At 64.4% G+C, this 56807-nt stretch carries 60 protein-coding genes (2 of these 60 running past the window's edge); 37 read left to right on the top strand and 23 right to left on the bottom strand.

The features are described from left to right. Positions 1–580: the beginning of an efflux RND transporter permease subunit gene (locus FB466_RS13150; protein ID WP_141919000.1), read on the bottom strand. The gene continues 2726 nt to the left of window position 1, outside the view; the window shows 580 of its 3306 coding nt (coding positions 1–580); it begins with the start codon at positions 578–580; the stop codon falls past the left edge of the window. Positions 581–725: 145 nt separating this feature from the next. Here FB466_RS13150 and FB466_RS13145 point away from each other — a divergent pair, with 145 nt between their 5' ends. After that, the gene (locus tag FB466_RS13145; protein WP_141918998.1) at positions 726–1271 is read left to right on the top strand and encodes a hypothetical protein; all 546 of its coding nucleotides are present in this window, start codon (positions 726–728) and stop codon (positions 1269–1271) included. Between the two features lie 5 nt (positions 1272–1276). On the opposite strand, the gene FB466_RS13555 is transcribed toward FB466_RS13145, so the two are convergent. Together FB466_RS13555 and FB466_RS13140 are read right to left on the bottom strand one after the other, a co-directional pair. Beyond that, positions 1277–1420: a hypothetical protein gene (locus tag FB466_RS13555; protein WP_170206138.1), complete on the bottom strand. Its 144-nt coding sequence runs from the start codon at positions 1418–1420 to the stop codon at positions 1277–1279. 152 nt (positions 1421–1572) lie between these two features. Continuing rightward, positions 1573–2226, bottom strand: a complete 654-nt coding sequence (locus tag FB466_RS13140) for a hypothetical protein (RefSeq protein WP_141918996.1) — start codon at positions 2224–2226, stop codon at positions 1573–1575. Between the two features lie 261 nt (positions 2227–2487). Here FB466_RS13140 and FB466_RS13135 point away from each other — a divergent pair, with 261 nt between their 5' ends. Next, positions 2488–2670, top strand: a complete 183-nt coding sequence (locus FB466_RS13135; protein ID WP_141918994.1) for a DUF3073 domain-containing protein — start codon at positions 2488–2490, stop codon at positions 2668–2670. Between the two features lie 185 nt (positions 2671–2855). Here FB466_RS13135 and purM read toward each other — a convergent pair whose 3' ends face one another. Continuing rightward, positions 2856–3965, bottom strand: coding sequence for a phosphoribosylformylglycinamidine cyclo-ligase (gene purM / locus FB466_RS13130; RefSeq protein WP_141918992.1), 1110 nt, complete (start codon positions 3963–3965; stop codon positions 2856–2858). Positions 3966–4109: 144 nt separating this feature from the next. Between purM and purF the strand changes: the two genes are divergently transcribed. From purF to FB466_RS13085, 9 genes are all read left to right on the top strand, one after another. Next, positions 4110–5570 (top strand): amidophosphoribosyltransferase, encoded by a 1461-nt coding sequence (gene purF / locus FB466_RS13125; protein ID WP_141918990.1) that lies wholly within the window; start codon positions 4110–4112, stop codon positions 5568–5570. A gap of 228 nt (positions 5571–5798) precedes the next feature. Next, a complete protein-coding gene (locus FB466_RS13120) occupies positions 5799–6089 on the top strand; it encodes a WXG100 family type VII secretion target (protein WP_141918989.1) in 291 nt (96 codons plus the stop codon). Positions 6090–6160: 71 nt separating this feature from the next. After that, complete coding sequence (locus FB466_RS13115; protein WP_141918986.1) at positions 6161–6793, top strand: hypothetical protein; 633 nt, start codon at positions 6161–6163, stop codon at positions 6791–6793. 39 nt (positions 6794–6832) lie between these two features. Then, positions 6833–7135, top strand: a complete 303-nt coding sequence (locus FB466_RS13110) for a hypothetical protein (RefSeq protein ID WP_141918984.1) — start codon at positions 6833–6835, stop codon at positions 7133–7135. 53 nt (positions 7136–7188) lie between these two features. Further along, the gene (locus FB466_RS13105) at positions 7189–8010 is read left to right on the top strand and encodes a hypothetical protein (RefSeq protein WP_141918982.1); all 822 of its coding nucleotides are present in this window, start codon (positions 7189–7191) and stop codon (positions 8008–8010) included. 29 nt (positions 8011–8039) lie between these two features. Further along, entirely contained in the window at positions 8040–9062 is a 1023-nt protein-coding gene (locus FB466_RS13100; RefSeq protein WP_141918980.1) for a hypothetical protein, read from the top strand. A 98-nt stretch (positions 9063–9160) separates the two neighbouring features. Continuing rightward, positions 9161–10189: a hypothetical protein gene (locus FB466_RS13095; protein ID WP_141918978.1), complete on the top strand. Its 1029-nt coding sequence runs from the start codon at positions 9161–9163 to the stop codon at positions 10187–10189. Between the two features lie 119 nt (positions 10190–10308). After that, complete coding sequence (locus FB466_RS13090) at positions 10309–11787, top strand: aldehyde dehydrogenase family protein (RefSeq protein ID WP_141918976.1); 1479 nt, start codon at positions 10309–10311, stop codon at positions 11785–11787. Between the two features lie 204 nt (positions 11788–11991). Further along, entirely contained in the window at positions 11992–12183 is a 192-nt protein-coding gene (locus FB466_RS13085) for a hypothetical protein (RefSeq protein ID WP_141918974.1), read from the top strand. Between the two features lie 291 nt (positions 12184–12474). On the opposite strand, the gene FB466_RS13080 is transcribed toward FB466_RS13085, so the two are convergent. The 3 genes from FB466_RS13080 to FB466_RS13070 form a co-directional block, all read right to left on the bottom strand. Continuing rightward, positions 12475–13452, bottom strand: a complete 978-nt coding sequence (locus FB466_RS13080; RefSeq protein WP_170206137.1) for an AraC family transcriptional regulator — start codon at positions 13450–13452, stop codon at positions 12475–12477. 253 nt (positions 13453–13705) lie between these two features. Then, positions 13706–14062: a hypothetical protein gene (locus FB466_RS13075; RefSeq protein WP_141918970.1), complete on the bottom strand. Its 357-nt coding sequence runs from the start codon at positions 14060–14062 to the stop codon at positions 13706–13708. Positions 14063–14110: 48 nt separating this feature from the next. Further along, complete coding sequence (locus FB466_RS13070; RefSeq protein WP_141918968.1) at positions 14111–14479, bottom strand: sterol carrier family protein; 369 nt, start codon at positions 14477–14479, stop codon at positions 14111–14113. 99 nt (positions 14480–14578) lie between these two features. Here FB466_RS13070 and purD point away from each other — a divergent pair, with 99 nt between their 5' ends. Beyond that, a complete protein-coding gene (purD, locus tag FB466_RS13065; protein WP_141918966.1) occupies positions 14579–15829 on the top strand; it encodes a phosphoribosylamine--glycine ligase in 1251 nt (416 codons plus the stop codon). On the opposite strand, the gene FB466_RS13060 is transcribed toward purD, so the two are convergent. The 4 genes from FB466_RS13060 to FB466_RS13045 form a co-directional block, all read right to left on the bottom strand. Then, entirely contained in the window at positions 15774–17210 is a 1437-nt protein-coding gene (locus FB466_RS13060) for a DUF7937 domain-containing protein (protein ID WP_141918964.1), read from the bottom strand. The two genes, purD and FB466_RS13060, sit on opposite strands and share 56 nt — an antisense overlap. A gap of 37 nt (positions 17211–17247) precedes the next feature. Beyond that, positions 17248–18807: a DUF7937 domain-containing protein gene (locus FB466_RS13055; protein ID WP_141918962.1), complete on the bottom strand. Its 1560-nt coding sequence runs from the start codon at positions 18805–18807 to the stop codon at positions 17248–17250. Between the two features lie 23 nt (positions 18808–18830). Further along, complete coding sequence (locus tag FB466_RS13050) at positions 18831–20441, bottom strand: variant leucine-rich repeat-containing protein (protein ID WP_141918960.1); 1611 nt, start codon at positions 20439–20441, stop codon at positions 18831–18833. 132 nt (positions 20442–20573) lie between these two features. Beyond that, on the bottom strand, positions 20574–20999 hold the full coding sequence (locus tag FB466_RS13045; protein WP_170206135.1) for an SRPBCC family protein: 426 nt from the start codon (positions 20997–20999) through the stop codon (positions 20574–20576). A 140-nt stretch (positions 21000–21139) separates the two neighbouring features. Between FB466_RS13045 and FB466_RS13040 the strand changes: the two genes are divergently transcribed. The 11 genes from FB466_RS13040 to FB466_RS12990 all read left to right on the top strand — a co-directional run bounded on the left by FB466_RS13040 (position 21140) and on the right by FB466_RS12990 (position 31390). Continuing rightward, entirely contained in the window at positions 21140–22024 is an 885-nt protein-coding gene (locus FB466_RS13040; protein ID WP_141918956.1) for a phosphoribosylaminoimidazolesuccinocarboxamide synthase, read from the top strand. A 188-nt stretch (positions 22025–22212) separates the two neighbouring features. Further along, positions 22213–23058, top strand: coding sequence for a VOC family protein (locus tag FB466_RS13035; RefSeq protein WP_141919082.1), 846 nt, complete (start codon positions 22213–22215; stop codon positions 23056–23058). Between the two features lie 95 nt (positions 23059–23153). Continuing rightward, on the top strand, positions 23154–24182 hold the full coding sequence (locus FB466_RS13030; RefSeq protein ID WP_246054677.1) for a FecCD family ABC transporter permease: 1029 nt from the start codon (positions 23154–23156) through the stop codon (positions 24180–24182). Next, positions 24179–25000, top strand: a complete 822-nt coding sequence (locus FB466_RS13025) for a heme ABC transporter ATP-binding protein (protein ID WP_141918954.1) — start codon at positions 24179–24181, stop codon at positions 24998–25000. The genes FB466_RS13030 and FB466_RS13025 overlap by 4 nt, the downstream gene beginning before the upstream one ends. Before the next feature lie 193 nt (positions 25001–25193). Continuing rightward, positions 25194–25466 carry a phosphoribosylformylglycinamidine synthase subunit PurS gene (gene purS / locus FB466_RS13020; RefSeq protein ID WP_141918952.1) on the top strand — a complete coding sequence of 91 codons (273 nt, stop codon included), beginning with the start codon at positions 25194–25196 and terminating at the stop codon, positions 25464–25466. Then, positions 25463–26164 (top strand): phosphoribosylformylglycinamidine synthase subunit PurQ, encoded by a 702-nt coding sequence (gene purQ, locus FB466_RS13015; RefSeq protein WP_141918950.1) that lies wholly within the window; start codon positions 25463–25465, stop codon positions 26162–26164. The genes purS and purQ overlap by 4 nt, the downstream gene beginning before the upstream one ends. A gap of 31 nt (positions 26165–26195) precedes the next feature. Continuing rightward, the gene (locus tag FB466_RS13010) at positions 26196–27029 is read left to right on the top strand and encodes a TrmH family RNA methyltransferase (protein WP_141918948.1); all 834 of its coding nucleotides are present in this window, start codon (positions 26196–26198) and stop codon (positions 27027–27029) included. Positions 27030–27148: 119 nt separating this feature from the next. Beyond that, positions 27149–28144 carry an ABC transporter substrate-binding protein gene (locus FB466_RS13005; RefSeq protein ID WP_246054676.1) on the top strand — a complete coding sequence of 332 codons (996 nt, stop codon included), beginning with the start codon at positions 27149–27151 and terminating at the stop codon, positions 28142–28144. Positions 28145–28254: 110 nt separating this feature from the next. Further along, positions 28255–29538: a uracil-xanthine permease family protein gene (locus FB466_RS13000; RefSeq protein WP_141918946.1), complete on the top strand. Its 1284-nt coding sequence runs from the start codon at positions 28255–28257 to the stop codon at positions 29536–29538. Positions 29539–29684: 146 nt separating this feature from the next. Then, complete coding sequence (locus tag FB466_RS12995) at positions 29685–30599, top strand: ABC transporter permease (RefSeq protein ID WP_141918945.1); 915 nt, start codon at positions 29685–29687, stop codon at positions 30597–30599. Then, positions 30599–31390 (top strand): ABC transporter ATP-binding protein, encoded by a 792-nt coding sequence (locus FB466_RS12990; protein ID WP_141918943.1) that lies wholly within the window; start codon positions 30599–30601, stop codon positions 31388–31390. The genes FB466_RS12995 and FB466_RS12990 overlap by 1 nt, the downstream gene beginning before the upstream one ends. A gap of 81 nt (positions 31391–31471) precedes the next feature. Here FB466_RS12990 and FB466_RS12985 read toward each other — a convergent pair whose 3' ends face one another. The 3 genes from FB466_RS12985 to FB466_RS12975 all read right to left on the bottom strand — a co-directional run bounded on the left by FB466_RS12985 (position 31472) and on the right by FB466_RS12975 (position 36471). Continuing rightward, on the bottom strand, positions 31472–33103 hold the full coding sequence (locus FB466_RS12985; RefSeq protein WP_141918941.1) for a leucine-rich repeat domain-containing protein: 1632 nt from the start codon (positions 33101–33103) through the stop codon (positions 31472–31474). 328 nt (positions 33104–33431) lie between these two features. Next, complete coding sequence (locus tag FB466_RS12980; RefSeq protein ID WP_141918939.1) at positions 33432–33689, bottom strand: hypothetical protein; 258 nt, start codon at positions 33687–33689, stop codon at positions 33432–33434. A 232-nt stretch (positions 33690–33921) separates the two neighbouring features. After that, positions 33922–36471: a hypothetical protein gene (locus FB466_RS12975; protein ID WP_170206134.1), complete on the bottom strand. Its 2550-nt coding sequence runs from the start codon at positions 36469–36471 to the stop codon at positions 33922–33924. A gap of 213 nt (positions 36472–36684) precedes the next feature. Here FB466_RS12975 and purL point away from each other — a divergent pair, with 213 nt between their 5' ends. Next, the gene (purL, locus tag FB466_RS12965; protein ID WP_141918935.1) at positions 36685–39006 is read left to right on the top strand and encodes a phosphoribosylformylglycinamidine synthase subunit PurL; all 2322 of its coding nucleotides are present in this window, start codon (positions 36685–36687) and stop codon (positions 39004–39006) included. A 121-nt stretch (positions 39007–39127) separates the two neighbouring features. Here purL and FB466_RS12960 read toward each other — a convergent pair whose 3' ends face one another. Then, positions 39128–39502, bottom strand: coding sequence for a nuclear transport factor 2 family protein (locus FB466_RS12960; RefSeq protein WP_141918933.1), 375 nt, complete (start codon positions 39500–39502; stop codon positions 39128–39130). A gap of 88 nt (positions 39503–39590) precedes the next feature. On the opposite strand from FB466_RS12960, the gene FB466_RS12955 reads away from it, so the two are divergent. Then, positions 39591–40181, top strand: a complete 591-nt coding sequence (locus FB466_RS12955; protein ID WP_141918932.1) for a TetR/AcrR family transcriptional regulator — start codon at positions 39591–39593, stop codon at positions 40179–40181. Between the two features lie 104 nt (positions 40182–40285). On the opposite strand, the gene FB466_RS12950 is transcribed toward FB466_RS12955, so the two are convergent. Both FB466_RS12950 and FB466_RS12945 read right to left on the bottom strand, forming a co-directional pair. Next, positions 40286–41074, bottom strand: coding sequence for an SDR family NAD(P)-dependent oxidoreductase (locus FB466_RS12950; protein WP_141918930.1), 789 nt, complete (start codon positions 41072–41074; stop codon positions 40286–40288). 74 nt (positions 41075–41148) lie between these two features. Continuing rightward, complete coding sequence (locus FB466_RS12945; protein ID WP_141918928.1) at positions 41149–41775, bottom strand: TetR/AcrR family transcriptional regulator; 627 nt, start codon at positions 41773–41775, stop codon at positions 41149–41151. Between the two features lie 158 nt (positions 41776–41933). Here FB466_RS12945 and FB466_RS12940 point away from each other — a divergent pair, with 158 nt between their 5' ends. Next, entirely contained in the window at positions 41934–42374 is a 441-nt protein-coding gene (locus FB466_RS12940) for a hypothetical protein (RefSeq protein ID WP_141918926.1), read from the top strand. A gap of 18 nt (positions 42375–42392) precedes the next feature. Here the strand turns inward: FB466_RS12940 and FB466_RS12935 are convergent, their stop codons facing one another. Then, positions 42393–43040: a YigZ family protein gene (locus tag FB466_RS12935; RefSeq protein ID WP_141918924.1), complete on the bottom strand. Its 648-nt coding sequence runs from the start codon at positions 43038–43040 to the stop codon at positions 42393–42395. A gap of 120 nt (positions 43041–43160) precedes the next feature. On the opposite strand from FB466_RS12935, the gene FB466_RS13550 reads away from it, so the two are divergent. The 6 genes from FB466_RS13550 (at position 43161) to FB466_RS12915 (ending at position 46006) form a co-directional block, all read left to right on the top strand. Further along, entirely contained in the window at positions 43161–43385 is a 225-nt protein-coding gene (locus tag FB466_RS13550; RefSeq protein WP_170206132.1) for a hypothetical protein, read from the top strand. A 52-nt stretch (positions 43386–43437) separates the two neighbouring features. After that, positions 43438–43662 carry a hypothetical protein gene (locus tag FB466_RS13820; protein ID WP_246054675.1) on the top strand — a complete coding sequence of 75 codons (225 nt, stop codon included), beginning with the start codon at positions 43438–43440 and terminating at the stop codon, positions 43660–43662. Next, complete coding sequence (locus FB466_RS13965) at positions 43616–43801, top strand: SAV_915 family protein (RefSeq protein ID WP_342777462.1); 186 nt, start codon at positions 43616–43618, stop codon at positions 43799–43801. The genes FB466_RS13820 and FB466_RS13965 overlap by 47 nt, the downstream gene beginning before the upstream one ends. Beyond that, the gene (locus FB466_RS12925; RefSeq protein WP_141918922.1) at positions 43798–44094 is read left to right on the top strand and encodes a hypothetical protein; all 297 of its coding nucleotides are present in this window, start codon (positions 43798–43800) and stop codon (positions 44092–44094) included. Before FB466_RS13965 ends, FB466_RS12925 begins: the two co-directional genes overlap by 4 nt. Continuing rightward, a complete protein-coding gene (locus FB466_RS12920) occupies positions 44091–45221 on the top strand; it encodes a WXG100 family type VII secretion target (protein ID WP_141918920.1) in 1131 nt (376 codons plus the stop codon). The genes FB466_RS12925 and FB466_RS12920 overlap by 4 nt, the downstream gene beginning before the upstream one ends. Positions 45222–45595: 374 nt before the next feature. Next, entirely contained in the window at positions 45596–46006 is a 411-nt protein-coding gene (locus FB466_RS12915) for a hypothetical protein (protein ID WP_141918919.1), read from the top strand. Between the two features lie 12 nt (positions 46007–46018). Here the strand turns inward: FB466_RS12915 and FB466_RS12910 are convergent, their stop codons facing one another. Then, positions 46019–48040 carry an APC family permease gene (locus FB466_RS12910; protein ID WP_246054674.1) on the bottom strand — a complete coding sequence of 674 codons (2022 nt, stop codon included), beginning with the start codon at positions 48038–48040 and terminating at the stop codon, positions 46019–46021. A 101-nt stretch (positions 48041–48141) separates the two neighbouring features. Then, positions 48142–48888: a hypothetical protein gene (locus FB466_RS12905; protein ID WP_141918917.1), complete on the bottom strand. Its 747-nt coding sequence runs from the start codon at positions 48886–48888 to the stop codon at positions 48142–48144. Between the two features lie 134 nt (positions 48889–49022). On the opposite strand from FB466_RS12905, the gene FB466_RS12900 reads away from it, so the two are divergent. The 5 genes from FB466_RS12900 to FB466_RS12880 all read left to right on the top strand — a co-directional run bounded on the left by FB466_RS12900 (position 49023) and on the right by FB466_RS12880 (position 51885). Then, positions 49023–49946, top strand: coding sequence for a 3-methyladenine DNA glycosylase (locus tag FB466_RS12900; RefSeq protein WP_141918915.1), 924 nt, complete (start codon positions 49023–49025; stop codon positions 49944–49946). Next, positions 49943–50296, top strand: a complete 354-nt coding sequence (locus FB466_RS12895) for a hypothetical protein (RefSeq protein WP_246054673.1) — start codon at positions 49943–49945, stop codon at positions 50294–50296. The genes FB466_RS12900 and FB466_RS12895 overlap by 4 nt, the downstream gene beginning before the upstream one ends. Before the next feature lie 97 nt (positions 50297–50393). Continuing rightward, a complete protein-coding gene (locus tag FB466_RS12890; protein ID WP_141918913.1) occupies positions 50394–50636 on the top strand; it encodes a hypothetical protein in 243 nt (80 codons plus the stop codon). Positions 50637–50911: 275 nt separating this feature from the next. Then, the gene (locus FB466_RS12885; protein ID WP_141918911.1) at positions 50912–51178 is read left to right on the top strand and encodes a PLDc N-terminal domain-containing protein; all 267 of its coding nucleotides are present in this window, start codon (positions 50912–50914) and stop codon (positions 51176–51178) included. Positions 51179–51276: 98 nt separating this feature from the next. After that, positions 51277–51885 (top strand): hypothetical protein, encoded by a 609-nt coding sequence (locus tag FB466_RS12880; RefSeq protein WP_141918909.1) that lies wholly within the window; start codon positions 51277–51279, stop codon positions 51883–51885. On the opposite strand, the gene FB466_RS12875 is transcribed toward FB466_RS12880, so the two are convergent. The 3 genes from FB466_RS12875 to FB466_RS12865 all read right to left on the bottom strand — a co-directional run. Then, positions 51882–52529, bottom strand: a complete 648-nt coding sequence (locus FB466_RS12875; RefSeq protein ID WP_141918907.1) for a DUF2461 domain-containing protein — start codon at positions 52527–52529, stop codon at positions 51882–51884. The genes FB466_RS12880 and FB466_RS12875 overlap by 4 nt on opposite strands. A 103-nt stretch (positions 52530–52632) precedes the next feature. Further along, positions 52633–55608: a M60 family metallopeptidase gene (locus tag FB466_RS12870; protein ID WP_141918905.1), complete on the bottom strand. Its 2976-nt coding sequence runs from the start codon at positions 55606–55608 to the stop codon at positions 52633–52635. A 359-nt stretch (positions 55609–55967) separates the two neighbouring features. Beyond that, on the bottom strand, positions 55968–56807 hold the final stretch of the coding sequence (locus FB466_RS12865; protein ID WP_170206131.1) for a DUF7927 domain-containing protein. The gene runs 7560 nt beyond the window's last position; only the last 840 of its 8400 coding nucleotides appear in the window; its start codon lies beyond the right edge, outside the window; it ends in the stop codon at positions 55968–55970.

Below are 56807 nucleotides of genomic sequence, written 5' to 3'. Positions count from 1 at the left end.
CGAGTTTGGCCGGGTCGGGTGTGATCGTAACGCGCTTGCCCGGGTCACCCACGAGGGCCGCCTCGCGCACGCCGGGCAGGTCACCCAGCTCGGAGACGACCGACTGCCGCAGACTTTCGGCCAGCTTCTCGGTATCGCCGCTCTGATCGGTGGCCGCGATCTGGATCACGGGAAAGTCGTCGAAGCTACCGGCGATTACCTGCGGGTCAACGGCATCCGGCAGCTGGGAGTTGATGCGACCGATGGCCTGCACGATCTTCTGCTCGGCCGTGGCCAGGTCAGTGCCGTAGGCAAATGTGGCCGTGACAACCGACGAGTTTGTGGAGGAGGTCGCCGAGGTGGACTCCAGATCGGGCACCCCCTGGATGGCCGTCTCGATGGGTGTGGACACATCCTCGTTGACCACTTCCGGTGCCGCACCCGGATAGCTGCTGATAATGGCGAGCGTGGGGAACTGCACCGAGGGCGCAAGCTCCTGCTTGAGCCCGGTGAGGGCAATGCCGCCAAAAATGGCGACAACAACGGTAATCAGGGCGATAAGCGCCCGGTTTTTCAGGCTGGCCTTCGAAAGTAGGAACACCCTCGTAATTCTGCCATACCAACGGAATCGTCCCTGCGCCCGGGCTCATCGGCGTGCATAACATTCACGGCTACCACGTTGGGGAGGAGCACTAGGGTGGAGGGCACCGGCACCGCCCTCTCCGCGTCACCGTGTGGAAGGACCCATGACCCAACGCCCCCGCCACAGAGCACTCGCCGTGCTCGGACTCGCCGGTGCGCTCTCACTGTCGGCCTGTTCCTCCCCCGAAATCGTCACCGTCGCCCCCACCTCCGCCGCCGTGCTCGGCTCCTGCCCCGACGATCTCGGCGACTACGTGGTCGGGCTTTTCCCGGGGGCAACGGTTGTGCCCCACCCGGTCGCCCGGTTCTCCCTGACCGGCGGCGGACGACTCCCCTCCCCCTCTTGTGCGTTCGATATCACCGTGGCAGATGCGACCGCGACAACTCTGCTCTACGGCTTCTATCTCACGGATGCGGGCGGTACCTACTCCAGTATCACCACCGTGCTGCGCCGCAACGGTTACTCGCTCCTCCCGGGGAGCACCGCGTGGCAGGCCGCCGCCGAGGGGGCGACCCCCGGCCCCATCGTCAACGTGGAGACCACGGATGCCGCGGGGGCCGCAACCGACGAGACCCCCCTTAAGGATGCCTACATCCTGGTCACCCTCTTCGGCAGCGACGGAACGGCCCCCGAACAACCCGGAGCGTGAACTCCCTACGCCTCGACCCGCTGCCGCAGCGCCCGCTCACGCACCTCAGCATACGGTGAGCAGCGCAGGCCAGCGAGGCGCACCCGCCAGACATCCGGCCATGACAGGTGCTGACCGAGCACGCTCCAGGCGCGGGTCTGCAACCCCACCGCCGTCTGGGTCCTCCAGTAACCGCATCAGGACAGGGAGAACGGAACCCGCTACGGTCACCCCAGGGCGATCTCGCGCGAGTAGCGGTCGCCCGCCACCAGCTCGGCGCACAGTGTCGCCGCCCCGCCCTGCACGGCAGATCAGGTTTTCCCTACCTCGTCGGGCCAAACTCCAGATCAACGAGCAGATCCTGCACCCGATCCCCCGCTGCCGTGTGATCGTTACGGGACACGATTGCGCAGGTGTCAACGCGGCAGTCGAGCCCCTCCGCGGTGGCCTCCGGGACCTGCAGGTACGCCGTGAACTCACCCGTCTCACTGTCGTAGCCGCGCGTAGCGAATGGCCGCCAGACCGGGGCATCCGTAATCCAGGTGGAGGGGATGAACTCGTTGCGGTTAGCCGACGCGTCCTTCTTCTCGGTGGCCCCTTCCGGGATGCCGCCCAGACACGGAGCCGGCTTAGTCGCGGGGTCTCCGGGGTTCGCGCACACAGCCACGTAAATGCCCTGAGCCGGGTCGAACCCACGACCTCGCACTACAAATCGATCACCGGGCTGCACCGCGCTCAGATCAGCGGGCGTGACACCGTCCTCCGCAAACACGGAGAGGGTCCGGTCGCGCCCGTCCGACCCGGTAGAGGCGGCGACGGATTCCGAAACGGAACCGTCCAGAACGGGCGTTGAGGGCCCGCTATCGGTATGCGTGATGATCGGGATGACAACAATCGCGATCAGGATAAGTCCCGCCGCGATGATCCCCATGACAGCCCACAGCATCCAGCGTCCCCACCGACGCATCTGTACCATGTGACGCCTCCCCGATATCTCAGAGCAATCTTATCGGGGCACCCCTACCGCCCACGGACTCAGGCCAACAAATATCCATGCCGCGGGCGACATCACTATCGGAGACATGGATGCCCCAATGTTCATATACGGGGAGGTTGCTGACATCCGGCTCTTTCAAGGTGTCGCTCGTGATAAGCTGAAGTCTAATTTTGTCCCTCATTGGCAACACTGCCTCGCGGCTCATTTCCCGCGAGGCCCGACACTGTAAGGGGGTCTCGCATGGGGCGCGGCCGTCAAAAGGCGAAGCACACCAAGGTAGCCCGAGAGTTGAAGTACTTCAGCCCGGACACCAACTACACCGAATTGGAGCGAGAGTTGACAGCCAAAAAGGCCCAAAACTCTGAAAGCGACACCGAGGCGTGGGCAGAATACGCTGACAAATACAACACCGACGAAGACTGACAGCCGGAACACATCGGGCCGGTCACCGTCGGTTTCTCCGGCTACCGTTTTTCACGACACACCTGACACTTCCGGCCATCGCCCTCCCTCCTACCCGAGGAAGGTCATCCACCGAACCGTGCGCGGACTCTCGGAGAGACCCGAGGGCCCGGCGCACTTTTCTGTTCCCTCTTTTATAGGGCGCGTTACCGGGCGTACTCGCCCACCATCCGCACGGCCCCACCGTTGATCCCCTTGGCCCCCTGATCGAATCCGGTGAGGTCGCGTTCATCCAGCGAAACCGCGCCCGTGATCCAGGCCTCAATGCCCCGGGTCTGCAGAGCGGCGATGATCGCGTGGGCTTTATTCGCCTCGGCGACCACAAACATCCCGACGCCAAGGTTCCAGGCACCCTCGCTACTCTCCAGGGTGTAGCCGCCCAGATCGCTCAGATGGCGGAAGACGGGGAGGGGCGTCCAGGTGGAGCGGTCCACCTCACTCCAGGAGCCCTCCGGGAGCACCCGCGCCAGGTTAGCGGAGATGCCGCCACCCGTCACATGGCTGAGGGCGTGCACAGCCGAGCCCAACTCGGCGTCGCCCAGGATGTCGAGCAGCGGTCGCGTGTACAGGCGGGTGGGTTCCAGCAGCACCTCGCCGTAGGTGCCGCCCAGCTCGTTCGAGTGGTCGGTGTAGAGAACATCGTTGCGGGCCAGGATGTGACGCACGAGCGAGTAGCCGTTGGAGTGGAAACCGGAGGCCGCAAGCGCGATCACCACATCGCCCCCCGCGACCCGCTGCGGGCCGAGCAAGTTTTTAGCCTCAACAACACCGATGGCCGCGCCGGCAACATCGTACTCGTTCTCTTTTAGTAGCCCGGGATGTTCGGCGGTCTCGCCGCCCACGAGGGCCGTTCCGGTCTCCTCGCACGCACGCGCGATGCCGCGGACAATCTCGGCGATCCGCTCGGGTACCACCTTGCCCGTGGCAATGTAGTCGGTCATCACGAGCGGTTTGGCCCCGACCACAACGATGTCATCAACGACCATCCCCACGAGATCCTGCCCGATCGTGTCGTGCTTGTCGATTGCCTGAGCAATGGCGACCTTGGTGCCCACCCCGTCCGTGGAGGTTGCGAGCAGCGGGCGATCATAATCCTTGAGGGCCGAGGCATCGAAAAGGCCGGCAAACCCGCCCACTCCGCCCAGCACCTCAGGGCCGTGGGTTTTGGCCACGGCGCTCTTCATTAGCTCGACGGCGATGTCTCCGGCGGCGGTGTCCACTCCGGCCTGGGCATAAATCGACGGGTTCTCAGTCACCGCACAAGACTATCAAGACGGGTGAGGTCCCGCTCAAGCCGGTGCGCTGGGGTCTGCGACCCCACACAGGCTCCCCCGTTCCCTGGTTCATATGGGATGATGGTCGTCTCACCCACTCTCGACCTTTCAGGAGCTCCTGCTCACATGTGTGGCATCGTCGGCATCGTTTCATCGGATCCCGTCAACCAGCAAATCTACGACAGCCTGCTGCTGCTCCAGCACCGGGGGCAAGACTCCACCGGAATCGCGACCGCCGATGGCAGCGTGTTTCACCAGGTGAAGGCCAAGGGCCAGGTGCGCGAGGCGTACCGCACGCGCGATATGCGCGGGCTCGCCGGCACCATGGGGCTCGGCCACGTGCGTTACGCTACGAGCGGCAAGGCCTCCGCCGAGGAGGAGGCACAGCCCTTCTACGTGAACGCGCCCTACGGCATCATCCTGGTACACAACGGCAACCTCACCAACACGCGTGAGCTCACGAGCGACCTCTTCAACGTTGACCGTCGCCACCTCAACACCCACTCCGACACAGAACTGCTACTCAACGTGCTCGCCACCGAGCTGCAATCACAGGTTTCTGGCCTCGACCTCAACCCGGAGCAGGTGTTCACGGCCGTCGAGCACGTGCACGAGCGCATCGAGGGCTCCTATGCGGTCATCTCAATGATCGCCGGTCACGGGATGCTCGCCTTCCGAGACCCGTTCGGCATCCGCCCCCTCGTGCTCGGCAAGAAGCAGCGGGGACTGATCGGCGACGACTGGGTTGTGGCCTCCGAATCGCTCGTGCTGGAGTCGGGCGGCTACGAGATCGTTCGGGATGTTGCCCCCGGCGAGGCCATCTTCATCACGACCAACGGCGAGATGTATTCGCGGCAGTGCGCCACACATCCGAGGCTCATCCCGTGCTCCTTTGAGTACGTGTATCTGGCCCGCCCCGACTCCACGCTCTCGGGAATCTCGGTATATGACGCCCGCCTGCGCCTCGGCAACTACCTGGCGGATACCGTCGCCAGCTACGCCCCGCTCGGCGATATCGACGTGGTAATGCCCATCCCGGATTCTGCCCGCCCCTCGGCGATGCAGGTTGCCCAGCGCCTCGGCGTGGATTACCGCGAAGGGTTCTTCAAAAACCGCTACGTGGGTCGCACCTTCATCATGCCCGGCCAGGCCGTGCGCAAGAAGTCGGTGCGCCAGAAGCTCAACGCGATGGGCGTGGAGTTTAAGGGAAAAAACGTGCTGATCGTGGACGACTCGATTGTGCGCGGCACCACGTCCAAGGAGATCATCGAGATGGCCCGCTCGGCCGGGGCCAACAAGGTCACATTTGCGTCGGCTGCCCCACCCGTGCGCTTCCCGCACGTGTACGGAATCAATATGCCCTCGCGGGCCGAGCTGATCGCCCACGGCCGGAAGATCCCCGAAATCAATCGCGAAATGGGCAGCGATCACCTGATCTACCAGGAGCTTGCGGATATGAACGCCGCCATCCTGGAGGGCCAAACCGCGGTGACCGAACTCGAAACGAGCTGCTTTAACGGCGACTACCCGGCCGGAAACATCACGGAAGAGTACCTGCGGTGGGTTGAGGAGACTCAGCAGAGCTAGTCTGTGTCCGGAAGAACCGTGTGGGGATTAAAACGGCCCGCCAACCGAGTACCGGTTCCTCTGCGTTGTTGGGCGGTAACCATGCGTTCGGACGTACACACGCGGGCCACAAAGGGCACCCATGCTTTTGGTGGTACCCACTACCATGGTATAGCCTAAAAAACGCGGCATCCCCCGGGCCGATGATGCATATTCGGGGAACCCGATTATCTGCATCACGGAGGCACTGTGAACGACGAAATCAAGGTTGATCAGGCAGGAATGCTTCGACTCATTGATCTGCTTCGAGAAGCCATTCGCTCTATGGAGCAGATTTTGGCAGATTTAGATCAACAAGTTTCTCTTCTGCGCGACCGATGGACGGGCGCAGCGGCCCGTGAGTATCAACGCGCACAGGCCCTGTGGAGAAGCCAATTGGACGAGATGAGCGCGCTCCTTGCCCGACACCGGGACTCCGTCATCACCAGCCAGGAACTCTTCCGTGGCGCAGCGGCGCGCAACCGAGAGATCTGGTCGTAATCCCTCGTCCCCTGCCCGTGAACATGTGCTCACACCCAACCCACCCCCACCCTTGGCAAGAGGAATGATTAGTGTCTTTTTCCGATTTTGGCGTTCGCCCAGCACACCCCGACGAGCAGAACCCTGACGACGATACGATCTGGGGGTGGGATGCCACCGATACTGTTGGTGTCGGCCTGTCAATTAATGAAGAGCTTCGCGAGCTTAAAATTTCTCCTGACTGGCGAAAAAAGCTCTCAACCGATGAACTCGGCCCAGCCGTCATGACTGCTTATATGGGCGCAATCGGCGCTCGCGTGCGTGCCGGAGCCACGCAGACTTCACCGGTCAGGGCAGCGGGCACATCGGTCACAAACGACGGTCAGATCCCCGTGATTGATAACTACCTTCTCGACGCGGTCAGCCGAGAACGGGACCACTATTTCACCATGTATGAGACGGAGCTACAGACCGAACACTCATATGAAAGCGCTGACGGCAACGTGACGATCACCGCCCGCGGAGGCTCACCGAGTACCGTGACATTTGACTCATTTTGGCTGTCATTTGCGAATGCATCTGATATCGCGGAGACCGCCCGTGGACCGCTCGCCCAGGCGATGTCCTCGGGACACGGCATCGACGAAAAAATCCGTGATGAATTTCCTGCCATCGCAGAGTTTCGCCGACTGCGTGCCATCAAAAAGGCTCTCCGCGGCTGGTGAGTTAGCAGCGGAATTCCACACAGAAAGAGAGAATGAGACATGGCTAATGAGGATAATGATCACGCACTAGTTATTGGTGATCTCCGAAAGGACGCCACCTCCTGGGAGGACATCTCAGCAGCGCTGAATAAGGCCCTCATTATCATCAACGGGCTCGACCTCCCATACGCCACTTTTGACGGCATCACCCACCTCCTGGGTGCCACCGACGCCTACGCAGCTGCACACAGTCAAATGGCAGATTTCCTGAAGGGCGGCGTCACCCAAACTACGGACATTGCGGCAAAGCTCCGCGCAACGGCCGACAATATGGTCGCCACGGATGAGGCTGCCGCCGGATAGGCCCGGCACACTTCACTTCACCATCCCACAGTAGAAAGGTCTCGGGCTCACTCATGGCAGATCCCACCACACAGGCGGAACTCGACAACCAGGTTAATAAACTCAAGCCTGAGATCGCCCGGGTTTCCGCCGAACTTACCTCGTGCAAAGAAAAGGTGTCGGAGGTCGAGGCTCCATCGGGCTGGGATCGTTTTGGGCAGATTATTCTGACAGGCATTTTCCCCGTGGCCGGTTTCTACTTTGGCTATAAAGAGATTGAGCGCATCATTGCGACACAACCCGCCGTGCAGGAGAAGCTTAACGAGGCAGAAACCGCGGTGAGTGACATCTTGAGCGAGCTTGGTGAGCTCATGAGCCCCGGAAACCCGTTCATCATGAAGACGATGGCTGATAGCTGGGACGAGGTCAACCGCCACTTAACCGGGTCAGTAGGGCCGATGGCTGATGAAAGCTTTTGCGCAACCACGTCCTGGACCGACGCGATGGGCCAGCAGTACAGCAAATTACCGGCCATCCAGAGAGCCGCCCTAGAGGGTTTACTCCCGCATGTTGACTCAATGCGAACACTCTTGCGCACACACGCCACCGATATTGTCGATCTCTGGGGGGATCTTATTGAAGAAATCTTTGATCTGGCGATTGACGCCATCCCGCTCGCGTCAAAGTTTATCAACGCTAACCCGCTCAAGTGGCTTGAGCTGGCTGAGCCAATCGCCGATTGCATCGCACGATTTCTGGAGGCCATCCTCAATATCGGGACGAGAATCCGCGAGTTCACGATGGCTTCCTACGGTCGGATTGACACGCTCAAATCCGATATGTCTAACATCTCAGGCAGCTACCACGGGAGTTGGCCCGTCGCGCGTCTCGGGTAGACCTTTTTCGCAGATCTCTGGAGGTTCTCATGTTTAAATCACCCGCGCCACGGTTAAACCGTGGAGCAGCGCTGGGGCTTTTGTGCGGTGCTGCACTATTTCTCTCGGGGTGCGCGTTCCTGCCCGCCAGTGCTGAGGACCGGGCTTCCGCGGTCGTGACAGAGTTCTTTGACCTCCTCGAGAGCGGCGACACGGAGAACATCCTTCCGTTGCTGGCAGAGAACTCCCCCCTCCGTGCGGGTGATTCGGAGCTGCTTGACAGTGACTTCTACGCGGATGCGATTGCCCGCCCTACCGAGGCCACCGTCGTCATGAGCGGTCAGTACAAACCCGGCCTGATCTACGTCACTGTGGATTATCTGCTGGGGGATGGTGGCGAAGCGCGCACGATGAAGGTCGCCGTTGTCGAGGAGGACGGGCAGTCACAGATCTCCAGCTGGCGACGCGAGGACCTCACGATACCGGAGGTGAAGGCCCCGGGTGTCTTCGAGATCAACGGATCCTACCGCACACCCCCGCTGAGCAAGGTTCAAACCGTTGTAGCCCTCCCCGGCATCTACACCTTCGAGTATGTTGACCCGGACGGCTGGGGCACCCTTGATCCGGACGGGCAGAAAACCGAACCTTTTGATATCGAGTTTCCGGTGGAGGGAGCTCAGCTCGCCGCTAACATCCCCGCCGGGGTGACCTCGACGAGCGGGCAGATCACCCCGAGCCCTCGACTGACGAAAAAGGCAACAACAACCGTCACGAACGAACTCGCCGACATGAGAACGAACTGCGCCGAGCAGAACCTCACGGGTGATGCCTGCCCGGATCCGATCATCGCTCAGGTGAACGCCGACGGCGGGGCCCCGGACGCCGGGTCCGTCACCTGGCAGGATTACACCGTGGAACTCATTGTGCCGGGCGGCGAGTGGCGGTTTGCGGCCCGCTACAGGATTCACTTCACGCGCGGGGGGATGAACTCATCGGTGACCGTTGACGTCACGGGGGCGCTGGTGCCAGACAGTCACGGTGAACCTACGCTGGCATTCGATGATGCAGGTTAGAGGGCTGACCAGCGTCATCCAGCGCCCGAATCTTCACAAAGGCTCACCCGGGTAGATGGAAAATGGCCAGGCGCCAACCTCAGTTAAGGATGAATAACATGCACTTTTTACGCCGGTCTCGCTGGTTCCGCGGTGCGACAGTTGGGGCGGTCCTGGCGATCCCCCTCGTTGCATCGGGTTGCACACCCGCAACCGCGGAAGACCGGGCGGCAAACGTTGTCACAGAGTTCTTCGACCTCCTTGCCAGCGGTAACGCCGAGGGCGTCCGCCCCCTCTTGGCTGATGACGCTGAGATCACCGCGGACACATCCGATTTTCTCGATAACAGCTTTTACGCCGACGTCGTCGCGCGCCCCACACAGGCCACGGTGGGAAACACATACGAGTTCGAGCCCGGACTCTGGTACGTAAACGTTGACTACGTGATCGGAACCGCTGATACCAAGCGCAGCATCACGGTATCCGTGAGCGAGGAGACCGAGGGCAAGCCGCTCATCTCCGGATGGCTACACAGTCGCCTCTCAATCTTTCCGAGCGAGGCTCCCGGATTCTTGACGATCAACGGCAGCCTACAGACCACAGATTTTGCGAAAGAGCAGACCGTAACCGCTCTGCCCGGCATTTACAGCTTTGAGTATGTGGATCCGGATGGGTTTGGCACCCTCGACGCCGATGGCGGAAAGGGCTCACCCTTCGAGGTAGAGTTCCCCGTCAATAGCGACCAATTGACGCAGAGCGCACCACCGTCTGCGGGAACACACACGACCGCACTCTCACCCCAGCCCGTGCTGCGTGAGGGTGTGGCCGACGAGTTCGACACGGCACTCACGAAAGTCATCAACAGCTGCAGCGCAACCGGGTTTACGGGCGCGACCTGCCCGGAGGAAATCACGAGCCAGGTGAATGGCGATCAGGGCAGCATCAGCGCCGGAACGGCTACCTGGACCGAAAGACCGGTTTCCGAACGCATCACACCAGCCGACCAGTGGCGCTTCGATGCCCCCTACCGGGTCTCATTCACACGCAACGGCACCACGGAAACTGTGGAGGTTGATCTCCAGGGCATTCTCCTCCCCGACGCTCGGGGCCACGTCACGCTGGAATGGGACAACGGGTCCGACAGCTAGGGTCCCACCACGGTGTCCGTTCGCCGCGCGGATAGCCGCTGCGCTCAGCGGATAGCCGGGCGGTTGCGGGATTTCTAGGGTGGAATCATCCCGTTTTCACACCGAAAGGCATCACCCCCATGATGACAACGACGTCCTCCGCACTCGGCCTCCAATCCCACTACGACAGCCTCATCGACGGCCGCTTCCAGTCAGCAGCAACCGCAGCCTTCGAGGCGGTCAACGCCGCAACCGGCGAGGTGCTGGCCACCATCTCCCGCGGCGGTGCCGAGGACATCAACGCCGCCGTGGCCGCCGCCAAACGCGCCTTCCCCGCGTGGGCCGCGACCCGCCACGAGGAACGCTCCCGGATGCTCAACCGCCTGGCTGACTGGGTCGAAGCCAACCTGGACCGCCTCGCCGCCATCGACGCCGCCGACATCGGTCGCCCCATCAACCAGACCCCGCACGACCACATCACCGCCGTGGAGCAGTACCGCTTCTTCGCCGGGGCGATCCTCACCCACGAGGGAGCGAACCACTCCGTGCCGGGTGGCTGGGCGCTCACCAAACGCGAGCCCATCGGCGTGGTCGGCCAGATCATCCCCTGGAATGTGCCCGCCATCATGGTCAGCTTCAAGATTGCCCCGGCGCTCGCCGCGGGCAACACCGTCGTACTGAAACCCGACGAGAACGCGTCACTATCCACACTGGAGCTGTGCACGGCCCTCGCCAAGATCTTCCCCGCCGGGGTGGTCAACGTGGTCACCGGGCTGGGCGAGGAGGCGGGTGCAGCCCTCACCGCGCATCCGGATGTCGCCAAGCTGGCCTTCACCGGCTCGCCCTCGGTGGGTCGGATGGTGGCCCTCGCGGGCGCCGAACGACTCGTGCCGGTCTCGTTGGAGCTGGGCGGAAAGAGCCCCAACATCGTGTTCCCCGACATCGAGAATATGGATGCCGTGGTCGCCGACGCCGCTTTTGCCGCGACCTACTGCAACGGCCAGTCCTGCCTCGCGGGGACCCGCCTCTTCGTGCACGACGACCTCTACACCGAATTCACCGGTCGGCTGACGCGCACATTTGAGAGCATGACGGTGGGTTCACCCAGCGACCCGACCACGGCGCTCGGCTGCCTCGTCTCGGAGGCTCAGGGCACCCGGGTGCTCAACTACATCGACACGGGGAAGGCCGAGGCCAATCTTCTCACGGGCGGTGGCCGCCGGGTGGTCCCCGGCAATGAGCACGGCTACTTCATCGAGCCGACCATTTTCGAGACCGACAACAACACCCGCATCGCGCAGGAGGAGATCTTCGGGCCGGTGCTCTCGATCATCCGGTGGAAGGATGTTGACAGCATGATCGAGCAGGCCAACGACATCCCCTACGGCCTGGCCTCGGGTATCTACACGAGTAACCTGACGAACGCGATGCGCACCGCCGACCGGCTCCAGGCGGGGTCCGTCTGGGTCAACCAGTACGTGAACCTGGTGGCGGGGTCGCCGTTTGGCGGTTACAAGGAGAGCGGGATCGGCCGCGAGTTCTGCGCGGACACCCTCAACATGTACTCGCAGATGAAGTCAATCGTCCTGGCCGAGGAGGTTCCCGCACCGCGGGTGTAGCGGGGGCCGATTAACACCCGGAAACGTTGGGGCGGAATGATCCGAGGGGATCATCCCGCCCCAACGCGGAGGGGTGATGCTTAGCAGCCGCCCTTTTTGTTGCCCTTGGCGTCTTTCTTGGTGTGATCGTGACCCTTCGAGTCCCTGTGGTCTTTGTCGTGGTTCTTCTTCGAATCCTTGTCGTGGCCCTTCGACCCCTTATCGGTGGAGCCGCACGACGTGGAGCCGCACGACTCGCACTCGGTGCAGGACTCACACTCGGTGGACCCGCACGAATCGCAGCTGGTCGTGGAGCCGCAGGAACCGCACGAGTTCGAGTTGTTGCCCTTCCCCGAGTGGCTGCCCTTCCCCGAGCTGCAGCTCGATCCTGAACTGGACTTTTCCGACCCGGAGTGACCGCCCGAGGCAAACGCACCCGCGGCGGTTCCGCCCAGAACAAGTCCTCCGGCGAGCACGCAGGTTGCGACGGTCATTACTGCTTTCCTGAACATATTTTCCTTTCTGGCCGCACCCACGTCGAGCGGCCAGTGGACCGGGGGGTGGGAGACGACACCGTGTCACCAACCTTGCTGAGCTGGGAAAGAATACCATAAATAAACTTATAATTTTTTATACAATCGTTGATATACAGAAAATCACTTTAATCAGGTATTAAAGTGTGGATGCGTGGGGGCAGAGCGGAACATCTTAGGCACCCCGTAGTACCTCACTGGGGGTGAGGCCAAAAACCCGACGGTGTTCGACCGCAAACCGGCCCAGGTGCACAAAACCCCAGCGCGAGGCCACCTCCGTAACCGTCGTCGTCGCCGGGTTCGCCCCCGCCAGCTCGACGTGCGCTCGGCGCAGGCGAGTCTCCCGGAGGAAGGCGAGGGGGGTGGTGTCCTCGAAGCGACGGAAGGCCAGCTGGAGGCCGCGGGGGCTGAGCCGGGCGGCCTCCGCAATCTCGCGCAGCCCGATGGGGTCCTCTGCCCGCGACTCGATAAAGGCGATGGCCCGCCGGAGAGCCGGTAGCCCGGGGGATGTGCCACCCGCGGGTTCATCGGCGTGCGAGCTGTTGGGATACGCATCGAGCAGCGTGGCGATGGCGAGCCGCACCAGTTGGGCGCGGGCCAGCGGGGCAAGCCGCACCGCGGATCCCGGCCCCACCTGCTCGTACAGAAACCGGCTCACCCCGGCCCAGGCCTCCCGCTGCGTCGGAGAGCCGCTGGGACCGAGAGCAAATGTGAGGCGGCGCGGCGTCTCGTATCCGCGCAATTCGGCGGCGACAGCCTCAAACCGCTCACGATCAAACGCCATATTCCACACCGCGCACCCCTCGTGCCAGCCCAGGCGGTAGGAGGCGTAGGGGTCCATCACGAGGGCATCGCTCGACACGCGCACACCACCCGCATCCGAGGAAACCACCGAAAACCGCCCGCGCAGTGGTCGAGACACGAGAACAAAGTCATCGAATGGCTGCGAGTCGATCTCGGTGTCGGCCCCACCGAAACCCAGCTCAAAGAGACGCAGGCCCGGGATACTACCGGCCGTCTGCCTGGCCGCAAACGGCCCCGAACCGGGCGTGACACTCAGCCGGTGCTCACAGTAGATATTGCTGAGTCGAGCACACGCCTCATCGGGGTCGCTCGTGTGGATGAGCAGTTGCTCGGGGGGTGCCGGGTGCACGATGCCTCCGCTCGGACGTGGGGCCCAGCGGGGAGGGGCGCGGTGCCCGAGAATATCGGGTGATGCCACCGCGGAACCTCGTCGCTGAGGTGTGGATACTGTCTGCCCATCATAGTCAGGGTGACCAACGGATATCCCGGAGGGGTGATATTCGACCTCAAAAGGTATAGTCCACGACCCATTTGGGCAAGGCCCAGGATGGGGGGCAGACACGGTGCCCGCGCCGCCGGATCGCTACGGCCCCCCAGCCGCCCTAATCCGCGTTGTGCGTCGTGACCCGCCGGGCCACGGTCTCCGTCTGTCGGCGCCCCACCGTGCGGTCGAGGATGAGCGCCAGCAGCCCGCCAAGTGCCAAGCCGATCACGCCGGCGGCCAGGCAGACGAAGCCGAGGATCTGGCCGAGGGTGTAATCCTTACCCACCGGAAACAGGAGGGTAACGATGCCGCCAAGTACCACACCGATAATCGCGCCCAGCACCATCAGGCGGGGGTAGCGGACGGCACGGCGAACGACCACGCGCTCCTCAACCGTCTCGACGGTCACGGGCTCCGCCGCGGCCCCCTCGGCATCCAGGTTGTCGTCGGCCCCGCTCGGCGTGGAAGTTGTCATACCCACCATTGTCTCAGGCCCGCGGCGGATCGTTAAACGCGAACGCCGTCAGCCTCGGCGGACGGAATCCCCCGGCAGATAGTCGGTGAGGTCGGCACGCTGCCCCGAGGCGTGTACTCGGCCCAGGGCAAGAGCCTCGGCCCAGGCGGTGCTACCAGTCCAGAGGGCGCACCAGGTGTCGGCATCCATTTCGACCACATTGGGTGGGGTGCCTCGGGTGTGTCTCGGGCCCTCAACGCACTGCACCGCGCCGAAGGGCGGCACCCGCACCTCGACGGTGTTGCCGGGGGCATCCTCGGCCAGCCGTTGCAGGGTCCAGCGCACGGCCATCGCCATCTGGTCGCGGGTGGGCGAACCCGCCGTCACCACGTGCAGGGCCGCCGTACCGTCGCTGTCAGGGATCGCTCGTCGTGCCATGTCCACCAGCCTACGCGGGCCGGATACGCGGCTGTCGCCATGAGCGGTGATCACCCCTCGGCGGGGAGTGAGGCGACGCTCATCGCATAGGCTGGGCATGTGAAAATTCTTGTACTTGGCCCCGGTGCCCGCGAACACGCCATCATCCTCGCTCTGCTCGCCGAGGATGCCGACCACGAGATCGTCTGCGCGCCCGGCAACGCCGGAATCGCTCGCAGCGTCACCACGATCGCCCTGGACGCCAACAACCCGCAACTGGTCACCGACTTTGCCGTGGATGAGGGCTTCGAACTCGTCGTGATCGGGCCGGAGGCCCCCCTCGTGGCCGGGGTGGCCGACCCGCTGCGGGCGGCGGGCATCCCCGTCTTTGGACCGGATCGGGCCGCCGCAGCGCTGGAAGGCAGTAAAGAGTTTGCCAAACGCATCATGGCCGCGGCGGGCGTGCCCACCGGCCAGGCCCGCTCCGTACACGACCTCGCCGCCGCCGCCGCCGCGCTCGACGAGTTCGGAGCCCCCTACGTGGTCAAGGCGGACGGACTCGCCGCGGGCAAGGGTGTGCTCGTCACCGGGGATCGCCAGGCGGCCCTCGACCACACCGCCCACTGGATCACACGCGGCAACGTGCTTATCGAGGAGTTCCTGGACGGCCAGGAGGTGTCACTTTTTGTGCTCTCCGACGGCCACAATGTGCTCCCGCTCTCCCCCGCGCAGGACTACAAACGCATCAACGACGGCGACACCGGACCCAACACGGGCGGCATGGGCGCGTACTCCCCCCTCCCCTGGGTGGCCGACGGTTTCGTGAACGAGGTTGTCGCCACCGTGGCGCTGCCCACCGTGCGCCAGCTGGAAGCCGAGGGCACCCCCTTCGTGGGCCTGCTCTACTGCGGCCTGATCGTCACCGCGGCGGGCACCCGCGTGATCGAGTTCAACGCACGCTTCGGCGACCCAGAAACGCAGGTGGTACTGCCCCGCCTCGTCACGCCGCTGAGTTCGCTGCTGCTCGCGGCGGCCACCGGGCACCTCGGGGGGATGCCCGCCCCCACCTTCTCCGACAACGTCGCCGTCACGGTTGTGCTGGCAAGCGAAAACTACCCGGATGCCCCCGTCACGGGCCGCCCGCTGGGAGGGCTTGACGCGGCCTCCGCCGTGGAGGGCGTACACCTGGTGCACGCCGCAACGGCGGACAGCGACGGCACACTCGTGGCAACCGGCGGACGCGTGCTCAACGTGGTGGCCGTGGCCCCCAGCTTTGCCGAGGCGCGCGAGCGCGCCTACCGGGCGATGAACCTCATCACCCTGGAGGGCGGCCACTACCGGACGGATATCGCGGCACGGGTCGCCAGGTAGCGGGGAGCTGAGCGGGCCGGGAGACGGCTGTGGTCACGGCTGAGGCCGTCACCGGCGTGGCAGTTCGTCCAGCGTAATAGTCGCGTACCGGCCGCGGAACCAGCAGGATCAGACCGACCAGCAGCGGCAGCCCGAGGTAGAAAACCGGCTGCTGCTGGCTGAGTTCAAGACCCGGCAGAGTGCCCCCCAGCAGCACAACCGGCACGCCGAGCACTGCAACGGCAACCAGCATCACCAACACCCACACCCGGGAGGTACGCGGGTGCCTGCGCAGCGCGCGGCGGGCACCCGCGGTGAGACCCCACGCCACGCCGGTGAGAGCCAGGATGGCCATCCCGTCTCGAAAGTTCTCCGCCACCCGGTCCCCCGCCATCCGCGGCCCGAGGTTGACCCAGCCGACAGTGAACATAACGCTCGCCCACAGGTATCCGCCATAGACCATCCCGCCGGCAAGCAGAATGGCGGCCGTACCGAACCAGCGCACGGCCCCGTCAAGCGGGGGGAAGGTGCGGCGCAGCGCGGGATCGGTGAGGAGCGCGATGAGCGGCACGAAAACCCAGAAAGAGGGGTCGGGAAAGCCCCACACGGCCGTGCGCGCCTCCTGGCCCGACTCAACCAGGGTGAGCAGGGTAGAACTGGTCAGGCTACTCGCCACCGCAAGACCCACTCCAATGACCCCGGCCGCGGCCCCGGCAAGACACAGGGACTCCCGGCCACGGCGCACGGCTCGCACCAATCCAAGCAGGCACAGGACGAGCACACCCGCGAGCAGGAGAAGCCCCGCGAGGGCCGAGAAAACACCGTTAAACAGGCCCAAACCGAGTGCCCGCGAGCCGGTACTCGTGACCACCCGAAAAAAACCCGTCAGGGCCGCCGCCACAAGGAGGCCCGCCGACGCCAACAGGTACCCCACGACCAGGCGGCGCACGACCCGCACCACAACATCGCCGGGGGCCATCAGCTCCGCCTCCGCCTGGCGAGGTTGGGCGGCGAAAAACGCGCCGAGCAGACCCACCCACATCCCGGGCCCCGGCGAGAACCCGGGGAGAGCAGCCATAACCGCGTAGACCAGGACAAGGAGCAGGTAGGGGGCGTTGAGCACGGCCCTCAGCAGCACAACCCAGCGCAGGGACAGAGTGGCGGGCATAACCCGGGACCGCCGCAGATGCGTCACGAGCAGAGAGAGCACCGACAACACCGTGACACAGACGACATCGAGATGGTGCAGACCGAGATAAAAGAGCCGGTCTCCGGTGGCCACGTAGTTCCAGATCAGGCCGAGGGGAGCACAAAGGAACACGATGGCGGCGAGATCGCGCAGAGTATCACCCCGCGGCATCCGAGTGGAAGCGAGGACTGGCCGGGCGAGGGGTAGGGCCATCCGGCTGCCTCTCTGTGGTGTGGTCGGCGGGCCCGGGCTAGGCCGGGGGGCCGGTGCGGTCGGTCGGGGGGTGCGGAGGGATGTTGTCCGACGGGCCGAGCGGCGAGGGCGGGGCAGCGTACGGAGCAGCGGCACCGGGTTCCCCCAGCGTAGAGTGCGGGGTTGGCTGACCCGAGTACGACGGCGACACAGACTGCCCGTAGCTCTGGTGCTGGCCCTGTTCATACGCCGAGGAGGCACCCGGCCACTGGCGGGCGGCCGGGGTGGCGGGTTTCGGCGCGTAGTAGGCGTAGTAGCGGCGAACAGAGGCGGGCAGCAGCAGGACGAGTATCACCACGGCGGGGAAGATAAACCCCAGGGCAACCGACGCATAGTCATAGCTGGCTGTCTCGTTGACGGCGGCGACGCTCAGGGCGATGATAGACAACACGACAACAACACCCATCAGCACGATCACGATCCAGCGCGAGGCGGCCGATTTCGTCCGTAACTCCCGCCAAGCCCACCATAGGGTGGCCACAATCAACCCCATAATGACCAGTTCGGACACCACCGTGAAAAGGTAGGACGCCATCGTGACATCAAAAGAGATTAGCTCATCCGGAAACGCGAGGGCCACCATCGCGCGGAAGAACAGGAAACCGCCCACACACATCATGGTAACGAGAAGACCAGAGGCCACACCAAACCAGCGGGTCGCACCCTCCATTTGCGGCAGCGAACGGCGGAGGGCCGGTGTGGTCAGCACCACGGGCAGCCCCGCCAGGATCAGGAAGTTCATACTGATGAGAGCGCGATTGCCATCGGCGAGGGGAAATACAAGGACCGCAAGAACCGCGGCACCGTAGATTGCGGCAATAATGAGGGCGATCTCTTCGCGACGCAATACTCCCCGCAGGGCGTACACCAGAGCCAGAATCACCAGAATAGCCATCAGGCTGAAGCCCATCACGGTGGGAATCGGCTGCCATCCGTCGAGAGAGGCGAGAGCCTGCACCACGTAGTTGGCCAGGACAAGCGCCATTGAGGCGACAAGATAGCCCAGCACGATGCGACGCGTTAGTCGAATAACCTGACTGGTCGGCTCTACCGCGGCCACCTCGTACTGCCGGGGCAGAGCCGCGAGAAGCGCCCCCAGCAGACCCAGGGTCATCCCAATACCCACGGCAGGGATCACAAGGAGGCTTCTGATCAGGTAAAAAAGTAACAATAAAAAATATGGTGCATTGGCAAGTAGCCGGATGAGCACAACCGCTTCGAGCGAGGCCCGGACAACACCGGCGCGCGCCAGATACGAGAGTGAGAGCGAGAGCAGCGACAGGGTGGTGATCAGAAGCACATCAGTGCGCCCACCAGCGGTCGCCGGAGTAGCAAAATACAGCCCGGAGTAGTCCCACGCCAGGGGAAGCGAGACGAGCAGGAGAATCGCGGCGACACTATCGCGGATGAGGTCCCACACGGGCATCCCCACAAACGGGTTAACCGCGGGGAGCGCCGCCGACTGATCCGGGAAGTCGGGCACCCCTCCCGGAGGAAAACTCTGGGCAGGGCCGGACTGACCGGGGTCGTTGGGGCCGGTGTTGGTGGGGTATGACATCGTGCGCTCTCGTTCGTCGTCTGCTAGCCGAAGATAGTGTCGAGTTCTCCCGCTTCCGACAACTCCACGATGCGCTTGGTCGTGATGCTCGCAATATCGGCAACCGTGGAGAGGGGGCTGACAAACCATCCGCCATCCTGACGCACCGCAATGATGCGCCATTCACTCACATCCAACCGGTCCAGGTGCACACCGTCAAGGTCATCGAGACAGGAGGTGGAGTCGGAATAGGCGGAATCCGCGGTCACGCAGAGACCGTTAACCGTGTATTTGAGGCTCGTTCCCAGGAATGACAGCGACAGAATGAAATCTTTAAACTGCACGCGCGCCGTGTCGCCCGAGGTCTCTGCCTCAAACCCGGGGGTCAACTGGGGGGCACCAACAACGGGATCACCAAACATCATCTCACCGTAGAGGCCCACAAAACGGCGCTCAACGAGGGGTAATGAGGCGGCCAGATCGTCGGTACTGCCGGTTTCCATGGAGCGGCTGAGGGCCTCGGTGAGACCGTCGGCGGCGTCCTCCGGGGTGTCGTAGCGCGCCACCTCGTCACCCGTCGGCACCGAGCCGTAGTCGCCGTAATCGCCATCCTGATAGGCGTAATCACCAGCGGTGAGCACGGGGCTGACATACCAGGAGTCGCCCTCCCTTACGGTCACCAGACGGGGATCGAATCCCAGCTCATCGGCCATTTCGGCTGCCGTGATGGTGTAGGGCAGCTTCGCCTCCAGTGTGGACTTTATCTCGTCGCGCTGACGATCGAGCGCGCTCGTGGGTTGGCCCGTCACCTCGGCCTGGCTGCGCTGGAGGGCGGTAGCCGCATTCGCAATCGCGGCCGGATCGCCGTCAATCGTGAGAGAGCCCGCCACGAGACGTACCACCTCGATGTCGGCACCCAGCGATTCGGTCTCGTAGCTCCAGCCGTCCATCGAGATATCAAACGAGTCGAGAGCGGGCTGGACGGCATCGCTCAGATCCTCATCACCGGCCGTGGTATCGTCATCCACTCGGATACTGGCCAATCTCTCCAGTGAGGGGCGGATAGCCTCAATCTCGCTGGGCGCAAGCGCCCCGTAGGCACTCACGAGGTCGGCATTGACGAGTGCGGTGACAAGCTTATCCGCGGCGGCCTCTGGGCTGGCGGCCCCGCCCAGCTTCGAGAAGAAGAGCGCCCACGCCACACCACCACCGGTGAGAACCAACACGAGTGCCCCGGCCACCAGGCCCAGCACAAGACCCCTGCGGGGCCGACGCGGTGTACGCGGCGGGCCGGGCTGGGCCGGAACGGGATACGCCTGGGTCGGATAGGCCTGGGTCGGCTGCATAACACTCGGCTGCACAGCGGTCGGCTGCACAGCGGTCGGCTGCATGACACTCGGCGGCGCAGCAGCGGTCGCACTCGACCTGAACACTGCGGGATCAGCCGCCGCCTGCGCCAGTCGGTCATTCGCAATCTGCCGGGTGGTAGCATCCCCCGCCCGACTCAACCATTCGAGCAGGCCGGGGTAACAGTGCGGATGGGCGGCCACGGCCGCGTGGGCCTCGGGATACTGGGCAGCAATCTCTGCCAGCCGCGCGGGTACCGTAGTGGGATCATTCGCCTCGCGCAGAATGTCGTGGGGGGTGGAAGACATGGGGCAGATTCCTCACAGTGGGTACGGTAACAAGTATCAGGCGGGAATAAGCCTAACCCGAGCATCTGACATCGACAGCACACGGTACACCAGCGGGTGCGGACAACACGGCCGCGGCACAACAGAACGGGGCTACTCGACGAGTTCGCCTGCAAGGTACGCGCGCAGATCTTCCAGGTGAAATTCCCAACCCTGCTGATAGTCAATGGCGCGGCGATTAGCCTGTTCGAGATTATCCAGACCGGTCTCGGTGACGGTAATCCGCGAGTGGTCACCATCTGATTGCAGCACGATGAGCACGGAGGTGGCGTAGTCATCGCCACGTTCGCGCCAGGCAAACCCCAGCGAGTGACCGGGAATCACAATGTCCACCACACCCGTGGCATGGCGCTCTGAATCTTCCTCAGACCAGATCTCGCTGATGCCGCCACCAACCTCGGCTACCAGGGAGAGATCGGGCCACCACACCGCGGCTTTTTCTGCATCGGTGATGGCGTCCCACACGTCTTGTCGCGCTGCGGGCAGCACCATCCGAACAATCACCGGACCGACAGGCATTCTTATGCGACCTCCTTCGTATGAGAGTACCGGTCGCCGCTGACACTCGCGCATCCCATCGCTGCGCGTTTGCCAAACATTGACCTGGCCCGGTTTGTCTGCACCGCGTCGCCCCGGTCGTGTCGGTCCGGGATGTAAGAATGGGTACCGTGACTAGCGCAAATATCCCCACCGAGCTGCCCGGCTGGCGGCACGTCTACTCCGGCAAAGTCCGCGACCTTTTCGAGCCCGCCGACGGCCCGGACGACCGGCTTCTGGTCGTGGCCAGTGATCGCGTGAGCGCTTTCGACCGAGAGCTTGAACCGGGTATCCCGGGCAAGGGCGAGTTGCTCACTCAGCTCTCGATCTGGTGGTTCAACCGACTCACCATGATCCCCCATCACCTGATCGTGGGGGATATTCCCGCCGAGGTGGCGGGTCGCGCAATGCTCACGACCAAGCTGGATATGTATCCGATCGAGTGCGTGGTGCGCGGCTACCTCACCGGGAGCGGCTGGGCAGAGTATCGACAGTCACAGAGCGTGTGCGGCGTGGCGCTGCCCGCAGGGCTCGTTGACGGCGACCGCCTGCCCGAGCCCATCTACACCCCCGCGTACAAGGCCCCGCTCGGTGCCCACGACGAGAACATCAGCTTCGAGCGAAGCGTTGAGTTGGTGGGGGCAGATGTTGCGGCGGCCCTGCGCGATGCGTCGCTCGCGATTTTTACCGCGGCATCCGCGATCGCGGAGGAACGGGGCGTCATTCTCGCGGATACCAAGTTTGAGTTTGGAGCCCACCCGGCCACAGGCGAGCTGACCCTCGGCGACGAGGTACTCACGAGCGATTCCAGCCGCTACTGGGATGCTGAGGCCTACCACACCGCCATCATTCCCCGCGAACGGATGGCCAGCTTCGACAAGCAAATCGTGCGCGACTGGCTCGCAGCCAACTGGGATGGGCAGGGCATTCCACCCGAGTTGCCCGTCGAGATCGTGGAGCGCACGGCGGCGCGGTATCGGGAGCTCCTCGCGCGCCTGGTGCGGTAGGGCCGTCGGCGAGCGACCCAGGGGATTGATTGAAGATTCAAGTTAAGTTACGCTGAGGAGACACCTCAACGGAAGGTTCTCCCGTGTCTCAGAACGCACAATCCCGCACACGCGACGCGAACAATGCCACCGACGACCGCCCCGCATCCGGTGCGGGCACCACCGATATCCTCGCCGCCGACACCGCGATGGGTGCCGTCACCCTCGCCGTGGGCGACCTCGACCGGATGATCGACTACTACCACCGCGGCGTCGGCCTCCAGGTGCTCAGCCACGACGCCTCACGCGCCACGCTCGGTCGCCGGGGAGTGCCCGCCCTCACGCTCAACTACACACCCAGTCTGAAGCACGCCCCCGCACACGCCGCCGGGCTGTACCATACGGCGTTCCTCTTCCCCGAGCAATCCGAGCTGGCCTCCTCCGTATACTCTGTAGCCCGCAACTTTGGCACGTCGTTCACGGGCAGCAGCGATCACCTCGTGAGCAAAGCCCTCTACTTCGATGACCCAGAGGGCAACGGGGTTGAGCTCTACTGGGACCGCCCGCGCGACGAGTGGCAGTGGCACAATGGCACGGTCGCGATGGCGACCGAGTTCCTCGACCCCACCGCGTTCCTCAGCGAGAACCTCACCGCCGCGGGCTCCGAAACCGTGGCCGACACCGCGGCCGGCGTGGGTCACGTGCACCTCAAAGTGGGCGATATCCCCACCGCCGAGGCTTTCTACGTGAACACGGTCGGCTTCGAGGTCACCACCCGCTACGGCAGCCAGGCACTTTTCGTGGCGGCCGGTGGGTACCACCACCACTTGGGGATGAATACCTGGCAGAGCCGGGGCGCGGGCGATCGCACCCCCGCGCTCGGACTCGGCGAGGTCTCCGTCCGGCTCGGCTCCGCGGATGAGGTGGGCGCGCTCCGGGAACGACTCACGAGCCGCGGGGTCACCACCCGCGACGACGGAGCCGAGCTGCTCTTCAACGACCCGTGGCAGAACACCGTGCGAGTGCGCCTGAGCGGTTCACGCCCAGGAGAGTAAACCGCAGATCAGACCGCCGAAGGCCTCGGAACATCCGCAACTCACTCGCAACGGAGATAGGCTTACCTAACCACAGTGTCGGATACACTGATGGGGTGCGTCGTACCCTCCTCTACTCCGGGCTAACCGTCGCGTTTGTCCTGATAGTTCTGGTGTCGGCGGGCGCCGGGCAGCTCAGCATCAGCCCGCTTGAGGTGTTTGGCGCGATCATGCACCGCATCGGCCTCGATCTCGGGCCCGTGCCCGCAAGCGCCACGGCCGAAACCGCGCTGTGGACGGTGCGCTTTCCACGCATCGTGATGGCGGCACTGATCGGCGCCGCCCTCTCCGCTGCCGGTCTGCTCATGCAGGCCATCTTTGGCAACCCGCTCGCCGAACCCGGCGTGGTGGGGGTGTCCTCCGGGGCCGCGCTCGGAGCCTCCGCCACAATCGTTTTTGGCTGGACCTTCCTCGGTGGTTGGACCATCGCGGTCACCGCATTCATCGCGGGTCTGATCGCCACCCTGCTCGTCTACGTGATGAGCAGGGCCAACGGCAAAACCGAAGTGGTCACCCTCGTGCTCACCGGTATCGCGGTCAACGCGTTTGCCGGGGCGGGGCTCGCATTCCTGACCTTCCTGGGCACCGCAGCATCCCGCGAACAGATCGTGTTCTGGCAACTCGGCAGCCTCAACGGATCGCGCTGGGACCAGGTGCTCATCATCCTCCCCCTCGTGGTTGCGGGGATCATCGCGGCCGTGATCGTGTCACGTCGGCTCGACCTGCTCTCACTCGGCGAGCGCAGCGCCCGGCACCTCGGCGTAAATGTGGAGGTGCTGCGGGTGTTCGTGATCGTCGTCGTCGCCCTGCTCGTGGGAGCCTCGGTGGCGTTTGCCGGGGTGATTGCGTTTGTGGGTCTCGTCATCCCCCACCTGATGCGGATGATTCTGGGTCCGGCACACGGTCCCCTCCTGTTCGCGAGCCTGATGGGCGGTGCCGTACTGTTGCTCACCGCCGACCTCGTGGCCCGCACGGCCGTGCCCAACGCCGACCTGCCCATTGGGATGCTCACCTCACTCGTGGGCGGCCCCTTCTTCTTCTGGATGCTGCGGCGCACCCGCAAACGCTCGGGAGGCTGGGCATGAGGTCACGCAGCACGCACCTGGTCATCCCGGACCCGCTCACCCCCGGGGAGGTGGCCATCGAGGCCCGCGGTATCACGTTTACAGTGGGCCAGCGCGAGTTGCTGAGTGGCGTGGACCTCACCGTGCACGCCGGAGAGATGCTCGCCTTGATTGGACCCAACGGTGCCGGAAAATCGACCCTGCTGGGCGCGCTCACGGGCGACAACCACCTCACCTCGGGCAGCGTCACCCTCGCGGGCACCCCGCTGCACGAGTGGACGCTGAAACAGTTGGCGCGGCGGCGCGGCGTGCTGTTACAGGATAACGGCGTTTTCTTCCCCTTTACGGTTGAGCAGGTCGTCGAGATGGGGCGGGCACCGTGGCTCGGTACGGCGCGCGATAACGAGGATGAGGTGGCGGTGAGGGAGGCGATTGAGAGCACCGACATCCATCACCTCCGCCAACGCCAGGTGCCTTCGCTCTCGGGCGGCGAACGGGCTCGCACGGCGTTTGCGCGCGTGATCGCGAGCCGCACAGGCATCCTGCTGCTGGACGAGCCGACCGCCGCCCTGGACCTGAAACACCAGGAGGATGTCCTCCAGCTGGCCCGCCAGCGCGCCGCCAACGGGGATGCTGTGGTGGTGGTCCTGCACGACCTCGGCCTGGCCGCCGCCTACGCGGACTCGATCACGCTGTTGCAGCGCGGTCGGGTGGCGGCGGCGGGGACGCCTGCGGAGGTGCTGACGTCCGAGCGGATCACGGCGGTGTATGAGCATCCGGTGGAGGTGTTTCCCCACCCGGTGACGGGGGCGCTGATCGTGCAGCCGGTGCGCCGGTAAGGGGAACTGCCCGTGTGCCTCGCTGGGGTCACCGATGCCTGATCCGCGAGATGCCCACCGGTGGTGGCACCCCGGGGGAGTTTTTCTCAAAAAACGAGGAAATAAACGTCGATCTGTGAGGAAAAGTCACCCGCGGGGGAGTGGGGGTGCGCGGGTGAGGATACTCCGGCGGAACATCTATAGGATGGACACCATGCCCACGATTGTTGTAGACGTTATGCCCAAGGCTGAGCTGTTGGATCCCCAGGGGAAGGCCGTAACCGGAGCCCTCAACCGTCTGAGCTCATCGCGCGAGAGCGGGAGCGGCATCAGCGAGGTTCGCATCGGCAAGCGCTTTGAGCTAACGGTCGAGGGACCAGTCACCGAGGAACTGCGCGAGCGGGTCCGCGAGATTGCGGCCGATATCCTCTCCAACTCCGTGATCGAAGACGTGGTGAACATCGACTTTGGGGACGACGCATCATGACCTTCCGAATCGGCGTTGTCACCTTCCCCGGCTCGCTCGACGAGCGTGATGCCCAACGAGCCATCCGCCTGGCCGGTGCCGAGGCCGTTGAACTGTGGCACGGCGAGCACGACCTCAAGGGCGTTGACGCGATTGTCCTGCCCGGCGGTTTCAGCTACGGCGACTACCTGCGCGCCGGGGCCATCGCGGCCGTCTCGCCGATTATGAGCGAGGTGATTGACGCTGCGGGCACGGGCATGCCCGTGCTCGGCATCTGCAACGGCTTCCAGATGCTCGTCGAGGCTCACCTGCTCCCCGGCGGGCTGATCCGCAACGCGCACCAGCAGTTCATCCGCCGCGACCAGGGGCTCCGCGTCGAGAACGCCGACACCGCCTGGACCAACGAATTTGCGACGGGCGACGAGATCATCATCCCGCTCAAGAACGGCGATGGCGGCTACATCGCGGATGCCGAGACCCTCAAACGCGTGGAGGGCGAGGGTCGGGTGGCGTTCCGCTACACCGGCCTCAACCCCAACGGCTCACTCAACGACATCGCGGGACTCACCAACGAGCGCGGCAACGTGGTCGGCCTCATGCCGCACCCCGAGCACGCCGTCGAGGCCGGTTTTGGTCCCGACACCGAGGTGGCCATGCGCTCCGGCGTGGACGGGCTGCGCTTCTTTACGAGCGCCCTGCGCGCCCTGGCCGCCGTCTAACCACCCGGTCACCGCCGCGCGAGGCTCCACCGTGCCACTGATTCCAATTACCGAGCTCTCGGATGCCCGGCTCGCCGATTTTGCGCACCGCACAGATGTGGCGCTCAAGCACGACCAGAAAACCGAGCACGGCATCTACATCGCCGAGTCGGCGCTCGTGTTGGAGCGGGCGCTACGAGCAGGACATCGACCGCGCGGTGTGCTCTCGCTGGGTGGCACAACGGCGGAGGCCGAGCGGCTGCTGGCCGCGCATCCCGACACCCCCATTTTTACCGGCCCCGGGGAACTACTCGCCGAGCTGACCGGCTACGAACTGCACCGCGGGCTGATCGCCTCGCTCGACCGCCCTGCCCTGCCGCACCTCACCGAGTTGCTGGCCGGATGCCGCACGGTTGTGGTGCTCGAGAACGTGGTTGACCCCACCAATGTGGGCGCAATCTTCCGCGCGGTGGGTGCCATCGGGGCGGATGCCGTGCTGGTCACCGAGCGCTGCTCCGACCCGTTCTACCGGCGCGCCATCCGGGTGAGCATGGGCACCGTGTTGCAGGTGCCGTGGACCCGAATGCCCGACTGGGCCACCAGCCGCGACCTGCTGCACGCGAGAGGCTTCCACATCGCGGCGCTCGCCCTCACCGCGGAGGCCGTGAGCCTGCGCAAGTTTGCGACGGACCAGGCCGATGCGCGGGCCGCGGGCCGGGACCCCCGCGTGGCGCTCGTCCTCGGCACCGAGGGCGCAGGACTCACCCCCGAGGCGATTGCCGCCGCGGATACGGTCGTGCAGATTCCGATGAAGCACGGCATCGACTCGCTCAACGTCGCTGCCGCGAGCGCCGTGGCGATCTGGGCCGTCACGGGCGGGGCATAACAGCACCGTAACGGCATCCCGGTTCCCGCCGGTAATGTCGGGGGCGTGGGCTAGCCTGGAGGCCGGGTACCACCAACGGTACTCGCACCACAACTACCATCAGCGAAGCGTAGGTCACCGTGCTCACGAAAAAATCCCTCCTCTCCCTCACCGCCCTCGGCGTGGTGTCCGTCCTGGCCCTCTCCGGCTGCTCCGACTCGGGCGATACAACCGACGACGGAATGCTGAAGATCGGCATCACGCAATTGGCCACGCACCCCTCTCTCGACGCCGTGCGTGAGGGCTTCAAGGCAGCCCTCAGCGATAACGGCTATGTGGAGGGTGAGCAGGTGAGCTACGACGAGAAGAACGCCCAGGGTGAGCAGGCCAACGCCGTCACGATTGCGGGCAAGTTTGCCACCGACGATCTCGACCTGGTGCTCGCCATTGCCACCCAGACCGCTCAGACCGCGGCACAGAAAATCACCAAAACACCCGTGCTGTTCTCGGCCGTGACCGACCCCGTGGTCGCTGGGCTCGTCACCTCGCTCGATAAGCCGGGCGGCAATGTCACCGGTACAAGTGACCTCAACCCGGTCGCCGACCAGATTCAGTTGATCGCCGACACGATGCCCGAGGCCGAAAAGGTGGGCGTTATCTACAGCTCGGGTGAGGTCAACTCGCAGATCCAGGTTGACCTCGCGAAGAAGGCGGCGGATAAGTTAGGCCTCACCATCGTGGAGAAAACCATCACAAACTCCAGCGAGGTGGGCACCGCGGCTTCCACTCTGAAAGACGTTGATGCCCTGTACATCCCCACCGACAATCGCGTGGTGGAGGGATTTGAGGCCGTGATTAAGTTTGCCGAGACCAATAGCATCCCGGTATTTGCGGGGGATGTGGCGAGCGTTGAACGCGGAGCGGTCGCCACCTACGGCATTGACTACGAGAAGCTCGGCTACCAGACCGGCGAGATGGCGGTCAAAATCCTGAAAGATGGCGCGAAGCCGGCCGATCTGCCCGTCGAAACCATGAACGAGGTGCAACTGGTTGTCAACCCGAAAGCCGCCGCCCGGCAGGGCCTCGACCTGAGCGAGACGTTTGTGGACGGTGCCGACGAGGTGGTCGGGGACTAACGGTCCGAGCGCGAGTGCCGACGCGCCCACCGCGGCGCATCGGCACTCCCCGTCTGAGCGGCTACGATGACCTCGGCCCTGTATCCCATCCCGCGAGGACACCACACCGCATGACAAAACTCTCACTGCCCTGGACGCTGCACGGAAACGGTCGCACCATCGAGCGGGGGGCAGTGGTGGCACCGGGTGAGCGACTCAGCTGGCCGCTCACCATCGGCATCGGGATGCAGCATGTGGTCGCGATGTTTGGGGCCACCTTCCTGGTGCCCATCCTCACCGGCTTCCCGGTGGGCACCACGCTGCTCTTCTCGGGGCTCGGCACGATCATTTTCCTCCTCGTCACGCAGAACAAACTGCCCAGCTACCTGGGCTCATCGTTTGCGTTCATCGCCCCCCTCGGGGCGGCGGTCTCCGCCCACGGCACCGGCAGCGCGCTCCTCGGCATCATGGTCGTGGGCCTGCTCTTTGCCCTGATCGGTGTGGTCACCCAGCTCACCGGTGTCGGCTGGATTACCGCCCTGATGCCACCGGTTGTTGCCGGTTCAATTGTGGCCCTGATCGGGTTCAACCTGATCCCAACCGCCTACAAGAATTTCAACGAAAACGCCAACTCAGCCTGGATCACCCTCGCCGCCGTGATTCTGTGCTCGGTGCTCTTCCGTGGCATCCTCGGCCGCATCTCCATCTTTGTGGGGGTGGTGGTGGGCTACGCCGCCGCCGCTCTGATGGGCCAGGTGGACCTGGGCCCGTTCAACGATGCCGCCTGGGTCGGGCTGCCGCCACTCACCCTCCCGGCCAACCCGTTTGCCGACCCCTCGACCCTCCTCGTGTTGCCCGCCTTCCTGCCCGTGCTGCTCGTGCTGCTCGCCGAAAACGTGGGGCACATCCGCGGCGTCGCCCAGATGACCGACCCGGGCCTCAACCGGATGACAGGCCGCGCCCTGATCGCCGATGGCCTCGCCACCACCCTCGCGGGTCTCTTCGGCGGCTCCGGCACCACCACCTATGGCGAGAACATTGGCGTGATGGCCGCCACCCGGGTCTACTCCACGGCCGCCTACTGGGTGGCCGGCATCTTCGCCGTGCTTCTCGGATTCTCACCCAAGGTGGGCGCACTGATCTTCTCTATCCCCCTCGGCGTTCTCGGCGGTGTGACGATGGTGCTCTACGGCCTGATCGCGATCATCGGCATGAAGATCTGGGTGGAAAACGGGGTGGACTTTGGCCGCCCGATCAACCAGTTCACGGCGGGCCTGGCGCTCGCGTTTGCGGTCGCCAACGTGGGGTTCACGAGCGGCGGGTTTGAGCTCAACGGCATCGCCACCGGCACGCTCGCCGCGATCATCGTCTACCACCTCATGGCGCTCATTGGACGCTGGCGCAAGACCGTCTAGCGTGCACCGCACCGCTGGGCGGCCCTCGTGGACCGACTAACCCGCAACGGGTAGGGCACGAATTCCCCCGCCACCAGCCGGGCCGCTAAGCTAGGCAGGCCGACCTCCCACCCCTCGCACCATCCCAAGCATCCTGGAGACCACCGATGATCGCTGCCCTCGAACTCGGCCTCATCTACGCCGTCATGGCGTTGGGGGTCTACCTGACGTTCCGCATCCTCAACTTCCCCGACCTCACGGTCGATGGCAGCTTCACCACCGGGGCGGCGGTCGCGGCCATGCTAATCACCAACGGCGTTCCCCCGCTGCTCGCCACCGGGGCGGGATTCGTGGGCGGAATGCTCGCCGGGCTCGTCACCGGCCTGCTCCACACCAAGGGCAAGATCAATGGGCTGCTCGCGGGTATCCTCACCATGATCGCGCTGTACTCGATCAACCTCAAGATTATGGGCGGCACCGCCAATCTCGCCCTCACCATGCAGGGCACACTCTTCACGCCGCTCGCGGATGCGGGCATCCTGGATACCGGGCTCTCCCTGGTCATTCTCTTCGTCGGTGCGTTCCTCATTAAGCTCGTGATCGACTGGTTCTTGCACACCGATGTGGGGCTCGCCGCACAGGCCACGGGCGACAACGAGCAGATGGTGCGCAGCTTTGGGGTGAGCACCGACACCTCCAAAATCCTGCTGCTCATGCTCTCCAACGGGCTCGTCGCGCTGTGTGGGGCACTCATCGCCCAGTATCAGGGTGCCGCCGACATCAGCATGGGCGTTGGTCTCATCCTTGTGGGGCTCGCCTCGGTCATCATCGGTAACGCACTCGTGGGCACCGGCCGTGGCATCTTCATCACAAGCCTCTCCGTGATCGTGGGTGCGGTGCTCTACCGCCTCATCATCTTCCTCGCGCTCGACCTCAACTTCGACCCCAACGACATGAAGCTCATCTCGGCCGTGATCGTGGTGATCGCGCTGCTGCTGCCGCGCCTCATCCGCCGCCGCACCCCCCGGGCGCTCCCGGCCGAACCCACCAGATCCGCGGTCATAGCGGGAGGGACACAGTAATGCTCACCATCACGGATGCCCGCAAAACCTTTTTCCCCGGAACCGTCAACGAGAAGCCCGCCCTGCGCGACATCACCCTGCACCTTGCCCCCGGCGATTTCGCCACCATCATTGGCAGCAACGGGGCCGGTAAATCCACGCTACTCAACGCCATCTCCGGCACCCTCCCGCTCGATGCGGGCAGCATCCAGATCGACGGCATCGTTGTCAACCGGATGAACGACCACCGGCGTGCCCGCTTCATCGGCCGGGTGTTCCAGGACCCCTCGGCCGGAACGGCCCCCAGCCTCACCATCCAGGAGAACATGGCCATCGCCCTGCGGCGCGGCCAGCGTCGTGGGCTGGGCTGGGGCGTCACCTCCGCGCGCAAGGCCCGGTTTCGGGATGAACTAGCCACACTCGAACTGGGGCTCGAAAACCGTCTCACCGCCAAGGTGGGTCTCCTCTCCGGCGGACAGCGACAGGCGCTCTCGCTCCTGATGGCCACGTTTACCCAGCCCAATATCCTGCTTCTTGACGAGCACACCGCTGCCCTCGACCCCCAGCGGGCCGAGCTGGTCACCCGCCTCACGCAGAGCGTGGTGCACCAGCACGGGCTCACGACCCTCATGGTCACGCACAATATGGAGCAGGCGCTGCGTGTGGGCAACCGGTTGATCATGATGCACGACGGCCAGGTCATCCTGGAACTGGATGCCGACCAGAAAAAGACCACCACCGTGCCCGATCTGCTCCGCGAGTTCGAGAAGATCAAGGGCGCAACCCTCGACGATCGCACCCTCCTCAGCTAGACCCGGTACCCCCGAACCCGGGGATGGGCTCAGGGGTACCGGGTCTCTCTCGTAGGCGATCCGGGGTGACGAGCCCAGTGACTAGACCCGGCGACGTCGGGCCGCCACTACGACGGCGGCACCGGCGAGGAGAGCACCCGCGCCGACGGCGAGAAGCACCGAGGCCTCGGAGGCACCCGTGCTCGCGAGCGAGCGGATAGCGGTGGCCTTCGTGGGCTGTACCCGGACCAGCTGAGACTGCGGAGCATCCGTGAGCTGTGCGGCCACGACATTCTGCTGCACTCGACCCGTAAACGAGCCGGAGGGGTCGGTAAAGTTAAAGCTCTGCGCACCCACGAGCGAGTTGAGACCGTAGAGCAGGCTCTTCCCGTCGTATGTGGCGCCCGTGGCGAGAGCCGAGATCCCCGGCACCGCACGGCGAGAATCGAGCAGGCGGAAGGCGAAGGGGGTACCCACCACCGCATCCGACAACTGGATACTCTGGTTGGTAGCCAGCACCGCAGCCGAGAGCGGGGCAAGGGCCGACAGGTCGGCCACCCGGTTATCGGACACATCGAGGACGGCCAGCTTCGCGGCACCGGCGAGAGCCGACACATCTGACACCTTATTGCCGCTCACATCGGCCGTGGTGAGGGCGGGCAGTGTACCCAGCGGGCTCAGGTCGGTGACGGCGTTCTCACCGACGTTGACCTCTGCCAACAGGGGCAGGCCGGTGACCGGTGACAGGTCAACAATCGTGTTCTCGGCCACGGCAAGGGATTGCAGATTGACCATCTTCTCAACACCCTCAAGCGAGGTGAGCGAACCCGCGGGGCAGGCCAGACTCGTGATGTCGGTGAGGGTCACCTCGGTGATTGGGCCACCGCTGAGCTCGGTGGCCACACAGGATTGGAGGGCTTTATCCGCGATGGTCACGGGGGCACCCAGGTTACGCACCACGTTCTGCGTGACGCTGACGGAGAGCGTGCCCGACGTGCTGCTGGGCACAAACTCTGTCACCTGGGTGGTGCCCACCAGTGCGGGATCGGTGTAGGTGATCGTACCCTGCACGAACGTGACCCCTGCGGCCACTGCGGTGGGCGTGGGAACGGAACCGTCGGCATCCAGGAGCGTGAGCGGGGAGGGGGTGTTGAGTTCGACCGAGGGCAGGGTAACCTTCTGGCTTGCGGCCTTCACTCCGCCGGCAAAAACACCGCTAAACCCACTGACATCGAGCAGGTGGTTGCCGCTGACATCCACCCGGGCGAGCTTGCCGGAGCGGGCAAACGAGGGCACCACGGAGAGATTATTGTTACTCACGTCGAGCACGCCGAGGCTGGCCAGGCCGGTGAGTGGCTGGAGGTCGGTGATCTGGTTGCCACTCAGCGTGAGGCTGCTGAGATTGGGCAGCGCCGCGAGCGGGCTGAGGTCGGAGACGTTCTGGTCTCGAATCGTGATCGAGGTGAGATTGGGGGCCTTCTGGATTCCCTCCAGGGAGGACACCGGGTAGAGCAGGCTGCCACAGTCGATCGTGGTGATTGCCGCGAGTTGCCCCTCCGTGAGGGCGCCAGTGGTGCCACCCGTGACACCGGTGAGGCAGCGGGCGAGGCCCGGGTCGTTAATCACCACAACATCGCCAGGGGCGGCCTGTGCCGGGCTCACCAGCAGAAGCGAAGCCCCCACCGCGGTGGTAATACCGAGCACAGCGAATCGTCGCATACGCGTAGACAACATATAGGTGGATCTCCTCAAAGCATTTTGGGTATCCCAAAATTTTCCCCCCACAGGAATGCCCGGTACCGAAGCACCGAAAAAAGGGCCAGCCCCAGAACAGACCCCGTGGTGCCGGGCCGACTCGGAACAGATCCCTCATTTCGAAGACAGGCCTATGCTACACGCCACCCCCGACACCGGCAAAAACACCTCCTGCTTCGCACCGAGATAACCGGCAAAAACCGGGAAATTCGATCAAGAAAGGGGCCCTCCGTCCGGCGCATACGAGCGGCCGGAGGGAGGACCCCAGGAGTCACGGTTAGGGTCCGCGACTCGTGCCAGATACGTCTCAGAGGCAACCCCGCGGCGGGGACGGCGGGAACACACGGCGGCCCCTCGGAGTAGCGGCGGCCCCGGGAACACGGGCCAAAACCACCAGGAGGGCTGCGGCGAGGGTGTGGCGAGCCCCCGTTGCGGCCAGAGAATCCAGACGGTACAGCAGGCTGCGGCCGTCACACGAGACCCCGGCGGAGGCGGGTGCCGCCACGAACGGGACCGCAACAACGGCAGCCGCGATACCGAGGCCAAGCAGGCGGGATGCCATCATGAGGTGATCTCCTTGAGCGGATATCCGGGTTCAGCGCACATCGCACCCTCACGAGGTCACCCGAATATCACGTACCGTGTGGAAACCAGCGCCCCTTAGCTGTGCCGACGATCCTTCATCTTCAGGATGCCCGGACAACACGCAGGTTCTTCCAAATTTTTTTCAATATTACACAGGAAGGCGCGATCAGCCAAACGAGTCACCGCACCGAGATTCTCCCCGAAACCGCGGACTAGAACATCCAGGGCACCACCTTCACCTGGGCGACACCCTTCTCGAAGCCGGTGACGGTGCCCAGGACAGACACGGTGATGGGGGTGGACGTGGTGGAGGGGGCGCTGATTCCGCTCACCGGATCACGGGTATCCGAGCGCATCGAGGCTTTGCCCGGGGTGACGGTGCTCACGCTCCACGCGCCAGCCTTGTAGTCACCAATCGAGTAGACGGGCCAGGGGTCAATGGACCACACCACATTGGTGTACTCGAAGTAGTCACGCTCCTTGGTGGCACCGAAAGGGCATCCCGCGGGAGCGAGTTCGCCCGACTGGGCACAGGTCTTCAAGAACGAGGTCATGGCCTCCTCCACGGAGGCCGTCCCCTCCTCCGTCAGGGTGTAGCTGAGGGGGTGGATGCCCTCAATGGCCTGTCCGCCGAACGCGGTGACCGCAACCGAAACCTCCTCGGAGGTGAACCACGTATTATCGGCCACACTGATGGTGTAGGTGCCGGGGAGGGCCCGCAACTCGGGAGAATCTGCCGAGTTGTCGATGGTGATGTCGGCCACGCTCAGCACCCCGCCGGTGGGCACGTTCAGTTGGCTGACATCAATGGTGTTGAGTGTGAGACCGGCGAGCGACCAGGTATCGATCACGCCGAACTGGGAACCGGAGCGGGTGAGTTTAAACGTCTGGTCAACGGTTTCCTTGCCCTGGGTCAGTTCTGCCTGAACCGTGGCGGTGTCCCCGGATACCGTGGTACCCGTGACGGTAAAATCGCTGATGCGGTTGGGGAGGTCGTCGTAAACGTCGTTGCTGAGCAGCACATCATCCGCACCGACCGGGAGACCGATGCTCTCAAAGGCCTGCTCGGGCGTGCCAGCGACAAGCTGCGAAAGGAAGCCATCAACGACAGCCTCGGGCGCGGCGGCCGCAGCCATACCCCGGAAGGCGAGGAGGCCCCCACCACCGCCAAGCAGTAGCACGGCGAAGATGATGACGCCGATCAGGAGACCGCGCTTTTTTCGACGCGGCTTGCCCATCGAATAGGGCGCGGTCCCGGGCGGAACGGGGGTGTGACCGGAACGACGATTTTTGGATTTCCGGCCTTTTTTTGTGGGCACGAGCGGCTGATTCGCCGGGAACGTGTTGACGTGCTGATCGGCCGGGAGGGAGGCCGGGGGTGCCGCCGGAGCGGCGGGTGGGGGTTGGACCTCAGCAGCGGGTGTGACCTGCATCGCGGGGGTGGGGAGGCTCGCTGCGGGGGGAGGGGAGGCAATCAGTTCCGACGGCTCGGCGAGGAGTTTGGGAGCACCCGGAAACTCGGGAGCGGATACAGGTTCAGCCGAAGGTGCGGGCGCGGCATCAGTCGGTACCAGGTCACCAAGGACCAGGGCCTCGAAAACGCTGAGGGAGGGTGCGGCCTCCGGGGAAGGTGTCTCCGCAGGCGCGGTGGACACAGAGGTGTCGTCCAATTTTCGGGGGCGCGGGGCAGGGCTGGGCACGATGCGAGGCGGGATGAGCGCGGAGTGTCCATCGGGCAACGGCACGGCCATCGGAATCGGTGGCGTGTCCGGGGTCATCGGTAGGACAAAAGCGCCGGCCGCATCTGTCTCTTCCTTCTGTACCGCGGCATCGGCCGAGCTGGATTCCTGCTGCGGGATAGCGGACCAGACAGGCTCGGCGGGCACGACATGCGGAGCGTAGTGGGCCGCGGGTGGGGCCGATTGTGCCTGGGTGGACGCAAAGTCATCGTCGTCTTCATCGTCACCTTCGTCGTTGCCCTCCTCATCGACACTGTCCTCGTCAGTACCGTCATCGTCGGCGACATCCTCACTGCCGGTGGTGGGGCGAGTCTGCTCCGCATCGTCCTCCTCCACGAACTCGCCGTCAATCGTGTCCTCTTCGGGGTGCGACACGAGGGGGATGCCCATCGTCTGTACCAGCTCGCCCTCATGGACCTCGTCGTTCAGCACGGCGTTGAGTGACGCGTCAAAGGATGCGCTCAGATTGGCCCACCACGAGTCGTCGGGTGCGGTTAATCCGGGAAAAGAGGGGGAGGGAGTCTCGGGGCGGGAGGGTGAGAAGGTTTCCGCTTCAGGCGCGGCGGCGGGATCAGACGGAGCCGCGTCGGGCTCCGGGAGCGACTCGTCGGCTGCCGCCTCTGCCTCTGCCTCTGCCTCTGCCTCTGCCTCTGCCTCTGCCTCAGGCTCAGGCTCTGCCTCAGGCTCTGCCTCAGGCTCAGGCTCAGGCTCAGGCTCAGGCTCAGGCTCAGGCTCAGGCTCAGGCTCAGGCTCAGGCATTATCGGAATAGACTCCGACGCGACCAAACCGACACCGGAGATGCCCTCTCCCGCCACGGGCTCCTCCGCCACCGTCACCTCCGCAAACTGAGACGATTCTGTAACATTTATGGGGTCGCTCAGGACCGAGGTAACGGTCTCCTCGTCAGCACTCTCCGAGGGCTCGCCGACATCCGGCGTGGTCTTGTTCGGCTCAGCCGGAACAGCCCGCCACCAGTCCGCGGCGCTTAAATACGAAGTCTTCTCCGGATTGTGGTCGCTCATAAAGCGCTCCCGTTCGTTCTCATTCAGGTCCCCGGCGGATAGTCTAACCGCCCGGTCAGGGAGCTTCCGCACCGCCCGTACCCTCTCTACATCTCTCCGCAGGCGACTCGCTCGGAAGGTTATCCACATTCTCTCCGCACCACCCTGCTCTCTCACGAGCCGGGCTAGACTGGGACACCTCTGGCATCCCACGAAACGTAAGGCTCTCGTCGCGTGACTGAATCACACTCATCCACCGCTCATGTTCCCGATACCGTCGCGAACGCCACGGCCACTCCCCGCAAGGAGCAGCCCTACGGCGCACTCGGGCTCACGGCCGACGAATACGAGATGATCAAGCAGATTCTCAACCGCCGCCCCACCTCGGGCGAACTCGCCATGTACTCGGTGATGTGGAGCGAGCACTGCTCCTATAAGTCCAGCAAGAAGTACCTGCGCCAATTTGGTCAGAAGGTCACCCCCGCAATGACCGAGAAGCTCATGGTCGGTATGGGTGAAAACGCTGGCGTTGTGGATGTCGGCGAAGGCTGGGCCGTCACATTTAAGGTCGAGAGCCACAACCACCCTAGCTACATCGAGCCGTTCCAGGGCGCGGCAACCGGCGTTGGTGGTATCGTGCGCGACATCATTTCGATGGGAGCCCGCCCGGTTGCCGTGATGGATCAGCTGCGCTTCGGTGCCATCGACAACCCCGATACTGCCCGCGTTGTGCACGGTGTCGTGTCCGGCATCAGCTTCTACGGTAACTGCCTCGGTCTACCCAACATCGGCGGCGAAACCTACTTCGACCCGGTATACCAGGGCAACCCGCTCGTCAACGCGCTCTCGGTCGGTGTCCTCCGCCACGAAGATCTACACCTGGCCAACGCCTCGGGCGTGGGGAATAAGGTCGTGCTGTTTGGCGCGCGCACCGGAGGCGACGGCATCGGCGGTGCCTCCATTCTGGCCTCCGACTCGTTCGACGATGGTGGCCCCACCAAACGACCCGCCGTACAGGTGGGCGACCCGTTTGCCGAAAAAGTTCTGATCGAGTGCTGCCTGGAGCTGTACCGTGGTGAACTCGTTGAGGGCATCCAAGACCTCGGTGCGGCCGGTATTAGCTGCGCCACGAGCGAGTTGGCGGCCAACGGAGATGGCGGCATGTTCATCGAACTCGACAGCGTGCTCCTGCGCGACCCCTCACTCACGGCCGAGGAGATCCTCATGTCCGAGAGCCAGGAGCGCATGATGGCGGTCGTGGCACCCGAGAAGCTTGACGCCTTCCTCGCGGTCACCCAGAAATGGGATGTTGAAACAAGCGTGCTCGGGCACGTCACCGACACCGGCCGACTGGTCATCAACTGGCGGGGCGAAGAGATTGTCAACGTTGACCCACGCACGGTTGCGGTAGACGGCCCGGTCTACGACCGCCCGGTCGCCTACCCCACCTGGATCGACGCCCTGCAGGCGGATAGTGCCGCGCGCCTCCCGCGCGAGGTGGGTGCCGACGAGTTGCGCGCACAGTTCCTCGCACTCGTGGCCAGCCCCAACCTGGCCGACACGAGCTGGGTCACCAACCAGTACGACTACTACGTAATGGGCAACACCGCGCTCAGCTTCCCGGATGATGGCGGCATGATTCGTGTTGACGAGGAATCGGGCCTGGGTTTCGCCATTGCCACCGATGCCAACGGCCGCTACTGCCAGCTCGACCCGTACGCGGGTGCCCAGCTGGCCCTCGCCGAGGCGTTCCGCAACGTGGCGGTCACGGGGGCCGTACCCGCCGCGGTGACCGACTGTCTCAACTTCGGCAGTCCCGAAAACCCCGAGGTGATGTGGCAGTTCTCACGAACCGTTGAGGGGCTGTCCGATGCCTGCCTCGCGCTCTCCATCCCCGTCACCGGCGGAAATGTGTCGTTCTACAACCAGACCGGTGACACCCCGATTTTCCCCACCCCCGTGGTGGGCGTGCTCGGCATCATCGACAACGTAGCCCGCCGGGTTCCCAGCGGCTGGCAGGATGAGGGCCACAACATCTACCTCCTCGGCACCACGGCATTGGAGCTTGATGGCTCCGCCTGGGCGGGCACAGTGCACGACCACCTCGGCGGTCTCCCCCCGACGGTAGACCTGGCGGGCGAAAAAAACCTGGCCGAACTTCTCCAGGCGGGCATCCAGAGTGGCATCATCGACTCGGCGCACGACCTCGCCGACGGTGGCCTCGCCCAGGCGCTCGCCGAGAGCACCATGCGCTTCGGCGTCGGGGCCCGCGTGTGGCTCACCGACATTCTGGAACGGGACGGTGTGGACGCACTCACCGCGCTCTTCTCCGAGAGCACCGGCCGCGTGATCGTCTCCGTGCCGCGCGAAGAGGATGTCAAGTTTAAGGGCCTCTGCGAGGGGCGCCACTACCCGGTGCTGCGCATTGGCGTCTCCGACGGCACGGGCGAAGCAGCCGCGCTGGAGGTGCAGGACCTGTTCACCATTCCGGTGAGCGAATTGCGCGCCACGAGCGCGGCCACGCTGCCGCACCACTTTGGGCCGGTAATCGGCTAACCCCCGGTCACCCCGACGGGTCACCGCGCTGAGACCCCACCCCGAGATATTCGGCGTGGGGTCTCAGCCGTTTTCACGGGGCGGGCGGGGAAGACCCAGAATGTCTCAGCGCTACCGTGCTCTAGTTGACCCCCATAAACATGTAGACGGTCTGCACCCGGCCCTCAGCATCCCGAAAAACTAGGTCAACACCGCGACCGACGGCGTTCCCCTCCGCCGACAGCATGGACCAGCGCAGCAGGAGCGCGTCACCCGCTTCGATGTGCTGGTCGTACACAAAGCGCAGCCCCCGAGCAACGATGTTCTGCTCGTGAACGCGGCCAATGTGCGCGGCGATCTCCTCCACCCCGTTCAGGGTCAACCCGATGGAGGACACCACCAGGCGTCCCTCCGCCGCCCACACCTGCTCGATGAGCAGGCGACGGCGTTCAGGGTCCGTCTCGGTCCAGGTTTCCAGGTACTGCCGATCACTGTCGGTGAGTGTTTCTGCGGTCATGGTGTTGCCTCTCGTCGAATGATTGTTGACAGCGTCATCTTACGATTCGATTGTGGTCACTGTCAACATACCGGTTTAGACTGGGCGGATGAGCCCACGCGACCCCGCCCCCACCCGTGCCGCAATCATCGCCGCCGCCGCAACCCTGCTCGAATCGGGCGGACCCGAAGCGGTCACACTCCGCTCAGTTGGCACCGCCGCCGGAGTCTCGCGGTCCGCAGCCTACCGACACTTCGACGACAAAGCCGCCCTGCTGCGGGCGCTCGCAACCCACACGCTCACGGACCTCGCCACGCGCATCCGCCGAGCCGCCGCCGAGGGGCAACGCTCACAGCTGCACCGAGGCTCTGCCGCCTACATCGCTCACGCGGTCGAGCAACCCCACCACTACCAACTCATCTTTGGCGACACCCCCCTCGCCCAGCCAGGGCCAGAACTCGATGCTGCCGCCGACGACGGGATGCGCGCCCTGCGCGAACTCGTCGAACGCGCCCAAGCCGACGGCGAGCTCCCCGACGGTCCACCGCGCGAACTCGCGACGACACTCTGGGCGCTCCTCCACGGCCTCGCACACCTCAGAAACACCGGACACCTGCACGAGCCCCGCACCGTCAACGGCGACACGGGCATCGACGATCTGCTAACACTCGCCCTCGCCACGCTGCACCCCTCCGACTAACGGAACCGACACGGACCCGCTCACACGGCACTCCCGAGTTACCCGCTCCGGCGGGAGGGCACACATCGCCCCACTCGCACCCCGGGGTTACCCGGACAGTACGCTTAGGCCCGCATCGCCCGCTCGGTCACGGCGATCAGTAGCCGCTCCGATACCAGCCGGGCCGGGATGCGCGCCAGGCACGCGTTGACAAACCCGTCCACCGCGCTCGGCCTGCCCGCGCGCAGTGCCCGGAACGCCGTGTCAACCACCTGCTCTGGTCGGCGACGTTTACCGAGAGAGGCGTGCTCCCCCGCGATACTGAAGAACGGCGTCTCGGTGGCCCCCGGCGCAATCGCAAGCACGCGCACGCCCGTACCGCGCGTCTCCGCCCACAGTGCGCGGCTAAACGACAGCACAAACGCCTTCGTCGCGCCGTAGACGGCCATGTGTGGGACGGCCTGGAACGCCGCGGTGCTGGCGACGTTCATGATCACACCATCCCGCCGCTGCACCATACCGGGCAGCAGTCGCGTGGTGAGGCCCACGAGCGTGCCCACGTTGAGCTGCACCTGCTCGGCCATGCGGACGGGGTCGGCCTGAGCCAGGTCGCCGTGGCTGCCAAAGCCCGCGTTGTTGAGCAGGATGTCCACCCGGATTCCGCGCTCGTCCAGCTCGGCCACCAGCTTCTCCGCAGACTCGGGAGCCCCCAGATCGAGGGGGATGACCGTGACGGTAACGCCGCGCTCACCGCGCAGACGCTCGGCAACCGCGTTGAGCTTGTCGGCGCTGCGTGCCACAAGGACCAGATTGCTGCCCTCGGCGGCAAGACGGGCGGCAAGGTCAACACCAATGCCGGTTGATGCTCCCGTAACGAGAGCCGTTTTACCGTGAAACGTGACAGGGTGTGACATGAAGATACTCTCAGACCAACTAGATGGTTTTTAATGGATGCACTGCATCGAGCGACGGGAACGCCGCCCGACGGTTAGGCCGACCGGGCCGATGAAACGATAATGAGCGGTTCAACCATACGCTGAAACAGGTCGGCTCGGCGGCGGAAGGCCTCCCCGTCCGGCTCCGCAAGGGCGGCCGTCGTTGTCTTGAGCCCGTCGAAGGCACCGACGAGCAGCACCGCGTAGTCGCGGACCCCCCCAGCGAGCATCAATTCCCCCGCGGCCTCCCCGCGAACAAGAATCGACTCGACCAGCTCTACCCAGCGGTCGAGGGCGTCGCCACCAACCTGGTCAGACTGTTCATCGCGCAGATCAGCCGATAGCCGCAGTACGCCCCAGATTTCGGGATGCCCATCCGTGATATCGACCAGCATGGGCACGAGGGCGCGCAGTTGATCGGCCGGTGATGCGTGCCGGGCCAGGGCGGCCTCCGCCGCCCCCAAAACGGTCGTCTTGTGATCGTTCACAACAGCTACGGCGAGTTCACGCTTCGATGAAAAGTGAAAATAGATGGCACCCTTGGTCATGCCGGATTCAGCAATAATGTCGTCCATGCGGGTGGCGGCATATCCTTTAACCCCAAACACACGGGCGGCAACATCGAGAATTTCGCGGCGGGTGAGGGCGCCCTTAGGCGTGAGTTGGCGTGGAAGAGTCATTCGCCCATCATAAAACCAACTATGCCGTATATCAAAAATAGCCCACTCATAGCATGGTCACGGGATGCCGATAGCCACCCTGCGTATCGTCTCACATAACGACGCGCCCCGGTGGCCCCCCACTCCGCGGCGCTCCCCGCCCACCACGAAAGGACATCATGAGCACCCCCACCCACGGCGACACCAACGGCACCCCGCAGCAGCCATTCCCGGCACCCCCGGCCCAGACAAGCCCGACACCCGATACCGGCGCACAGGCTTTCACCTCAGCGGGGACGCCGACAGCCGCCCCCACCGGCAACAAGCGGTGGGCCCTCCCCCGCGGCATTGTGATCGGTGGGACAGCGGCAGTCCTCGTGGTGGGCCTCGGCGCGGGCACCGGCATCGGCTGGGCCCTCGGCCAGGCCACCGCCCCCACCGTGCCCGTCGGTTTCCCCAATATGGACGGCGACTTTGACGGCGGTCCCGGTGGCCAGGGTGGCCAACCACCCCGGGGTGGGATGGGGCCAGGCGGAAGCAGCCAGGACGGCTCCACCCCCGACAGCACCACCACACCCGACGACAGCGACTCCAGCACCGGAACCGGAACGAGCAGCTAGCCTCCGGGCATCTCTCCGCTACGGCAGCGTCACGTAATGCGTGCCGAGCACAACGGGTTGAGCCTGCCCCGCGGTCAACTCGGCCGCGCGTTCGACCAGAACCCCCCACTGGTCGGGCGGAATTGAGAGAGTCATGGAGACATCCCCACCATACTCGGTGCCGACAACGACCCAGCCGCGACGATACGCCTCAGCCTCCAGCAGGGCGGCGGCCGGGTAATCACTCGACACGACCACCGACATCCGCCGCTCACGCACAACAGTGCGGGCGACCCCAATGGATTCCGCAACGGATGCCCGGTAGGCCCGGGTGAGACCACCAGCTCCCAGCAGGATGCCACCAAAGTAGCGCACCACCACGGCGACAACATCGCTCAACTCGGCCCCGAGTAGGGCCTCCAACATGGGCGCACCGGCCGTACCCGAAGGCTCGCCGTCGTCGTTGGTGCGCTGCACCTCGTGGCGCGCACCGAGCACAAAAGCGCTGCAGTGGTGGCGGGCCTTGGGATGCAGCTGCCGGGCCCGCGCAATCAGGGCCCGGGCGGCATCCTCCTCGGCCACGGGCGTCAGAAAGCAGATGAACCGGGAGCGCTTAATCTCGATCTCGGTCTCCACCGCCGAGTGAATAGTGCGGTACGGGGCCGCCTCCCCGGGGTCCGAGTTCACGGTTATGAGCGTAGCGGATGCGGGCGCCGAGGGATGCAGCGGCGCAGAACAAAACGGTAGGGTGGCGTGAGTGTCGTGGCGGGGGTCACGGCGGCACGGATAACCCGTGAACGCCGTAGAATGTGCCTGACCTTTCAGATCACCGTTGACGCCGAACGTATGCTTCACTGCGTTGAAAACTCACCGAGCGGGGTGAGACCCTCGCCCGGCACCAATGTGCCTTCGCCGACGCGCAGATCGTCGCATCGCCGCCACATCGCCGCCGCAAACGACACACTCTTCCGGGCTGCCCTGCCATCGGGCGAACTATCGGTGGCCGAACAGACCGGGATGCTCGCCGGATAGGATCATAATGGCGTGCACCATCCCCCCGATAATCGCCGAAGGAGTTTCTCGCATGAGCGACGATGATCTTATTTACGACACCGTGATGCGTGATATTAGTAAGCTTCAGGCTCCGGGCGCTGCCGATTCTGTCCCGGTGGCCGGACCGAGAATCATACCGCCGGTGCTTTATCTGCCGATGCGTGAGGTCGCGGACGGTCAGCATATCGCCGAGGTGCGGAAGTTACCGGATGGTCGCCGCGTTGGTTGCCTCCACTGCGCTCGATCGGCTCGCTGAGCGTTGCGGGGCGGGTCAGCCGTGGATTCTCGTTCAGACGGAGGAGTTGGGAACCATCAAGGAACAACAGCCCTTTGACGCGGTGAGTTTTGATCCGCACTTTTCTGAACACCTCGTGCACAACGGGAGGCTGGCGTGAGCACTATTAAGGTCGAGCGAGACGAGATGAGCGCGCTGCTGAAGAAAACCGAAACGGCAGAGGGCACGCTCAACACCGCTTTAGCCGGTTTTTCGTCCAGTGCCGACGGGGGCATCGCAAGTGACAAGATTGCTTTAATCGTGCGGATCGCCCTGGAGAGTGCACAAATGGCGTCGAACGCCGCACATGGGGTTTGTGAGGTATCCCGCCAGGCGATTGAGAGCCAGTTCTTGACAGAGGAAGAGATCATGGAATCCCTTGATAACTTCACCGATGAGGCCTTTGCTAAGTGAGCGGCATTTACCTCAAGATCACGGGTGACCCTGCCGCGCTCTACGACCTAGCGGATTGGCTCGCGGAGAAACCGTCAAAGCTGAGTGACGAGCTACATCAGAGCCTGAAGAAGCTCAGAAACGATTCGACTGAGTATTGGTCTGGTCAGACGGGGGATGCTTTTCGTGAGACCGTAGATGCTATTGCGCGGGGAGTTGACCCGGTCGATATCTACGCCGCTGATGCGGCCGAAGTGTTTCGCGCGTTCGCTGGTCGCCTCAAACGCGGGAAGGATACGTTTCAGGACTACGCGGATTCTGCGGCGGCAGGGCGGCTGATTGTCAGTGGTGATTGGATCACGATGCCACTTCCGCCGCCCGCATACGCGTCACCGGAAGGCCCCACAGCACCGCCCACGTCGATGGAGGACGGGGTGTGCGTGCAGCCCTGGGCACCGGGCGACTACGATGAGGCCCGCGAACTCTTCAACGGTATTGCTGAGGATGTGGGGATCTGGTGGAGCGATCTCATGGAGTGGATTGATGAGCATTTTGTTCCGCTCATTAATCGTGTGACTGATTGCGATGAGCTCTCCTGGGTGCTGAATGCCCTCGGCGAGGGCAATAACCTCTCGCGGGGTACCGCGGTGAGCGCGACTCAGGGTCTCTGGGCCGAAAAACTTCGAGACTATGAGGTCGCCGCCGCCGAGGCTCGTGAAGCTGCCGATACGCATACTCATCGGCGTAACTCTGGTGACCCCGCGACGCGCAACCCGGCCCTGAGCGAATCGCAGAAAGAACTGAACGCCGCGCGTGACCTGCTGGACGAGGAAATCACGAAACTCAAGTTTCTCAAGGGCCCCATCATCGGCGTAGCGATTGACGTTGTCGCCGCTGGTGTTGACGTCCTCAACGGCGGGTCAATCTCATCAGCCGTTGTTGGCACAGGCGCGGGCATTGGAGTCGGCATCGGAGCCGGAGCTGGCCTCGGAGCCGCGACGGCCCTTCCACCAGTAGGAATTGCCGTCGCCGCCGGTTTCATTGCCTGGTTTGGAGGTTGGGCCGCAACAAACGCATGGGAAGGTAGTGTTCCTCTGGATATACGCGAAGCAATTGACGCGGGCGATTGGGACTACGTGTTTTCATGAAAAATCACCACCTACGTGGGACGATACGCAAGCCCCGACTCCACGCTTCGCCAGAGTACATAAAAGCACGAATTCCGAAACGACTATTTGCCCTCCTGGCAGGATCAGTCGCTTTCCTGCTTCTTACCCCCCTGATGGAGCACCCATATGTGCGATTTGTCGGGGCAGTAGGAATTTTGGGAGCAGTCATATTTTTTTCAGCTGTACTTCTCTCCGCGCGCACCCCGGCGGCTGGCGTGATAAATCTCGCGGCGCGTGCACCGCTCCGCTTTCCCTGCCCTCAGGTTCCCCGAATAATGGTTTCTCTCGGAAGCCCGTGCTGTATTTTCTTTGGCTTATTGTCGATTTTCTCTGTGCCACTCGCGGGGGAGATCATGATAGACGGTGCCCAAGACACTGTCCGAACATACGGAATTCTCCTCGGCGGACTGATCGGCCTCGGCTACTCGATCCGCTGCGGCATAACACCGTTCGGCATCGAAATCAGCCCCCAAGGCGTGCGGTGGCAAAGCTGGGGAAAGAAAACAGATATTCCGTGGCACGATATCCACAAAGTTGAACTTGGCATATTCAAACTGAGCCGGAGCATCCTTCTACGGGATCGCACAACCGGAGCAGCCCACTACATCGACATCAGCACAATGGGCTCCGACCCCACCATCATTGCCGAAACCATCGCCTACTTCCTCGCCCACCCGAAAGACCGCGACGCACTCGAAGACCCACTCACAGCACTCTCACTCGTCATCGAAACCACCAAAACACGACAGGTCTCCACCACATAAAAACAACGGCAGCTACCGCTTCCGCTCCGGCCGCTGCGCCAGCCCCGAACGGTCGGCCCCCGGGATCGGCCGCGAACGCCGCCCGTAGATCAGCTCGGAGGAGTCGAGCCGCCAGGGCACGAGCGCCACCGTCACGCCGTGCGTGAGCATGAGCTTCTGCCGCACCCGGGTGGCCCTGTGGTTGTGCAGGAGGCGCTCCCACCAGTGACCCACGATGTACTGCGGCAGGTATACCGTGACCACCTCGGCACCGTGCTTCTTGCGCCGGGCAACAATGTACTCGGTGAGCGGGATCGCGATGTCACGGTAGGGCGAGGAGATAATGCGCAATTTCTGGTGCATATCCAGGTCAATCCACTGCTGTTGCAGGTGGCGGGTGGACTCCTGATCCACCGAGACGTGCACAGCCTCCAGGCTCTCGTGTTTGGCCGCAATCGCGTACTCGAGAGCTTTCAGAGTGGGCTTCTGCAGGCTCCCCACGAGCACAATCGCGTGGTCGCCGCGCGCCCCGAAGTGGGTCACCCCGTCCAGGGCAATCTCGTGGTTGACATCCCGGTAGTAGCGGTTGATACCGATCATCACGAGGACCAGCAGGGGCATAATCGCAAACACGATCCAGGCCCCGTGGGTAAACTTGGTGATCGTTACCACGATCAACACACTCGCGGTCATCAGCGCGCCCAGCGAATTGATTGAAAGCCGCAGCAGGATAGTGGGCCGAGCACGGGAGGTCCACCCCAGTCGGCGCATCAGCTTCACCCAGTGCACCACCATTCCCGTCTGGCCGAGCGTAAACGACACAAAGACGCCGATGATGTACAGCTGGATGAGCTGCGTCAGGTTGGCCTGGTAGATCACCAGAATGGCGACGGCGCACAGGGCCAGCACGAGCATCCCGTTGGAGTAGACGAGGCGGTCGCCGCGGGTGTTGAGCGCCTTGGGCGCGTAGCCGTCCCGGGCCAGCACCGAACCGAGCAACGGGAAGCCGTTAAATGCCGTGTTGGCGGCGAGCAGCAGCACCGCCGCCGTGGCCGCCTGCACAACGAAAAACAGGATGCTGTTGTTGCCAAACGTGGCCGCCGCCACCTGGGCCACCAGGCTACGCTGCGGCGTGTTCTCACAGTCGGCCAGGCCGATCAGGTGGCAGGCATCCTCCGCGTAGTGCACGCCACTAATCATGGCCAGCGACAACAGTCCCACAAAGAGCGTGATCGCGATGCCCCCCATCCAGGTGAGCGTGCGCTGGGCGTTACGCACCTTGGGCAGGCGGAAGGCCGGGATACCGTTCGAGATCGCCTCCACACCGGTCAGCGCGCTACAGCCGCTCGCAAACGAGCGCAAGATGAGCAGCACAACGGCGGCCTGGGTGAGCGAATCCGCCTGCACGTCGAAGCCCGCGGACTCGGCAACGGGCGCATCACCCAGCAGGGTACGGCCCAGCCCCACAATCACCATCACCAGGATGCTCGCCACAAACAGATACGTGGGCACCGCAAACGCCGTGCTCGACTCGCGCACACCCCGCAGGTTGACCGCCGCGATGATGACCACGAAACCCACCGCGATCTCCACCCGAAACGGGTTGAGCTCGGGGATCGCGGAGAGGATATTGTCCACGCCGCTCGCCACCGACACGGCCACCGTGAGTACGTAGTCCACGAGCAGGGCAGAGGCCACAATCACCCCGGCCTTCTCGCCCAGGTTTTTGTGGGCCACCTCATAGTCGCCACCGCCCGAGGGGTACGCGCGAATCAGCTGGCGGTAGCTCGCCACCACCACGAGCAGCAGCAGCACGACGGCCGCGGCCACCCACGGTGCGAAGCTGAGGAAGGTGAGCCCGCCGAGCAGCAGAATCATCAGGAGTTCTTGGGGCGCGTAGGCCACACTCGACAGCGGGTCGCTCGCAAAGATGGGCAGGGCGAGACGCTTCGAGAGTAGCTGACCCTCCAACTTGTGGTTGGGCAGCGGGTCACCGATGATCCACCGTTTGGCTGCTCGCAGGTCTCCGTCACTCGCACGACTTTTATCCGTCACGAACGAGAACACTACTCCTGGACGGGAGCTATTGAGACACCTTTTGGTAACGATACGCGGCGGGCACGGTTCCCCACATCGTCATAGGCCGGAGGCCACGGCTAGACGCCCTCAAAGCCCTTCATGTTCACGATCGCCGAGGTCAAGCCCTTATCAGTGCTCGTGATGGCCCGGATCGTGGCCTCGCCGGAGGCCGCGGGGGCCGCCATGAGGAGCGCCTCGCGCGGAGCATCCGCAAAGACGGCGCTGGCCGGCACGACCGTCTTAACGTTCTTCAGCGTGCCCGTGAGCGACTTGAGGAGAGGCTTGGCCGTGCGGGAGTCATAAGCGGCAAGCGTCTGCTGGAGGTTCACAAACCACTGCGCCGATTCGATATCGTCAGCGTGGGCAGGCATCGCAATCTGGGGCACCAGCTGCACCTTGCCCTGGTTAAACGCGAGGGGCAGGCCCAGGGCCTTCACCAGGAATCCGCCCTGGCTGTAGGCGGCAAAGACCTTCTCGGCGAGCTGACGACGCGTCGCCAGCCGCAGAACCCAGAGGACCAGGACGATGGGCAGCGCGATCACCGGGCCCCACACATACGCGACCAGGATCGGGTTAACGTTGCCATTCTCCCCCAGGGTGGAGAAGAAGAGCGGGAGCCAATAGCGCGACCCCAGGCCCGAGTCAAGCGCCCCCGACACCGTGCTGAACACGTTGTACATGAGCAGAAGCAGGGCGATAAAACCCACAACGGCGAGCGCCTTACCGAGCGCACTCTCCGGTTTGACGTGCCGCGAGAACCCCTCGGAGGTGGACAGCGTGTGGCTCACCGGCGTGGGAATCGACCACAGGGTGGGAGCAGTCATGGGGTAGTCCTGTTCTTATCGGGGCGAGGTCTCCTGGGCCGTGGTACTGCCGGACCGTCGCAGAATCGCTCACCAGGATACCGGATATCGCTCATCCCGGCTCGTGTCGGCGGTGGCGGGTAGAATCTGTGCCTATGGATACGCGCTGCATCACCTGCGGATCGGTGGCCCTCAGCCCCGAGCACTGGCAGCAGCGCGCCCTCGAACACGCCGAACGGGCCGATACGCTCACAGCAGGTTGGCGCGCACGCCGGCTCTCGGGTGAGACCCACGCCGTCGAGGATTTCCTCTTCACCTACTACCCGGTCAGACCCGCGCTGCTACGCCGCTGGCACCCCGGCGCGGGGGTCTGTCTGGCGGATGCCGGAGCCCACGAGCGGGCCGAGTGGCGCTGGTACCGGGGCTGCGGGGCGGGCCGCGTGGTGAATGCATCCGCGTTTCTGACGGCCAAACTCGGTACGGTCACCTTCGTGGAACAGCTGCTCTCGCAGACGGCCGCGCGGGCCGGGCAGTTCAGTTGCTTTGGGCTGCACGAGTGGGCGATGGTCTACCGGCAGCACCCGGGTGAGCAGCGGCACGAGCACACGCCGCTCCGACTATCGCGGGGCGACACGGATGCCGTGGTTGAGTCGCACAAGATTGTCTGCTCCCACTACGACGCGTTCCGCTTCTTTACGCCCGAGGCGGTGCCACTCAACCGGGCGGCGCCCGTCCCCACGCGCGACAACCAGCCCAGCACGGAGCAGCCCGGCTGCCTGCACGCGGGGATGGACGTATACAAGTGGGCGAGCAAGCTCGGGCCGCTCGTACCCGGCGAGCTACTGCTCGACACCTTTGAGTTGGCCCTGAGCATCCGCACACTCGATATGCAGGCCTCCCCCTACGATGTGTCGGCCTACGGACTGCCCGCTGTGGCCATCGAGACGGATGCCGGTAAGGCAGAGTACGTGCGCCAGCAGCGCAGCTTCACGGAGCGCTCCAACGCGCTGCGCAGCCGAGTAGTGGAGGCGATTGCCGCGGCGCGGGCCGCCGCCGGGGGCGGGGTGCGGGCCGCATGATCGACACCGAGAGCATCCCCCACCTGCGGCGCAACGCCCGGCTCGAGCGTGCGGCGCTAATCGAGCACCACGCCAGGGAGGGTGAAGACCCGGCCGAGTTCATGGCCGTAATGCCCAGCGTGGACGAGCTCGTCGTGGCGACCCTGCTCGACGACGAGCTGCACGGGCGCGGCCTGGCCGCCGAGCACGGCCTGGCCCGACTGGCCGGGATGAGTACCGTGTCCGACGCCGCGGAACATCGGCGTAATGCCGAGGCGGTCGAGCGCCGACTGCTGCACGAGATCCCCCGTGAGCACCCCGAGCTGAGCACGGCGGTCTGGTACCTGCTGGGGCGGCTGGGTACCCCCTAAGCGGGATGCCCCACCCCGCCTCGCTACCGTCCGCACCGGTTGCGGGGTAACGTTGTGAGTGCATCACTCCCACCACCGCCACGCTAGGACCCCCGCCATGACTTCGCTCCACTTCACCAGCGACGAGTTTGATCAGGCCGTTGCCCTGTACCGTGATGCACTCGTGGATGCTAAGGAGGCCGCCGATACGGACTCCGACCGCGCATCCGTGCTCGACCAGGCCCGCGACAACCTGTACGCCGACGACATCGACGCCCACGCCCTCATCATCGCGCTGAGCGACAGCGACCGCGGCGACCGCGTGTGGAGCCTGGAAGAGGAAATCCTCGACGCTGACTAGCCTCCCTCCCGTCACGACGCATCCGGCGCTCTGGGTGAGAAAAACTCACAGAACGACAAAACTTTGCGGGGTTCGTGAGGAAAAGTCACCCGGTGTGGCCCGAGCCGACCCCGTGGGCCACAACCGTTCCCCTCCGTCTGCCGCCCAACGTAGCACCGGGGTATGACGCAGCCGGTACCGCCGGTCGATGACCCCCCTCGCGGAGAAATCTACGCTCGAGAACAGCGGCATCACCCGGATGTCGATACGTTTCACACAGCGAGTGGAGTTTCATCATGCTTCTTACAGCCAACCGGTTTCTTGCGGGGATTGACCCCCTGGCGGGCGCGTGGATTGTCGTCGCGGTCATCGCGGTGTGCGCCGCGCTGGTCCTGTACTTTGTGCTGGCGGTCGCGTCCATCCTCAACTCAAAGCGCATCTCTGGCGGGGTGAAAACCCTGTGGCTGATGGCCTCGTGCGTGTTCCCCGTTCTCGGCCCGACAGCGTGGTTCCTCGTGGGGCGCGGCAGCGGGTCGGGCCAGCTGCGAACGCCCCGCCTGTAGACCGGGCCGCCGACCGACCCACCATGGGTCCCTCCGATTCTTGCTGGGGCACCTGTCTGAACTAGATTAAGACGGTCCCCGAAAGGAACCACCCCCCTATGCGCCCCTCCGGCCCGCAACATATCCAGCGCCACGCGGCACTTTTCCGCACGGTCGGTGTCGCCACCGCTCAAATTCAGCAGCTCCTGCGCGCCTCGCTCAGCACGGGTGAGAAGGTGGGTAAACAGGGCACGCGGCCGCTCTACGCGGTTGAGTTCGACGGGCGGATGCTCACGGTCGCCGTCGCCGTCGCCGCGAACGGCCACATCCTGGGGGCCAATCCGAACAGTCTGCGCCTGAACGGGACGACCGCGGGCCTCACCGTGCAGAATGCCGGGCTACCGGCCGAGGTGCGCGTCGCCGCCGAGTGGGGCCAGCATCCACTCTGGATCGCAGGGCGCTACGGTGCGGGAAATGTGACCGGCCCCGAGCTGGGGCTCAGTACCGAGCTGTGGGCAGACCTGCAGACGTGGGCCGCCGCGTACGATGAAGGTTTCAACCCGAGCAACCCGTCGGCTTCGGCCCCGCTCCCCGCGGGGTTTACGCAGCGCGGCTACCTGCTCACGGTGCGGGTGCAGAAGGAACTGGGTAACGGGTGGACGGTCGCGATCTCCGACCCGGAGTCGGACGACAACATCATCCTGCCGCGGCTGAGTGCCCACCACTAACGCGAGCGCCCCGCAACGGGTGAGGCCGGGCCCACCCGCGCATCCAGCCAGGTACACAGCGGCACCGCTGCGTGCAGAAACTCCGCCACCCGGTCGCGCACCTCGGCGGTGAAGAGCCACGGCTCAACCGGCCAATCACGCCAGAGCACGAGACCCTTGGCGCGCAACAGGGTGATCCGCGGGTGGTCGGCCGGGTAACCCCGCGGTGCCGTCGTGAGGGGGTCGAGGCGGCGCACCTCGATGTCGGCGGGCACGGCGGCGATGATCCGGTCGAGTTCCGTGCCGCTCGGCTCGGCAACCACGGCATCCCGAAACCGCGCGAGCTGACCGCGGTCCATCGAGTAGTACCCGGCACCGCAGGCCAGGCCGTCGGCCGCAAGCTGAATGTAACCACCCGATTCGAAGTAGGCCCCCGCGTGAGTCTTATAGGGTGACTTATCTGCCCCGAAGCGCACGTCGCGGTGCGGACGGAAAATCTTGTACGGGCCACACTCCTCCACCAGCGAGTCGGCGAGTGCCGCGAGCGGGCCACGCACGGCGGATTCGTAAACGGGTTTGTGGTCGAGCCAGAACCCCTTCGAATTATCACCCTCCAACCCGGCGTAGAAGTCGAGGGCCGCGCGCGAGAATCCGTCAAAACTCATACCCGCAAGGCTACCGCAGCGGGTCGGCAGCGGCCATCACGGGACGTCACAGCAGCGGATGCCGCCCCGTGGAGGACGATATCCGCTGCTGTGGGGTGCGAAACTACACCTCTACCCGCTCTCGCCCGCGGCGTGCCAGGATGACAGCCGTGGAGCCGAGCAGGAGGAAGCCGATAGCGATCAGGAGAGCCGTCCCGGGCGCTCCGGTGTGGGCCAGCTGCTCTCCGGATGCGGCAGGGTGCGGGGAAACATCCGCAGAACGGGAGAGTGCTTTCGTGGCGGCGGTCGCCGCCGCTCCCGACTCCGCCGTTGCAGTTTCTGCCGTGACCTCCTCGGGCTCCACCCCGATCCGACCGTCCACAAGCGGAAGCTTCGCGGCGTTCACGATGCTCGGTGTCCGGCCGGCGACGGTCGCACCCGCCCCCGTGAAGTCCGGGATCTCACCGGTCACCCAGGTAGGGTGCTCCTCGCCCACGGGAGGTTGTCCACCCTCGGGTGCCGGGGTCTCTGCCTCGGGTGCCACAGAGTTCAGGTCAACAGACACCGCTGTGCCAACAACCACATCTCCCACCCGGGCGGAAACCTCAAAGGTACCGAGTACCGTTGATCCCACAAGCGTGCTCGCGTTACCCGCCTCATCAGTTACCAGGTCGTGCCGAGAAAACTGCAGCTCCGCCGCGCCACTGAGCGTGACCGCAACGCCGGGCAGCGGATTACCCGCAGCATCCCGAATCGTAACGGTAACCGTTTTTGTCGGCTCAATAGACGTCAACTCGCCGTCGGTAGCCACAAGGGTAGAGGTACCCGATTCACCGAGACTCGGCTCACCGCCCACCACCGTGATACTGCGTGAGGTCGAGACCTCCCCCTCCGGGCCTCCACTCAGGTGCAATTTGAAGGTGTACACCCCCGCGGTTGTTGGCGTACCGGTCACCCGACCGGTGGCCGGGTCGAAGGTGATGCCCTCCGGCAGGCTACCGCCCGCCAGGACGGCGTTACCTGCACTCAGCGACACCCCGAGGACGTCGTACCCCACACCGACCGTGGCGTGCGCAAGCGGAGTGGGTGCGCTCAATTCTTCAACGGGAACAAAGTTCCCGCTCTGGATCACAAATATCTGCAGCGCATCCGTGGACGCGGGCTTCACCGGGACGCCCTGGTCGTAACGCACCAGACCTCCGATCGGCTGGCTGTGATGTATCTTCAGGAAATCTCCCTCGGCATACGCCAGGTTATCGAAATCTTGCCGCAATTGGGCTGCGGTCTCCAGGCGGTTAATGCTCGTGTGGGCTTTCACCTCGCCCGCAGCGCTGAGAAGCGACACCTCAGCAAAGTGCGGATTGTTGAACGGGGCACGAGCCTCGACCCCGTTATTCACGACGCGAATGGTCTCGGTATCGGGATGTAACGTGAGCGACCCGACAGCACGGTTAGACTGCCGGATCGCCACCGTATTTCCTATCGCGACGTCAACGGGTGCCACCAGCACGTTACGCGCACCGGAGCTATCGGTGATGGGAACCGAGATAGTCCCCGCGTGGGGACCCGACTCGTCTGCCACGATGCGGGCCTCGCCACTCGTGACGGTACCGTTACCACTCCGCAGGTCATCCAGGCCCAGGGGCCCCGTGAACGGGCCGGTTTGACCGAGCAGGATAGTCGGGTTGCCCAGTACGGTAAGGGTGCCGGTCGGCAGGGCAGAAGACCCCACCTGGCCCTCGTCAACAGGCTTTTCCCCGAGGAGGTTCTCCCAGATCGGCTCCCCCAGAGCGGGCAGCGCACCGATCTCCTCACGCGTCTCGGCACTCGGGGCCAGGCCCCACCGGTCAAAGAACTCGCTCAGGTTACGATCCGCCACGCGGGAGGCGGTGCGGATAAACGCCTGCTGCTTCTCGGCGTCCGTAGCGGGATCAGGCTGACCCAGTGCACGGTTGGCCCGAAACTCCTGCGCTACGCGCGGGTAGAAATCGTTACCGAAGCCCAGGCGCAGTTGCTCAAACATGGCCAGCTTGGTATAGGGGTCTTTCAACGTGTTATAGTCGCGGTCACCATCGGCTTTCTCCAGGAAAGACGTGATCTTGGACGTGAATTTTTCATCACGCAGCCGGTTGGGGTAGCCCAGTTTCTCCTGCACCGTGAGCGACGCGATATTGACCGTTACCTCCTCAACCCCTGACCACAGATACTGCGGTGTCTGGTACGTGTGTCCGAGTTCATGCCACAGGCCCCACTGATCGGCGTTGTGATGACCCTCCAGCAGACGGGCGGCGGCACCACTATCCGTGAAAAAGTTGAGGTGGTCGTTGGTGGCCGAGGCGTAGACGTTCTCCCCCGAAACCTCCGGGTTCACGAGGTGCACCCGGTGTGCGCTCTTGTGCGCCACGCCCACGGCGTTGTCGTCAAGGCCGTAGACACCGTTGGTGATCTGAGTCACCTCGTCGAGGTACTCCATCAGGTCCGCGGCAGAGCGGCCAGCGAGGTTATCGCGCACAACCTGTGCACGGAACGTCAGGAACATTCGCGCACCAACCATCTCCACAAAGGGGGCGTTGGGATGCGCGGCCAATGAGGCAGCCCACTCATCCTGGGTCATCTTCCCCAGCTCAAAAAACGGCACCTGCTCGCCGCCCGTCACCGCGGCGGTTGCCGGGGTATCGCCGGATAGGTTAATCACGTAGACCATGCCATCGGCCGCGGCTTCTATCGTGTTTTCGCCGAGTGCCAGGGGCAGGCGAGAAATCCCGACCTCTTTTCCCCCGTTAAAATCCGGGTATGCGGGGATCAGACCAACCCCCAGGAAGAGCTGAGTGGGGTCCCCCTCGGTAACCGAGACGGTGAGGCTGGTCCCTTTTCGGACAAACAGTCCCGTTGGGGTGAGTTCGCTGTGTGACATCCACCGGTTTTCACGGGCCGCAGCCGCGGCGGCCGTACCGTTGGCGGGAGCCGACACGGATACGGTGGGCACGGATGGTGGCGACTGTGCAGGCTGAGCGGCGCTGGCCGCTTGGGCACCCATGATCAGGCTTGCCACTATGAGCAGTGAGGAGGCCGCGGCAAGGCGGCGGGTTATTCGAGGCACGTAAGCTCCTTCGCGCTAGGGGTAGTAGGGGCGACTCGCTCCGGGGACAACCGCGCACGGAGAGTCTTCACACACACTCCAGATGTACAGCTTCACCCTCCGCAGCTTCCGATAGCACCCCGAAAAACGGATGGAGTGCAGTCAAAAAGACGACGGGGGAACGAGGAGTTCACCGTAGCATATTGCCATGTGATCAGGGCTTTTATCAGGAAACCCGAGGGAAAGCGGGGGGTGGCCAGGATGGAAATCGGCAACAAATCAGGGTAAGATCACCGCGCCTCAGCGGTAGCGCCCCGCACCAACCACAACGGGTGCCGCCCCGGAGAGGGACAGCACCCGTTGTGGTTCAGCGAAGCGGGTTAGCCGAGGTGACCCCCCGACATCGGGCGGCCGAAGCCCTCCCGACGGCGGCGCATCCCCACCATCCCGGCACCCAGGCCCAGCAGGAGCAGCGTGCCGCCCGCGAGCAGGATGCTGTGCGAGTCGCTCCCCGTGTTGCTCAGCAGACCGGCGGGCACCGCCCCCGGCGGGTAGGCGCTACAGTTCGGCGTGGCCGGCGGGTAGACGAGGGTGCTCGCCGTGGACGGGTTCACCCGAACCTCCAGGGCAGCCTCGTCGCGCAGGTTGTAGAACGGGGCGGAGGGGTCAAGGAACCAGACCCCATCGGCACCCAGTGTCCAGCCCGGCCAGTCAATCGGTTCACCCGCAGCATCCACCGCAGCCCCCGGCCAGAGCTGGGTACCCTCGATGACGTCACCCGGCTGCCAACCGGCAGGAACCGGAATCTGGTTCACCTGCGAGGCCCCATCGGCCAGGATCGCCGCCGTGTCGGAGGCGTCAATGCTGGGGTCGTGGGCCGCGTAGGCCTCCGGGGTCCACCAGATCAACGCAATCGACGGCAGTTCCGTGAGGTTGATCGGTGTAACCGAGTAGGACGCGAGCGGGGTGTCGTTCTGACACACCGCGAGCGCGGTCACCGCGAGCGACTTGACGGGGGTCACATCCGTGGCACAGTCATTGGTGGTGTCGCTATCGGGATCGCTCGTGGAGTCACACGCCGTGTTGGCAATATCCACGAAGGCACCCGTCGGACTCACCCGGGCGATGTCACCCACAATCGTCGAGTAGGTGAACGAGGCCGTGTCTCCCGGGTTGAAGTCGCCGGCGTAGCTCGCCGACAGCGTGCCATTCGTAAACGT

This window comes from Klugiella xanthotipulae, assembly GCF_006716695.1.
GTDB classification, from domain to species: Bacteria; Actinomycetota; Actinomycetes; order Actinomycetales; family Microbacteriaceae; genus Klugiella; species Klugiella xanthotipulae.
Note: the sequence above shows the minus strand (reverse complement) of the source record. Positions and strands in the feature narration are given on the sequence as shown.

Coding starts and splice junctions, on each gene's coding strand:
- FB466_RS13050 (WP_141918960.1), bottom strand. CDS start 20,441: ATGTCTTCCACCCCCCACGACATTCTGCGCGAGGCGAATGATCCCACT.
- FB466_RS12945 (WP_141918928.1), bottom strand. CDS start 41,775: ATGACTCTTCCACGCCAACTCACGCCTAAGGGCGCCCTCACCCGCCGC.
- FB466_RS12975 (WP_170206134.1), bottom strand. CDS start 36,471: ATGAGCGACCACAATCCGGAGAAGACTTCGTATTTAAGCGCCGCGGAC.
- FB466_RS12875 (WP_141918907.1), bottom strand. CDS start 52,529: ATGAGTTTTGACGGATTCTCGCGCGCGGCCCTCGACTTCTACGCCGGG.
- FB466_RS13055 (WP_141918962.1), bottom strand. CDS start 18,807: ATGTCATACCCCACCAACACCGGCCCCAACGACCCCGGTCAGTCCGGC.
- FB466_RS12905 (WP_141918917.1), bottom strand. CDS start 48,888: ATGACTGCTCCCACCCTGTGGTCGATTCCCACGCCGGTGAGCCACACG.
- purQ (WP_141918950.1), top strand. CDS start 25,463: ATGACCTTCCGAATCGGCGTTGTCACCTTCCCCGGCTCGCTCGACGAG.
- FB466_RS13025 (WP_141918954.1), top strand. CDS start 24,179: ATGAGGTCACGCAGCACGCACCTGGTCATCCCGGACCCGCTCACCCCC.
- FB466_RS12960 (WP_141918933.1), bottom strand. CDS start 39,502: ATGACCGCAGAAACACTCACCGACAGTGATCGGCAGTACCTGGAAACC.
- FB466_RS12895 (WP_246054673.1), top strand. CDS start 49,943: ATGATCGACACCGAGAGCATCCCCCACCTGCGGCGCAACGCCCGGCTC.
- FB466_RS13045 (WP_170206135.1), bottom strand. CDS start 20,999: ATGCCTGTCGGTCCGGTGATTGTTCGGATGGTGCTGCCCGCAGCGCGA.
- FB466_RS13000 (WP_141918946.1), top strand. CDS start 28,255: ATGACAAAACTCTCACTGCCCTGGACGCTGCACGGAAACGGTCGCACC.
- FB466_RS13075 (WP_141918970.1), bottom strand. CDS start 14,062: ATGACAACTTCCACGCCGAGCGGGGCCGACGACAACCTGGATGCCGAG.
- FB466_RS13095 (WP_141918978.1), top strand. CDS start 9,161: ATGCACTTTTTACGCCGGTCTCGCTGGTTCCGCGGTGCGACAGTTGGG.
- FB466_RS12915 (WP_141918919.1), top strand. CDS start 45,596: ATGATAGACGGTGCCCAAGACACTGTCCGAACATACGGAATTCTCCTC.
- FB466_RS13820 (WP_246054675.1), top strand. CDS start 43,438: ATGAGCGACGATGATCTTATTTACGACACCGTGATGCGTGATATTAGT.
- FB466_RS12995 (WP_141918945.1), top strand. CDS start 29,685: ATGATCGCTGCCCTCGAACTCGGCCTCATCTACGCCGTCATGGCGTTG.
- FB466_RS13550 (WP_170206132.1), top strand. CDS start 43,161: ATGTGCCTGACCTTTCAGATCACCGTTGACGCCGAACGTATGCTTCAC.
- FB466_RS13140 (WP_141918996.1), bottom strand. CDS start 2,226: ATGGTACAGATGCGTCGGTGGGGACGCTGGATGCTGTGGGCTGTCATG.
- FB466_RS12940 (WP_141918926.1), top strand. CDS start 41,934: ATGAGCACCCCCACCCACGGCGACACCAACGGCACCCCGCAGCAGCCA.
- FB466_RS13105 (WP_141918982.1), top strand. CDS start 7,189: ATGGCAGATCCCACCACACAGGCGGAACTCGACAACCAGGTTAATAAA.
- FB466_RS12880 (WP_141918909.1), top strand. CDS start 51,277: ATGCGCCCCTCCGGCCCGCAACATATCCAGCGCCACGCGGCACTTTTC.
- FB466_RS12885 (WP_141918911.1), top strand. CDS start 50,912: ATGCTTCTTACAGCCAACCGGTTTCTTGCGGGGATTGACCCCCTGGCG.
- FB466_RS12980 (WP_141918939.1), bottom strand. CDS start 33,689: ATGATGGCATCCCGCCTGCTTGGCCTCGGTATCGCGGCTGCCGTTGTT.
- purS (WP_141918952.1), top strand. CDS start 25,194: ATGCCCACGATTGTTGTAGACGTTATGCCCAAGGCTGAGCTGTTGGAT.
- FB466_RS12950 (WP_141918930.1), bottom strand. CDS start 41,074: ATGTCACACCCTGTCACGTTTCACGGTAAAACGGCTCTCGTTACGGGA.
- FB466_RS13100 (WP_141918980.1), top strand. CDS start 8,040: ATGTTTAAATCACCCGCGCCACGGTTAAACCGTGGAGCAGCGCTGGGG.
- FB466_RS13135 (WP_141918994.1), top strand. CDS start 2,488: ATGGGGCGCGGCCGTCAAAAGGCGAAGCACACCAAGGTAGCCCGAGAG.
- FB466_RS13060 (WP_141918964.1), bottom strand. CDS start 17,210: ATGGCCCTACCCCTCGCCCGGCCAGTCCTCGCTTCCACTCGGATGCCG.
- purF (WP_141918990.1), top strand. CDS start 4,110: ATGTGTGGCATCGTCGGCATCGTTTCATCGGATCCCGTCAACCAGCAA.
- FB466_RS12890 (WP_141918913.1), top strand. CDS start 50,394: ATGACTTCGCTCCACTTCACCAGCGACGAGTTTGATCAGGCCGTTGCC.
- FB466_RS13145 (WP_141918998.1), top strand. CDS start 726: ATGACCCAACGCCCCCGCCACAGAGCACTCGCCGTGCTCGGACTCGCC.
- FB466_RS13965 (WP_342777462.1), top strand. CDS start 43,616: ATGGTCGCCGCGTTGGTTGCCTCCACTGCGCTCGATCGGCTCGCTGAG.
- FB466_RS12955 (WP_141918932.1), top strand. CDS start 39,591: ATGAGCCCACGCGACCCCGCCCCCACCCGTGCCGCAATCATCGCCGCC.
- FB466_RS12990 (WP_141918943.1), top strand. CDS start 30,599: ATGCTCACCATCACGGATGCCCGCAAAACCTTTTTCCCCGGAACCGTC.
- FB466_RS12900 (WP_141918915.1), top strand. CDS start 49,023: ATGGATACGCGCTGCATCACCTGCGGATCGGTGGCCCTCAGCCCCGAG.
- FB466_RS13040 (WP_141918956.1), top strand. CDS start 21,140: ATGGGTACCGTGACTAGCGCAAATATCCCCACCGAGCTGCCCGGCTGG.
- FB466_RS13110 (WP_141918984.1), top strand. CDS start 6,833: ATGGCTAATGAGGATAATGATCACGCACTAGTTATTGGTGATCTCCGA.
- FB466_RS13035 (WP_141919082.1), top strand. CDS start 22,213: ATGGGTGCCGTCACCCTCGCCGTGGGCGACCTCGACCGGATGATCGAC.
- FB466_RS12985 (WP_141918941.1), bottom strand. CDS start 33,103: ATGTTGTCTACGCGTATGCGACGATTCGCTGTGCTCGGTATTACCACC.
- FB466_RS13090 (WP_141918976.1), top strand. CDS start 10,309: ATGATGACAACGACGTCCTCCGCACTCGGCCTCCAATCCCACTACGAC.
- FB466_RS13070 (WP_141918968.1), bottom strand. CDS start 14,479: ATGGCACGACGAGCGATCCCTGACAGCGACGGTACGGCGGCCCTGCAC.